At 73.0% G+C, this 56,180-nt stretch carries 50 protein-coding genes and 2 pseudogenes (2 of these 52 cut by a window edge); 30 read left to right on the top strand and 22 right to left on the bottom strand.

The features are described from left to right. On the top strand, positions 1–23 hold the 3' end of the coding sequence (pepN, locus tag ACH5AC_RS10420) for an aminopeptidase N (protein WP_398861309.1). Its footprint begins 2,569 nt before the window's first position; 23 of the gene's 2,592 nt are visible here — the last part of the coding sequence; its start codon lies beyond the left edge, outside the window; it ends in the stop codon at positions 21–23. 216 nt (positions 24–239) lie between these two features. Next, positions 240–1,310: a hypothetical protein gene (locus ACH5AC_RS10415; RefSeq protein ID WP_398861308.1), complete on the top strand. Its 1,071-nt coding sequence runs from the start codon at positions 240–242 to the stop codon at positions 1,308–1,310. A 117-nt stretch (positions 1,311–1,427) separates the two neighbouring features. Here ACH5AC_RS10415 and ACH5AC_RS10410 read toward each other — a convergent pair whose 3' ends face one another. The 3 genes from ACH5AC_RS10410 to ACH5AC_RS10400 are packed head-to-tail and all read right to left on the bottom strand — an operon-like array spanning position 1,428 to position 3,252. After that, positions 1,428–1,880 (bottom strand): NUDIX hydrolase, encoded by a 453-nt coding sequence (locus ACH5AC_RS10410; protein WP_398861307.1) that lies wholly within the window; start codon positions 1,878–1,880, stop codon positions 1,428–1,430. A gap of 9 nt (positions 1,881–1,889) precedes the next feature. Continuing rightward, a complete protein-coding gene (locus ACH5AC_RS10405) occupies positions 1,890–2,780 on the bottom strand; it encodes a pyridoxamine 5'-phosphate oxidase family protein (protein WP_398861306.1) in 891 nt (296 codons plus the stop codon). Between the two features lie 28 nt (positions 2,781–2,808). Next, positions 2,809–3,252: a VOC family protein gene (locus ACH5AC_RS10400; RefSeq protein WP_398861305.1), complete on the bottom strand. Its 444-nt coding sequence runs from the start codon at positions 3,250–3,252 to the stop codon at positions 2,809–2,811. Positions 3,253–3,367: 115 nt separating this feature from the next. On the opposite strand from ACH5AC_RS10400, the gene ACH5AC_RS10395 reads away from it, so the two are divergent. Both ACH5AC_RS10395 and ACH5AC_RS10390 read left to right on the top strand, forming a co-directional pair. Continuing rightward, positions 3,368–3,916, top strand: a complete 549-nt coding sequence (locus tag ACH5AC_RS10395; RefSeq protein ID WP_398861304.1) for a CGNR zinc finger domain-containing protein — start codon at positions 3,368–3,370, stop codon at positions 3,914–3,916. Positions 3,917–4,111: 195 nt separating this feature from the next. Continuing rightward, positions 4,112–7,420: a S8 family serine peptidase gene (locus tag ACH5AC_RS10390; protein ID WP_398861303.1), complete on the top strand. Its 3,309-nt coding sequence runs from the start codon at positions 4,112–4,114 to the stop codon at positions 7,418–7,420. 66 nt (positions 7,421–7,486) lie between these two features. Here the strand turns inward: ACH5AC_RS10390 and ACH5AC_RS10385 are convergent, their stop codons facing one another. Next, the gene (locus tag ACH5AC_RS10385; protein ID WP_398861302.1) at positions 7,487–8,026 is read right to left on the bottom strand and encodes a hypothetical protein; all 540 of its coding nucleotides are present in this window, start codon (positions 8,024–8,026) and stop codon (positions 7,487–7,489) included. Continuing rightward, entirely contained in the window at positions 8,014–8,724 is a 711-nt protein-coding gene (locus tag ACH5AC_RS10380) for a hypothetical protein (protein ID WP_398861301.1), read from the bottom strand. The genes ACH5AC_RS10385 and ACH5AC_RS10380 overlap by 13 nt, the downstream gene beginning before the upstream one ends. 245 nt (positions 8,725–8,969) lie before the next feature. Here ACH5AC_RS10380 and ACH5AC_RS10375 point away from each other — a divergent pair, with 245 nt between their 5' ends. The 3 genes from ACH5AC_RS10375 (at position 8,970) to ACH5AC_RS10365 (ending at position 10,961) form a co-directional block, all read left to right on the top strand. Next, positions 8,970–9,950, top strand: coding sequence for a LuxR C-terminal-related transcriptional regulator (locus ACH5AC_RS10375; protein ID WP_398861300.1), 981 nt, complete (start codon positions 8,970–8,972; stop codon positions 9,948–9,950). 347 nt (positions 9,951–10,297) lie between these two features. Continuing rightward, positions 10,298–10,663 carry a hypothetical protein gene (locus ACH5AC_RS10370; RefSeq protein ID WP_398861299.1) on the top strand — a complete coding sequence of 122 codons (366 nt, stop codon included), beginning with the start codon at positions 10,298–10,300 and terminating at the stop codon, positions 10,661–10,663. Between the two features lie 109 nt (positions 10,664–10,772). Then, positions 10,773–10,961, top strand: a complete 189-nt coding sequence (locus ACH5AC_RS10365) for a hypothetical protein (RefSeq protein ID WP_398861298.1) — start codon at positions 10,773–10,775, stop codon at positions 10,959–10,961. 136 nt (positions 10,962–11,097) lie between these two features. On the opposite strand, the gene ACH5AC_RS10360 is transcribed toward ACH5AC_RS10365, so the two are convergent. Together ACH5AC_RS10360 and ACH5AC_RS10355 are read right to left on the bottom strand one after the other, a co-directional pair. Beyond that, complete coding sequence (locus ACH5AC_RS10360; RefSeq protein ID WP_398861297.1) at positions 11,098–12,228, bottom strand: hypothetical protein; 1,131 nt, start codon at positions 12,226–12,228, stop codon at positions 11,098–11,100. 1 nt (position 12,229) lies between these two features. Further along, on the bottom strand, positions 12,230–12,778 hold the full coding sequence (locus ACH5AC_RS10355) for an RNA polymerase sigma factor (protein ID WP_398861296.1): 549 nt from the start codon (positions 12,776–12,778) through the stop codon (positions 12,230–12,232). A gap of 355 nt (positions 12,779–13,133) precedes the next feature. Between ACH5AC_RS10355 and ACH5AC_RS10350 the strand changes: the two genes are divergently transcribed. Continuing rightward, entirely contained in the window at positions 13,134–14,150 is a 1,017-nt protein-coding gene (locus ACH5AC_RS10350) for an aspartate-semialdehyde dehydrogenase (protein WP_398861295.1), read from the top strand. Between the two features lie 55 nt (positions 14,151–14,205). Here the strand turns inward: ACH5AC_RS10350 and ACH5AC_RS10345 are convergent, their stop codons facing one another. The 3 genes from ACH5AC_RS10345 to pepN (ACH5AC_RS10335) all read right to left on the bottom strand — a co-directional run bounded on the left by ACH5AC_RS10345 (position 14,206) and on the right by pepN (ACH5AC_RS10335) (position 18,018). Beyond that, positions 14,206–14,763: a GNAT family N-acetyltransferase gene (locus tag ACH5AC_RS10345; RefSeq protein ID WP_398861294.1), complete on the bottom strand. Its 558-nt coding sequence runs from the start codon at positions 14,761–14,763 to the stop codon at positions 14,206–14,208. Continuing rightward, the gene (locus ACH5AC_RS10340; protein WP_398861293.1) at positions 14,760–15,176 is read right to left on the bottom strand and encodes a UTRA domain-containing protein; all 417 of its coding nucleotides are present in this window, start codon (positions 15,174–15,176) and stop codon (positions 14,760–14,762) included. The genes ACH5AC_RS10345 and ACH5AC_RS10340 overlap by 4 nt, the downstream gene beginning before the upstream one ends. Positions 15,177–15,441: 265 nt before the next feature. Beyond that, positions 15,442–18,018 carry an aminopeptidase N gene (gene pepN, locus ACH5AC_RS10335; protein WP_398861292.1) on the bottom strand — a complete coding sequence of 859 codons (2,577 nt, stop codon included), beginning with the start codon at positions 18,016–18,018 and terminating at the stop codon, positions 15,442–15,444. 165 nt (positions 18,019–18,183) lie between these two features. Between pepN (ACH5AC_RS10335) and ACH5AC_RS10330 the strand changes: the two genes are divergently transcribed. Next, positions 18,184–18,594: a hypothetical protein gene (locus tag ACH5AC_RS10330; RefSeq protein WP_398861291.1), complete on the top strand. Its 411-nt coding sequence runs from the start codon at positions 18,184–18,186 to the stop codon at positions 18,592–18,594. Continuing rightward, a complete protein-coding gene (locus tag ACH5AC_RS10325; protein ID WP_398861290.1) occupies positions 18,591–19,145 on the top strand; it encodes a DUF1203 domain-containing protein in 555 nt (184 codons plus the stop codon). Before ACH5AC_RS10330 ends, ACH5AC_RS10325 begins: the two co-directional genes overlap by 4 nt. Before the next feature lie 87 nt (positions 19,146–19,232). Here the strand turns inward: ACH5AC_RS10325 and ACH5AC_RS10320 are convergent, their stop codons facing one another. The 3 genes and pseudogenes from ACH5AC_RS10320 to ACH5AC_RS10310 all read right to left on the bottom strand — a co-directional run bounded on the left by ACH5AC_RS10320 (position 19,233) and on the right by ACH5AC_RS10310 (position 21,259). Beyond that, on the bottom strand, positions 19,233–19,778 hold the full coding sequence (locus tag ACH5AC_RS10320; protein WP_398861289.1) for an NUDIX hydrolase: 546 nt from the start codon (positions 19,776–19,778) through the stop codon (positions 19,233–19,235). Positions 19,779–19,788: 10 nt separating this feature from the next. Then, positions 19,789–20,847 (bottom strand): annotated as a pseudogene (locus ACH5AC_RS10315) (adenosylhomocysteinase). Further along, complete coding sequence (locus tag ACH5AC_RS10310) at positions 20,834–21,259, bottom strand: ATP-binding protein (RefSeq protein ID WP_398861288.1); 426 nt, start codon at positions 21,257–21,259, stop codon at positions 20,834–20,836. The pseudogene ACH5AC_RS10315 and the gene ACH5AC_RS10310 overlap by 14 nt, the downstream one beginning before the upstream one ends. Before the next feature lie 152 nt (positions 21,260–21,411). Here ACH5AC_RS10310 and ACH5AC_RS10305 point away from each other — a divergent pair, with 152 nt between their 5' ends. Next, entirely contained in the window at positions 21,412–21,954 is a 543-nt protein-coding gene (locus tag ACH5AC_RS10305) for a GntR family transcriptional regulator (RefSeq protein WP_398861287.1), read from the top strand. After that, positions 21,951–22,730 (top strand): GntR family transcriptional regulator, encoded by a 780-nt coding sequence (locus tag ACH5AC_RS10300; RefSeq protein ID WP_398861286.1) that lies wholly within the window; start codon positions 21,951–21,953, stop codon positions 22,728–22,730. Before ACH5AC_RS10305 ends, ACH5AC_RS10300 begins: the two co-directional genes overlap by 4 nt. A gap of 101 nt (positions 22,731–22,831) precedes the next feature. Here the strand turns inward: ACH5AC_RS10300 and ACH5AC_RS10295 are convergent, their stop codons facing one another. After that, on the bottom strand, positions 22,832–24,052 hold the full coding sequence (locus ACH5AC_RS10295) for an RNA-guided endonuclease InsQ/TnpB family protein (protein WP_398861285.1): 1,221 nt from the start codon (positions 24,050–24,052) through the stop codon (positions 22,832–22,834). A 308-nt stretch (positions 24,053–24,360) separates the two neighbouring features. Continuing rightward, a pseudogene (locus ACH5AC_RS10290) lies at positions 24,361–24,474 on the bottom strand (AhpC/TSA family protein); the annotation flags it as partial. Between ACH5AC_RS10290 and ACH5AC_RS10285 the strand changes: the two are divergent. Next, positions 24,421–24,600, top strand: coding sequence for a hypothetical protein (locus tag ACH5AC_RS10285; RefSeq protein WP_398861647.1), 180 nt, complete (start codon positions 24,421–24,423; stop codon positions 24,598–24,600). The pseudogene ACH5AC_RS10290 and the gene ACH5AC_RS10285 sit on opposite strands and share 54 nt — an antisense overlap. Positions 24,601–24,611: 11 nt before the next feature. Here ACH5AC_RS10285 and ACH5AC_RS10280 read toward each other — a convergent pair whose 3' ends face one another. Beyond that, on the bottom strand, positions 24,612–25,535 hold the full coding sequence (locus ACH5AC_RS10280; RefSeq protein WP_398861284.1) for an EamA family transporter: 924 nt from the start codon (positions 25,533–25,535) through the stop codon (positions 24,612–24,614). A gap of 111 nt (positions 25,536–25,646) precedes the next feature. Between ACH5AC_RS10280 and ACH5AC_RS10275 the strand changes: the two genes are divergently transcribed. After that, positions 25,647–26,159 carry a MarR family winged helix-turn-helix transcriptional regulator gene (locus ACH5AC_RS10275; protein WP_398861283.1) on the top strand — a complete coding sequence of 171 codons (513 nt, stop codon included), beginning with the start codon at positions 25,647–25,649 and terminating at the stop codon, positions 26,157–26,159. A gap of 20 nt (positions 26,160–26,179) precedes the next feature. Here ACH5AC_RS10275 and ACH5AC_RS10270 read toward each other — a convergent pair whose 3' ends face one another. After that, positions 26,180–27,661 carry an FAD-dependent monooxygenase gene (locus tag ACH5AC_RS10270; protein WP_398861635.1) on the bottom strand — a complete coding sequence of 494 codons (1,482 nt, stop codon included), beginning with the start codon at positions 27,659–27,661 and terminating at the stop codon, positions 26,180–26,182. 140 nt (positions 27,662–27,801) lie between these two features. On the opposite strand from ACH5AC_RS10270, the gene ACH5AC_RS10265 reads away from it, so the two are divergent. Next, entirely contained in the window at positions 27,802–28,365 is a 564-nt protein-coding gene (locus tag ACH5AC_RS10265; RefSeq protein ID WP_398861282.1) for a TetR family transcriptional regulator, read from the top strand. Between the two features lie 146 nt (positions 28,366–28,511). On the opposite strand, the gene ACH5AC_RS10260 is transcribed toward ACH5AC_RS10265, so the two are convergent. From ACH5AC_RS10260 to ACH5AC_RS10250, 3 genes are read right to left on the bottom strand one after another with little or no spacing between them, the layout of a single operon-like run. Continuing rightward, positions 28,512–28,787, bottom strand: a complete 276-nt coding sequence (locus tag ACH5AC_RS10260) for a hypothetical protein (RefSeq protein WP_398861281.1) — start codon at positions 28,785–28,787, stop codon at positions 28,512–28,514. Positions 28,788–28,835: 48 nt separating this feature from the next. After that, on the bottom strand, positions 28,836–30,974 hold the full coding sequence (malQ, locus tag ACH5AC_RS10255; protein WP_398861280.1) for a 4-alpha-glucanotransferase: 2,139 nt from the start codon (positions 30,972–30,974) through the stop codon (positions 28,836–28,838). After that, positions 30,975–31,229, bottom strand: coding sequence for a hypothetical protein (locus ACH5AC_RS10250; protein WP_398861646.1), 255 nt, complete (start codon positions 31,227–31,229; stop codon positions 30,975–30,977). It abuts the gene before it with no gap. A gap of 208 nt (positions 31,230–31,437) precedes the next feature. Between ACH5AC_RS10250 and ACH5AC_RS10245 the strand changes: the two genes are divergently transcribed. The 3 genes from ACH5AC_RS10245 to ACH5AC_RS10235 all read left to right on the top strand — a co-directional run bounded on the left by ACH5AC_RS10245 (position 31,438) and on the right by ACH5AC_RS10235 (position 34,170). Continuing rightward, entirely contained in the window at positions 31,438–31,971 is a 534-nt protein-coding gene (locus ACH5AC_RS10245) for a PadR family transcriptional regulator (RefSeq protein WP_398861279.1), read from the top strand. Positions 31,972–32,005: 34 nt separating this feature from the next. Further along, positions 32,006–32,752: an ABC transporter ATP-binding protein gene (locus ACH5AC_RS10240; protein WP_398861278.1), complete on the top strand. Its 747-nt coding sequence runs from the start codon at positions 32,006–32,008 to the stop codon at positions 32,750–32,752. A gap of 74 nt (positions 32,753–32,826) precedes the next feature. Beyond that, positions 32,827–34,170, top strand: a complete 1,344-nt coding sequence (locus ACH5AC_RS10235) for an ABC transporter permease (protein ID WP_398861634.1) — start codon at positions 32,827–32,829, stop codon at positions 34,168–34,170. Positions 34,171–34,337: 167 nt separating this feature from the next. On the opposite strand, the gene ACH5AC_RS10230 is transcribed toward ACH5AC_RS10235, so the two are convergent. Further along, a complete protein-coding gene (locus tag ACH5AC_RS10230; RefSeq protein WP_360213324.1) occupies positions 34,338–34,874 on the bottom strand; it encodes an HNH endonuclease in 537 nt (178 codons plus the stop codon). 315 nt (positions 34,875–35,189) lie between these two features. Between ACH5AC_RS10230 and ACH5AC_RS10225 the strand changes: the two genes are divergently transcribed. From ACH5AC_RS10225 to ACH5AC_RS10190, 8 genes are all read left to right on the top strand, one after another. After that, positions 35,190–36,284 carry a mechanosensitive ion channel family protein gene (locus tag ACH5AC_RS10225; RefSeq protein ID WP_398861277.1) on the top strand — a complete coding sequence of 365 codons (1,095 nt, stop codon included), beginning with the start codon at positions 35,190–35,192 and terminating at the stop codon, positions 36,282–36,284. Between the two features lie 292 nt (positions 36,285–36,576). Then, entirely contained in the window at positions 36,577–37,959 is a 1,383-nt protein-coding gene (locus ACH5AC_RS10220) for a hypothetical protein (RefSeq protein WP_398861633.1), read from the top strand. A gap of 17 nt (positions 37,960–37,976) precedes the next feature. Further along, positions 37,977–39,005 carry a glutamate ABC transporter substrate-binding protein gene (locus ACH5AC_RS10215; protein ID WP_398861276.1) on the top strand — a complete coding sequence of 343 codons (1,029 nt, stop codon included), beginning with the start codon at positions 37,977–37,979 and terminating at the stop codon, positions 39,003–39,005. Between the two features lie 73 nt (positions 39,006–39,078). Further along, the gene (locus ACH5AC_RS10210; protein WP_398861275.1) at positions 39,079–40,392 is read left to right on the top strand and encodes a hypothetical protein; all 1,314 of its coding nucleotides are present in this window, start codon (positions 39,079–39,081) and stop codon (positions 40,390–40,392) included. Positions 40,393–40,399: 7 nt separating this feature from the next. Next, the gene (locus ACH5AC_RS10205) at positions 40,400–42,859 is read left to right on the top strand and encodes a tetratricopeptide repeat protein (protein WP_398861274.1); all 2,460 of its coding nucleotides are present in this window, start codon (positions 40,400–40,402) and stop codon (positions 42,857–42,859) included. A gap of 3 nt (positions 42,860–42,862) precedes the next feature. Then, positions 42,863–44,062: a PP2C family serine/threonine-protein phosphatase gene (locus ACH5AC_RS10200; protein ID WP_398861273.1), complete on the top strand. Its 1,200-nt coding sequence runs from the start codon at positions 42,863–42,865 to the stop codon at positions 44,060–44,062. Positions 44,063–44,162: 100 nt separating this feature from the next. Further along, complete coding sequence (locus tag ACH5AC_RS10195; protein WP_398861272.1) at positions 44,163–45,509, top strand: VWA domain-containing protein; 1,347 nt, start codon at positions 44,163–44,165, stop codon at positions 45,507–45,509. 55 nt (positions 45,510–45,564) lie between these two features. After that, positions 45,565–47,304 (top strand): FHA domain-containing protein, encoded by a 1,740-nt coding sequence (locus ACH5AC_RS10190; protein WP_398861271.1) that lies wholly within the window; start codon positions 45,565–45,567, stop codon positions 47,302–47,304. Between the two features lie 40 nt (positions 47,305–47,344). On the opposite strand, the gene ACH5AC_RS10185 is transcribed toward ACH5AC_RS10190, so the two are convergent. Continuing rightward, positions 47,345–48,331, bottom strand: a complete 987-nt coding sequence (locus ACH5AC_RS10185; protein WP_398861270.1) for a methyltransferase domain-containing protein — start codon at positions 48,329–48,331, stop codon at positions 47,345–47,347. 117 nt (positions 48,332–48,448) lie between these two features. On the opposite strand from ACH5AC_RS10185, the gene ACH5AC_RS10180 reads away from it, so the two are divergent. The 4 genes from ACH5AC_RS10180 to ACH5AC_RS10165 form a co-directional block, all read left to right on the top strand. Then, on the top strand, positions 48,449–48,862 hold the full coding sequence (locus ACH5AC_RS10180; RefSeq protein ID WP_398861269.1) for a globin: 414 nt from the start codon (positions 48,449–48,451) through the stop codon (positions 48,860–48,862). 240 nt (positions 48,863–49,102) lie between these two features. After that, positions 49,103–52,375 (top strand): ABC transporter permease, encoded by a 3,273-nt coding sequence (locus ACH5AC_RS10175; protein ID WP_398861632.1) that lies wholly within the window; start codon positions 49,103–49,105, stop codon positions 52,373–52,375. A gap of 67 nt (positions 52,376–52,442) precedes the next feature. Further along, positions 52,443–55,562: an FtsX-like permease family protein gene (locus ACH5AC_RS10170; protein ID WP_398861631.1), complete on the top strand. Its 3,120-nt coding sequence runs from the start codon at positions 52,443–52,445 to the stop codon at positions 55,560–55,562. Between the two features lie 34 nt (positions 55,563–55,596). Beyond that, positions 55,597–56,180, top strand: the 5' portion of a protein-coding gene (locus ACH5AC_RS10165; protein ID WP_398861268.1) for an ABC transporter ATP-binding protein. The gene runs 367 nt beyond the window's last position; the window shows 584 of its 951 coding nt (coding positions 1–584); it begins with the start codon at positions 55,597–55,599; its stop codon lies beyond the right edge, outside the window.

Below are 56,180 nucleotides of genomic sequence, written 5' to 3'. Positions count from 1 at the left end.
CGGAGGCTGCGCCCCACTCCTGACAACGGGCCACCTCTGGCCATGAATTAGGCGTACGGCCACCGTTACGAAATACCGGCAATCAGGCCCGTAACCCCCTGGTCCCACCCATCCGGACCAGGGGTTTTCGGTGCCTACTCGACATCCGAACACCCGTCCTTTAGTGCAGCCTTGTCTGCATTTGTCGACGAGCGTGTAACAGCGGTTAAGACCCGGATCGGGAGCGGAATCCCGATCGCATGAACCACAACACCCCGCTCCCCCCGGTCTCCCCGACCTCCCCGCTCTCCCCCCGCCCCCTGCGTCACCTGTCGGACGGCCAGCGCCACGTCCTCACGACGGCACAGCTGCGCACGCACGGCGTCTCCCCGTCCGAGATGAACGACCAGTGCCGCCCCGGAGGCCCCTGGCAGCAGCTCCTCCCCGGGGTCTTCCTGCTCCACCCGGGCCCGCCGACCAGCGAGGAACGGCTGCACGCGGTGCTGCTGTACGCGGCCCGCCAGTCGACCCCGGCCGGGGTGCCGGCCCAGCCCGGCGCGGAGGGCCCGCACCGCCCCGTCTACAAGGAAGCGGTGATCACCGGCCTGGCGGCCTTGAACCTCCACGGCTTCTCCTCCGCTCCCCCGCTGCTCTCCCTGGAGCAGTTCGACGTCCTGGTCCCCCGCCTGCGCCGCCTGCGCTCGACGGGCTGCGCCCGTATCGTCCGCACCCCGGACCTCCCGCCCCCCGAGTACGCCACAGACGTCCCGGTCGCTCCCGTCCCCCGCGCCCTGGCCGACGCAGTGGCGAGCCTGACGGACGCGGGCGCGGTGCGCCGACTCCTCACCGAGGCGGTACGCGGCGGCCACTGCGACCCGGCCTCCGTCGTCCGCGAACTGAGCCGGGCCAAGCTCCTGAACCACCCGCACGTGGTGGACGCGGTGGACTCCCTCCTCGCCGAGGGCCGAGCGATCGCCGAGCACCGCCTCTACCGCATGGTCCGCGAGTACGGACTCCCCGACCCCGTCTGGAACGTCGACCTGCGCCTCCCGGGCGGCCCCCACCTCGGCGGCCTGGACGCCTACTGGCCGGAGCAGGCGGTCGCCGTCGAGCTCGACACCCGCGCGCCACGCCAGGACGACGACGCCCTCTGGTCCGAGTACGCCCGCAAGCGCGAACACCTCGAACGCCTCGGCATCACGGTCGTCCACATCACCCCGAGGAAGCTGCGCGACGCGATGGAACAACAGGCGGCCGTGGTCCGCACGGCCCTCATGGCCGCCACGGACCGCGACCCGGCCGCCTATGTCGTGGTGTTGCCCCGCCAGTGACGAACGGGGCACATCAGGAGGGGAGAGGAGGGGCCACCGGTCGAGAGGACCGGCGGCCCCTCCTCTGGTGTGCCCGCCCCAAGGAGCGGGCGGCGCCCACCAGCCCCGCCGGCCTCCTCAGCTTCCTCCTCCCCTCCCCCAAGCCCTGACGGTCCACAACCGCAGAGCCGCATCGATCAGCGGGACCCGGACCAGGCCGGGAACGTCCTCCAGGGGATGCCAGGCGGCCATGTCCGTCGACCCGCCGACCTCGTAGCGCAGCTCACCGCCGACCACCCGCCCCTCGTACACGAGCCGTACCCCCTGATGGTCCACCGCACGGCGCAGCCCGCGGCGGGGACGGAAGTGGCGGGCGGAGTCCACACCGAGGAGGCCGGTCACCTCGATGCGGTAACCGGTCTCCTCCTCCAGCTCACGCACGACCGTGTCGTGCGGGTCCTCCCCGTGCTCCATGCCGCCGCCGGGCAGGACCCACTCGGGGGTGCCGTCCTCCGCCGGGGAGCGGGCCAGCAGGAGCTGTCCGTCGCGGACGCACACGGCGTAGGCCGCCACCCTCAACCTTCGTCGCATCCAGGCAAGTTAACGCGCCCGGGCCGGATTGGCAGGTGAGTATCGCGGCGCCGACCAGCGCAGCGGGACGGCGGACGGCGTGTCTACGGCCTCGGTGAGGGTGAAGCGGGTCGTGCGGGTGCCGTCGGTGCCGTACTCGACCCGCGCGCGGCCGGTGAGGTGCAGGGTGCGGCCCGTCGTCCAGTCGAGGAGAAGCAGGCCGGCGCGCGGGTCGGTGGTGAGGTTGCCGAGGGTGAGGAACATGGAGTTGCCCGGGTAGTCCAGCCAGCTCAGTTCGCGGGAGGAGTCGACCCGTACGAACCCCGGGTTGCCGCCCCGATGGCTGGCGTCGGCCCCGCCGTCGCGCACGGTGGCCAGGAAGAAGGTGTCGGCCGAGGCGATGAACCCGGCCTGGTCGGCGGTGAGTTCCTCCCCGCGGACCGGCTCACCCGGCGTGCGGTCGACGATCTCGTACGACTCCCGCTTCTGCAGGTACTTGGGGCAGTTGGAGAACACCTGGTCGGCGTCGACGGCGAAGCCGCGTTCCGTGGGCCGTGCGCGGCCGTTGAGGCGCATACGGCGGCGGGTGCGGGGGTCGAGGGCGATGGTGCCGACCGCCGTGCCGGGGGTGGCGAGGGCCGTGGCGAGCGGGTCGTCGGCCGAGAGCAGCGCGTCGCCCGCGACGGAGATCCGCTGGGGCCCGGTGGCCCGGACGAACCCCGGGGTGCCCGCGAGCGCCGTCGCCCACACCGCGCCCGTCGCCGGGTCGGCGGCGCCCACGAAGAGCAGCGGCTGGAGCTCCAGGAAGGCGGCCGCGACCGGTTTGATGCCGCCCAGGATGGAGCGGCCGACATGGTCGGCCAGGTCGCGCACGCCGACCCGGTCCTGCACGGCGCGCGAGCCGACGTGGTAGATGCTCATCGCCCTGAACCTCCTCCGCAAGAAAGATCTAGAAGAACCCGCAGGTCGGAGCCGCCTCCGTGGGCGCCGGTGCCCCCTGTACCCCCGTCGGCACCGAGATCTCCAGCCGCGTGCCGTCGGGGTCATGGAAGAAGATGCCGCCGGAGGCCGCGCCCTCGCCGTGGGCGACCACGCCGTCGTACGCGAACTCGACGCCGTACCCGCGCAGCGCCGTCTCGTACTCCTTGACCCGGTCGAGGGAGTCGGCCTCGAAGGCGAGGTGGTGGAGGCCGGCGCGCTCGGGCTCGTAGAGGCCCTCGGCCTGCTGCCAGAGCGTGAGGATCAGGGTCGTGCCGTCGCCGAGGAAGGCGTACCGCCGCCCCTCCTCCTTGCCCTCGCCGATCACGGTGAAGCCGAGGACGTCCCGGTAGAAGTCCAGCGAGCGGGCGATGTCGGTGACGTTCAGGCCGATGTGGCCGGTGCGCAGAGCCATGACGGGGCCTCCTTGAGGAGCGATTCCTAACCTGTATAAGCGACTTTAGAGGTTAGATACGGGTGCGTCAACCGGTCACGTACCCTTAAGTGGTTAGTACGCAAGGAGGCCCCGGATGCCCAAGCCCCACGACCCCCGCCCCCTCATCGGCGAGCCGCTCGCACTCGACCTGCTCAACACACGATGGGTGGGCGACGGCGCCCTGCGGGACCTGCTCCGGGACACCGAAGGACTGGCGGTGTGGCTGGCCGCCAACGGCCTCGACGCCGACTTCGCCGCCGACGCGACGACCCTGCGGCACCTGCTCACGACGCGGGACGCACTCCGCTCGGCCGTGGACGCGTCACGCACGGACGATGCGCACACCGCCCGCGTCGACGCCGTCCTCGAACACGGCCGCATCCGCCCCACCCTCACCGCCGAAGGCCCCGGCGAGCGGACGGAGTTCCGCGACCCGGCCTGGGGCCCGGCCTGGCTGGCCGCCCGTAACTACCTGGAACTCCTCACCGCCGCGCCCGACCGGATCCGCAAGTGCGCGCACGAGGCGTGCGTCCTGCACTTCTTCGACACCTCCCGCAACGGCACCCGCCGCTGGTGCTCCATGGCCGCCTGCGGCAACCGCGCCAAAGCCTCCCGGCACTACGCGCGCTCGAAGGACACATGACGACGCGTCAACGCGTCACCACAACACCTCACGGGTATGTCACGGCTGTCCCCGTCCGCCCGTAATGCCCATCGCGGGTTTTCCCCATAGATCCATTTCGATTCGGTCAACTCTCCCCATATTCCCTTCCCTTGCATAAAGCTGTGCGATCGTCCGACGCACGTTCGCCCGTTCCTTTATTCGCAAGGGATGCCGATGACCCACACCCCCCATAGCGGTTCGACACCGGTCACGAGACGCGTGGCGCGCACAGCCGTCGCCGCCGGTCTCGTGGCCGCGTTGTCCGCTGCCGGGCCGATTCCGCTGGCCTTCGCCGCGACCGCCGACGAGCCGGTGCCCGCGCCCGCGCCGAGCGCCTCCGTCAAGTCCGCGGACGACAAGCTCGGTTCGGACGACGCCCAGCTGCTCGCCGAGGCGAAGGCCGAGGGCGAGAAGACGGTCACCTTCATGGTGGCGACGAAGCCCGGCCAGACCGAGCAGGTCAGCGACCAGCTGAAGGCCGCCGGCGGCACCCTGATCGGCAAGACCGACGACAAGCTCGGCTATGTCCGCGCCACGGTCCCGACGGCCAAGGCCGAGAAGACCATCACGGCCGCCACCAAGCTCTCCTCGGTGGAGGCGATCGACCTCCGCCACGAGATCGCGCTGGACGACCCGTCCCCGGGCGCCGCCGCCGACGCCTCGGCCGCCTCCGGTGCCGGTTACCCCGCGCCCGGCAAGAAGACCCCCGCCAAGAACCCGTACAACCCGTCCTTCGAGACGGGCGCGGTGGACTTCGTGAAGGACCACCCGAAGTACGACGGCCGTGGGATCACCATCGGCATCATGGACTCCGGTGTCGACCTCGGCCACCCGGCGCTGCAGAAGACCACCACCGGCGAGCGCAAGATCGTCGACTGGGTGACCGCCACCGACCCGGTCACCGACCGTGACGGCACCTGGCTGCGGATGAGCGCCTCGGTGACCGGCCCCGTGTTCACCGCCGGCGGCCGCACCTGGAAGGCGCCCGAGGGAGCCCACAAGCTGCAGCTGTTCGCCGAGTCCGCGACCCGCGGCGGCGACATGGCCGGTGACCTCAACCGCGACGGCGACACCACCGACGTGTGGGGCGTGCTGTACGACGCGGCCGCCGGCACCGTCCGTGTGGACCTCGACAACGACGGGGACTTCACGAACAACGAGGCCATGAAGCCGTACAAGGACGGCTTCCAGATCGGCTACTTCGGCACGGACGACCCGTCGACCGCGGTCGCCGAGCGCATCCCGTTCGTCGTGGAGATCCGCAAGGACGTCACCTACAACACGGCCGGTGACAAGGCGGACTACGTCAGCATCGGCGTCATCGAGGGCCGGCACGGCACGCACGTCGCCGGCATCACCGCCGCCAACAGCCTGTTCGGCGGCAAGATGAACGGCGCGGCACCCGGCGCCAAGCTGGTCTCCTCCCGGGCCTGCACCTGGACCGGCGGCTGCACCAACATCGCGCTCACCGAGGGCATGATCGACCTCGTCACCAAGCGCGGCGTGGACATCGTCAACATGTCGATCGGTGGTCTGCCCCCGCTGAACGACGGCAACAACGCCCGTGCGGCGCTCTACACCCGCCTCATCGACGAGTACGGCGTCCAGCTGGTGATCTCCGCCGGCAACGAGGGCCCGGGCACGAACACCATCGGCGACCCCGCTCTCGCCGACAAGGTGATCAGCGTCGGCGCCTCCATCTCCAAGGAGACCTGGGCCGCCAACTACGGCTCGGTCGTGGAGAAGAAGTACGCGATGCTGCCCTTCTCCTCCGCGGGCCCGCGTGAGGACGGCGGCTTCACCCCGACGCTGACCGCGCCGGGCGCCGCCATCAACACCATCCAGACCTGGTCGCCGGGCGCCCCGACCGCCGAGGCCGGCTACAGCCTGCCTCCCGGCTACGCCATGCTCCAGGGCACCTCGATGTCCTCCCCGCAGGCCGCCGGCGCCGCCGCACTGCTGCTGTCCGCAGCCAAGCAGCGCGGCATCGAGCTGTCCCCGCTGACCCTGCGCACCGCGCTGACCAGCACCGCGAAGCCGATCAAGGGTGTCGCGGCGCATGTCCAGGGCTCGGGTCTGATCAGCATCGTCCGGGCGTGGGACGCCATCAAGGACGGCGCCACCGCGCACGACTACACCGTCAAGGCGCCGGTCGACACCGCGATCGACCAGCTGCTGAAGGAGCCGGGCTTCGGCACCGGCCTCTACGACCGTGAGGGCGGCCTGAAGGTCGGCCAGAAGAAGACGTACGACGTCACCATCACCCGTACGTCCGGCCCGGCCGGCACGGTCGAGCACGAGCTGGACTGGAAGACCAACGACGGCACCTTCAAGCTGCTCGGCGACGACGAGGTGAAGCTGCCGCTGAACAAGCCGGTCACCGTCAAGGTGCAGGCGAAGGCGAAGACCGCCGGTGTGCACAGCGCCATCCTGGAGCTGGACGACGAGGACACCGAGGGCGTCGACAAGCAGATCCTGACCACGGTCGTCGTCTCGCACGAGCTGGCCAAGCCGTCGTACGCGTTCTCCAAGTCCGCCTCCGTGCAGCGCAACAGCAGCCACTCCTACTTCGTGACGGTGCCGGAGGGCGCGAAGACCCTGGAGGTCGCGCTCGGCGGGCTGAAGGGCAAGAGCCAGACGCGCTTCATCTCGATCCACCCGTACGGCGTGGCCGTCGAGGACAGCTCGACGATCTACTGCTACCCGCACTACTCGCTGCCCGACAACCCCAACACCTGCCGTCCCGACCTGCGCACGTACACCGACCCGATGCCGGGCGTGTGGGAGATCGAGGTCGAGTCGCGGCGCACCTCGCCGTACCTCGACAACCCGTACCAGCTGGACGTCTCGGTGCTCGGCACGGTCTTCGAGCCGGCCGTGCGGACCGTCCCCGAGGCGACGGTCGGTACGCCGGTCACCGCCGAATGGACCGTGACCAACGACTTCGCGGCCCTGGAGGGCAAGCTGGAGGGCGGCTCGCTGGGCTCCGCGAAGATCGGGACGCCCACCATCGGCCACCACGAGACGCAGCAGACCACGGTCGTCGTCCCCGAGGGCGCCGAGCGGTTCGACGTGTCCATCGGCTCGACCTCCGACCCGGGTGCCGACCTCGACCTGTACGTCGTCAAGGACGGTGTGACCGTCGGCCAGTCCGCCGACGGTGACTCGGAGGAGTCGGTCAGCCTGACCGAGCCCGCCGCCGGGACGTACACCATCGTGATCGAGGGCTACAGCGTGCCGGCGGGCACCACGACGTTCGCCTACCGCGACGTCTTCTTCTCCGCCGACCTCGGCACGGTGAACGTCGACACGGCCAGGACGGTCTCCATCGCCAGCGGCGCGTCCGCGACGATCTCCGGTGAGGTCGTGGCGAAGTCGGCCGGTCCCGAGGGCCGTCAGCTCTTCGGCGAGGTCCGGCTGATCAACGCCCGGGGCACGGCCGCGGGCGTCGGCACGGTCGTGATCGAGAAGGTCACCGGCTGACGCCGACATGCATGAAGGGGCAGGGGGTGGATGCTCCCCTCGTGGCACCCTCCCCCTGCCCTTCCCTCACTGTCCGACGGACAGTGCCCAGCGCACCTGCGACCCCGCGGTCACCTGCAGTACGGCGTCCGCGCGCGCCCTCTTGAGGGCGAACTGGTTGTAGGTGCTGCTGACCTCTCCGGCGACGCACTCCAGGGGGAAGGAGAGTCCCGTGGGTTTCAGCTCCACGGTGAGCGTTCCCTCTCCCTGGCAGTTGACGGCGATGGACACCGGTCCGGCGCCCACCCCGTCCTTCAGCGGCACGACGCCGTTCCCCCGCGCGTCCGCCACTTCCGCGATCACTTCGCCGTCGAAGACCTGGGGCGCCTTGGTCACGGACTCCCCGTCGATGTGCTCCGCCCGCCGCGTCTCCGCGGTCGGACTCCCCGTGGGTTCGGGCGACTTGGCCGCCGCCCCGGCCGGCGCGGGTTCCGTGGACGTGGTCGGCGTCCCGTTCCCGTTACCGCTGCCGTTCCCGCTCTCGCTCCCTGAGCAGCCGCTGCCCAGCGCGGCCGCCAGACAGACCGCGGTCACCGCCACGGTCCGGCGCCAGGTCAGCTCTCCCATACGTACCAGCCGACCTTCAGCGGCGAGTAGCTGGTGATGGTCTTCTTCGCCGACGTCTGGCAGTTGTCGTAGATCTTGTAGCTGGTGCCGGTGTTCTTCAGCCGGTAGACGCCGTACTTGGCGTTGGTCGTCTTGCCGGGCGGGGTGGACGCCGTGACGTTGTTGCCGAGCTTGGCGGTCAGCGAGGCGTGCAGGTTGACGTCGTACTTGCCCTCGATCTTGGTGAGCATGGTGTTGACGCTGACGGTGAGACCCGCGGTGACGCTGACGCCGACCGTGCCGGACACCTCGGAGGTGAACTGCGAGGTGATCGTGCGGGAGGTTCTGTTGGTGTTCGAGAGGGTCGCCCCCACGCCCTTGTGGTACTGGCCGCCCTTGGTCTGCGGGATGTAGACGTTGGCCCGATCGCAGATCTCGCGGTCGGGGGTGTCGCCGCCGGGCTTGGGCGGCCTGGGCAGCTGCAGGTCATCGTTCGGGTCGGTGCCCGGCTCCTGCGCGGCGTCCCCGGGGGCGACCTCGCTGAGGCCGGTCTCCTCGGGCTCGGCGGGCGGCTGGGTGCCGATGACGATCTCGTCGGCGACCGGGTCGGCCTCGTTCGCGAAGGCGGCCGGGGCGGTCGAGGCGAGGGTGCTGAGGGCGACGGTCGTCACGGCGAGGCGAGCCGCCTTGCGCCAGGTGGAACCGGAGTGCGTGGGCATGCGTGTATTCCCCTTGAGGGTACGGAAGTTGAAGAAGGCCGGGAACGAACCGGAATCGCGTCGTCGGCCCCGTTGCCATGAGATTAGGCCCACCCGTGCCGCCCGGGACCGCTTCCCGGCTGGCACCCGGTGGCCATGGCCGGATCCTGCCAGCGGGCTTTCCCGGTCGGCCGGTTGCGGAAGATCCGGTACCGTCGGCCCAGCTGACCTGACCAGTCACCGATTTTCGCCAGGGGGCACGCACCTTGCTGGATTCCATCGGCATAGACGACTCGACGCACGACGTCTACCGGGCCCTGCTGCTGCACCCGTCCTGGACGCTGGAGGACATCGCCCGGGAGACCGGACTCACCCCGGCCGAGGCTCGTGCCGCCCTCGACCGGCTCACCCAGCTGTCCCTGCTGCACGAGGCCACCGACCACCAGTTCGTGCCGGTCAGCCCCGACGTCGTGTTCTCCCCGCTGCTGCTGCGCAAGGAGGCCGAACTCGACGAGCAGCGCGCGCGGTTGTCCAAGGAGCGCGCCGCGCTGGCCGAGCTGGCCTCCGAGTACACGGCCATCACCGCCCATCGGGCAGGCAGCGGGGTGGAGCGGCTGGAGGGCGTCGACGCGGTGCGGGTCCGGCTGATGGAGCTGGCGCACGGCGCCCGGTCCGACGTACGCACCTTCGCGCCCGGCGGGGCGCTCAGCGCGGCGGCGCTGGAGGCGGGCCGGCCGCTCGACGAGCAGAACCTGGCGCGTGGGGTCCGGATGCGGACCGTCTATCTCGACAGCGTCCGCAACGACTCCGCGACCGTCGAGTACGCGACCTGGCTCGCGTCCATCGGGGGCGAGACCCGGACCGTGCCGACGCTGCCGATGCGCATGATCCTTTGCGATCGCAGCGCGGCCGTGATCCCCATCGACCCCGACGACAGCCGGCAGGGAGCCCTGCTGATCCGCTACCCCAGCATGGTGCGGGCCCTGGAGGAGCTCTTCGACCTGGTCTGGGAGAACGCGGCGACACTCGGCGAGGCGCCCCAGGACCCCTCGGCGGACGCGCCCACCGACCGGGAGGCCGCGCTGTTGAAGATGCTCGCGGCGGGGATGACCGACGAGGGCATCGCCCGCAAGATGGGCGTCTCCCTGCGCACCGTCCGCCGCAACACGGCCGACCTGCAGAAACGACTCGGCGTCCAGAGCCGGTTCCAGGCGGGGGCGGAGGCGGTGCGGCGGGGGTGGTTGTGAGGCCGTGACTGGCGGGGTGCAGGTGCCCGGTGGTGGCGATGGTGGCTGTGTGGCGGGCACGGCTGGGGAGACACGCGGGACCGCACGGGTGGCTGGGAGGCTGGTGACCGCGGGGCGGGGCTGTGAGGAGGCCCGACGGGCGGGGTGCGGAGGCGGGACGGCGTGGCTGTGAGGGGGGTGCCCGGCCGGCGCGCGGGTGGTGGTGCGGCGCGGTGGTTGTGAGGTGGGCGACGGGCGGGGTGGGGTGTCGGTGCGGTGGGTGGGGTGGTGGCCGGTCGCTGCCATGACCGCTGGCTGTCAGGTGTGACGCGGGGTTCCGGGGCGGTCCGCTGCCTAAGGTCGGGCAGGTGTACGCAGTCAAGGTCGTCCTCCTGCCCCCGCCGCCCGGGCCCGTGGTCTCCCACGGCGCCGCCCCGCCGGACGGCACGCTCGGCGAGCGGTGGGTAGAGGACGTCGCCCGGCTGTGCGGCGCGGCTCCCCGGCCGGGGATCGCGCATGTCTCGCCGGCCCGTTGGGGGACGTCGTTCGTGGCCATGACGTTCGCCGAGGCGGCGACCCTGGACGAGGCGACGCACCTGGCCCGGCGCGGCTGGGAGTACTGGCTGGACCTGCCCGGGCCGCTGTCCGGATGGACGCTCGGCGGCTGCGCCCCCGACCGCTATCTGAGCGCCCCGTGGGGCGTGCGGCCGTCGTCGGGCGCGGGGCTGGCATGAGGCTGCCATGTCCGCCTCATGCCAGCGGAGATGTGGTGACAGGGACATGGGCGACGCAACATGATCGTGTCCGCAGACGCTTGGGAACGAAGGATTGCAGAGGCACAGCATGAATCACATCACCAGGCGAGCCGTTCGGGCCGCCCTCGGCAGCGCGGCGGTCATCGCGGCCCTGGCACTGCCCCTGACGCTCGGGGCCTCCGCCGCGTCCGCGGCGGACGGTGAACCGCAGCTGCCCAAGGCGGAGAAGCCGATCGAGGAGACCGGCAGCTGGGTGTGGGACAAGAACGAGCCGTAGGAGCCGGAGAGCTTGTACGGCTGGGAGGGGCGGGCGCGCGGGGGGCGCCCGCCCCTTCGCCATGTCAGACGTACGTCCTGGTCAGACGTCCGTCATGGTCAGGCGTACGCCATGGCGAGGGCGTACGTCATCGTCCTCACTCGCCCGTCTCACAGGTCCGGCGCTCCGCCTGGGGCAGCGCGCGCCCGAGCGACGACCGTTCCCGCGCGATGTCGCTCTCGCCGACCGCCCACACGTCCGGGGAGGCCGAGCCAGGCGACAGGCCGACAAGGACGTGGTCGCCCTCGGCGAGCAGCGGGTCCAGGTCCCGCGGCAGGATGATGTCGAGGTACACGCCGGCGGCGGCCGTCTCCGGCTTGTACGAGCGGGTGACGCGCAGGGTGACGCGCTGGTCGTCGGCACCGGCCGCCCGGACGTCCGTCACATCGCCCTCGACGACGGTACGAGCACAGGCGAGGTACGCGGGATCGCCCAGGGGGCCACCGTACGCCTCCCCGTAGTCCGCGCCCGCCCCGGAACTGGCCTGCACCCCCTTCTCATCGGCACCGGCCCCGAGGTCACTCGCCCCGTCGGCCCCGATCCGCGCGACCAGCAACCCCGCACCCACCACCAGCACACCGGCGGCCGCCACGCCCACGCCCCGCAGGGCCACCCCCAACAGCCGCCGCCGGGACCGCCGCAACGGCACAACGGAGCCAGGCCCCGCCCCGGCCGGCTCCCCCGCCCCACCACCGGCCCCGGGCGTCCCCTCGACACGCGCGTCCGCCGACCCAGCGGCTCTCTCGACAGACGCATCCAAAGCCCCATCCAAGGCGGCCGACCCCTCGCCACGCGCCCCCGCCGACGCGGCCGACTGCCCGGCACGGGCATCCGCCGAGGCGGGCATCCCCTCGACACGCGTATCCGCCGGCCCGGCCGCCCCCTCAACACGCGCGTCCGCCGTCGCAGCCAACTCCGCTCCACGCCGCCCCGGCGAGGCAGCCGGTCCTTCGGCGGGCGGCCCCGCCGAGGTGGCCAGGTCCTCGACGCGCGGCTCCGTCGGCTCAGCCGCGCCCTCCGTACCCGCGTCCGCCGGTGTGAGGGCCTCGCTGATCAGGGTCTCGGCGAGGGTGTGGAGCCGGCTGCGCAGGTGGGTCAGGTCGGCTGTGGCAGATCGGTGTTCGGCCATGAAGGCGGGGTCCGCGCGTTCCTCGTCGGAGAGGGGCGCGTCGGTGAGTGCGGCCATCAGGGGGTCGCGGGCGCCGGGCTCGTCGTGTGCGGCGGGCATGTCACACCACCTCGTCCTCGTGCAGGCGGGCGCGCAGGGCCCGGACCGCCGTGTGCAGGCGGCTCTTGACCGTGCCCTCCGGGACGCCGAGCTCCTCGGCGATGGAGCGCACCGGCAGATCGGCGTAGAAACGCAGGACGACGACCTGGCGCTGGGCGGCGGGCAGCTCGTCGAGGCCCTGGGCGAGGGCCACGGAGAGGACGCTGCTGTCCTCGCCGGAGGGCTGTTCGAGCTGGCGCAGCGAGGCCAGCCGCTCCCCCAGCCGCTCCTGGCGGCGCTTCGCGCGGTGCCAGTCCATCGCGAGGTTGGAGGCGACCACCGCCGCCCACGCCGAGACGTCCCGGGGCGCCTCGTGGCCCCCGGCGGCCCGCTCCAGCAACCGCAGGCGGACCTGCTGCACCCCGTCCAGCAGGTCCGCCTGCGGTACCCCGCCGAGCGCGAGCACCGCCCGCACCCGGCGTTCCTGCGCCGCGTCCAGCGGATCGTCGCCGTGGCCACCCCCGTCGGCCACGACCGTCCGCCGGCCGCGGCGGGCCTTCCCACGCAGCACCGCAGGCCCTCCCCTCGCCGCGTTTTCCCTATGACGCCGGTGGGGGTGGAAACGTTCGACGGGGTTCGAAGAGATTTCCGCGCCGCGCAGAGGCGTACGTCACACTGCCGTGTGGGCGAGCGCCCGACGGGCAGGCGAGCTTGCGGCGCCGGGGCTCACTGGAGCGAATTTCTGCAGTTCAGCTGGGGTGCGAGCGGTTTTTCCGCAACCGGTGATCGCCGCCGGGCGTCCCATGGAATGACCAGCGGCCCCAAACGATTGGACAGGTGGGCCGGGGTCGGCCGCATGATGGAAAAGCCTCGGCCAAGCCAAGCCGCACATGGGCAACACGCAGGAATCGAGACAGGGAGTCGCCGTGAGGGTCGGAATCGTCGGAGCCACCGGTCAGGTCGGCACGGTCATGCGCAGCATCCTCAAGGAGCGGAACTTCCCGGTCACCGAGCTGCGCCTGTTCGCCTCGGCCCGCTCGGCCGGGTCGGTCCTGGACGGTGTGACGGTCGAGGACGCGGCGACCGCCGACTACACGGGCCTGGACATCGTGATCTTCTCCGCGGGCGGCGCGACCTCGAAGGCGCTGGCCGAGAAGGTCGCCTCGCAGGGCGCCGTCGTGATCGACAACTCCTCGGCCTGGCGCCGGGACCCCGAGGTGCCCCTGGTGGTCTCCGAGGTGAACCCGCACGCGATCGCGGACCGCCCCAAGGGCATCGTCGCCAACCCGAACTGCACGACCATGGCCGCGATGCCGGTCCTGAAGCCGCTGCACGCGGAGGCCGGCCTGGAGGCGCTGGTCGTCGCCACCTACCAGGCGGTGTCCGGCTCCGGCGTCGCGGGCGTGGCGGAGCTGCACGGCCAGGCGCAGAAGGTGATCGCCGACGCCGACAAGCTCACCCATGACGGCTCGGCGGTCGACTTCCCCGAGCCCGGCGTGTACAAGCGCCCGATCGCCTTCAACGTCCTCCCCCTCGCCGGCTCGATCGTCGACGACGGCCTGGGCGAGACGGACGAGGAGCAGAAGCTCCGTAACGAGTCCCGCAAGATCCTGGAGATCCCCGAGCTGAAGGTCTCCGGCACCTGCGTGCGCGTCCCGGTGTTCTCCGGTCACTCGCTGCAGGTCAACGCCCGTTTCGCCCGCCCGATCAGCCCCGAGCGCGCGACCGAGCTGCTCGCCGGCGCCCCCGGTGTCGCCCTCACCGACATCCCGACGCCGCTCCAGGCGGCCGGCCAGGACCCGTCGTACGTGGGCCGTATCCGCCGCGACGAGACCGTGGAGCACGGCCTGGCGCTGTTCATCTCCAACGACAACCTCCGCAAGGGCGCCGCGCTGAACGCGGTGCAGCTGGCGGAGCTGGTGGCGGCGGAGCTGAAGGGCTGACGCGCTCCCCGACCGTACGTACCTGCCCTCCCCCGCCGGGGAGGGCAGCGTCGTTTCACAGGGCCTTGCGCCACTCCGGGGCGAGCACCGCCCAGACCTCCTCGTCGTGCCGTACGCCGCGGTGGAGGTGGCTCTCGCGCAGGACCGCCTCCCGGGTCATGCCCAGTCGGCGGGCGACCGCGATGCTCGGTTCGTTGCCCGCCGAGACCACCCACTCCACGCGGTGGATGCCCCGCTCGTCGACCGCCCAGTCGATGATCGTGCGTACCGCGCGCGTCACCAGCCCGCGCCCGGTCGCCGCCGGCTCCAGCCAGCAGCCCGCCTCCGCGACGCCCATCGCCACCTCGAACCGCCGGAACAGCACCGCGCCGACCAGCCGCCCCTCGGCCCGGATCCCGTACAGCCGCCCGGTGTCGGCGGCGGCCCGCTCGGCGTAGGTCCGCAGGAAGGACCGCGCGGAGTCCAGGTCGGCCACCACGTCCGGCAGCCCGTTGAACCGCCCGATGAACTCCCGGCCGCGGTCGATGTGGGCGAGGAACTCCTCGGCGTGGCGCGGTTCCAGGGGTGCGAGCGTGGCGCCGTCGGCGCCGAGGGACATCGCGTGCGTGGTCATTCGGCCAGTCTCCTCTGGTGAGTTGCAGGACCGGCTCGTGCGGGTCCATCCGCAGGGCCTTGCGCTCCTGCGCGCCGGGCATCCGGGCGGTCACGTCCTCCCGCACCAGTCACCGCGCCGCCGGGGATCTTCCTCTTCTCGGCGAGGCGGGTGCCGCGGGCGAGGGCAGCGGGGTAGTACGTGTCGGTCAACTCGCACCGGTCCCCGTCGAGTTCGATCACCCTGCGACATACGACCACCGTCTCCCCCGGCGCCAGTCCCAGCAGCGCGGCGGCCTCGTCCGGAGCGGCCACCTCACCGGCGTACACGATGCGCTGACCACCCTTGCCTCCCCGCGCGGCCGCCTCGGCGCCCCACGCGTCCGGCTGTTCCTTCTCGCGCGGTGTCAGGTACGGCATGAGGTGCTGACCCACGTGCTGTCGTTCACGGTGTCCTCCTGCCGGGTGGCCGTCCATGCCGCTTACACGCATAGCAGCACGCTTGAGATGGGAAGACGGTGGTCAAGCCTGGAGCGGCTCCCACGATGAGCCGGTGCCCGAGACACTCCCCCGGGGGGCGGCCTGGCCGGCCAGGGGAGTGAGCACCTCACCGGCGTACGTGATGTGCGGCGGCCTCGCGGCCCACGATGGGGGCGCCCCGTGCGAACACCGGGCGCCCCCATCGACGTAGGGCGAAGGGCTACTCGCTCGCCGCCGCGTCCGCGCCCTGGGCCTTCAGGGCGCGTTCCACGCCTGCGCGGGACTCCGAGACCAGGCGGCGGAGGGCCGCGTTGGGCTCGGCGGTGGTCAGCCAGGCGTCCGTCTTGGTCAGGGTCTCGGCGGAGACCTGGATGGTCGGGTAGAGGCCGACCGCGATCTGCTGGGCGATCTCGTGGGAGCGGGAGTCCCAGATGTCCTTGACGACCTCGAAGTACTTGTCGGTGTACGGGGCGAGCAGTTCGCGCTGGTCGGTCTGGACGAAGCCGGAGATGACGGCTTCCTGGACGGCGTTGGGGAGCTTGTCGGACTCGACGACCGACGCCCACGCCTGGGACTTGGCCTCGGGGGTGGGGCGGGCGGCGCGGGCCGTGGCGGCGTGGCGCTCGCCGGCGGCCGTCTTGTCGCGCTCGTACTCGGCGGCGATCTCCGCCTCGTCGAAGCGGCCGACGGCAGCGAGGCGCTGCACGAAGGTCCAGCGCAGCTCGGTGTCGACGGCCAGGCCCTCGATGGTCTCGGAGCCGTCCAGCAGGGCCGCCAGGAGGTCCAGCTGCTCCGGGGTGCGGGCGGTCGCCGCGAAGGCGCGGGCCCAGGCCAGCTGGTGGTCGCTGCCCGGCGCGGCGGACCGCAGGTGGTCGAGCGCGGCCTCGGTCCAGCGGGCCAGCAACGCCTCGCGGCCCGCCGGGGCCGCGTACAGGTCGATCGCCAGCTTCACCTGGCGGTGCAGCGACTGCACGACACCGATGTCCGACTCCTTGCCGATGCCGGACAGGACGAGGGAGACGTAGTCGCGGGTCGCCAGTTCCGCGTCGCGCGTCATGTCCCACGCCGACGCCCAGCACAGGGCGCGGGGCAGGGAGGAGTCGAAGTCACCCAAATGCTCGGTCACGAAGGCCAGGGACTTCTCGTCGAGGCGGACCTTCGCGTAGGAGAGGTCGTCGTCGTTGAGGAGGATCACGTCCGGGTGGTGCTTGCCCGTCAGCTGCGGTACGGCGGTCAGGTCGCCGTCGACGTCGAGTTCGACGCGCTCGTCGCGCAGCAGCTTGCCGGAGTCGGCGTCGAGGTTGTACAGGCCGACCGCGATGCGGTGCGGGCGCAGGGTCGGCTCGCCCTTGGCGCCCGCGGGAAGCGCGGGGGCCTCCTGGCGGATCGCGAAGGAGGTGATGACACCGTCCGCGTCCGTCTCGACCTCGGGGCGGAGGATGTTGATGCCCGCCGTCTCCAGCCACTTCTTCGACCACGTGCTCAGGTCGCGGCCGGAGGTCTCCTCCAGCGCGCCGAGCAGGTCGGACAGGCGGGTGTTGCCGAAGGCGTGGCGCTTGAAGTACGCCTGGACGCCCGTGAAGAACTCGTCCATGCCGACGTACGCGACGAGCTGCTTCAGGACGGAGGCGCCCTTGGCGTACGTGATGCCGTCGAAGTTGACGAGCACGTCGTCGAGGTCGCGGATCTCCGCCATGATCGGGTGGGTGGACGGCAGCTGGTCCTGGCGGTACGCCCACGTCTTCATCGAGTTGGCGAAGGTCGTCCAGGAGTGCGGCCAGCGCGACTCGGGCGCGTACGCCTGGCAGGCGATGGACGTGTACGTGGCGAACGACTCGTTCAGCCACAGGTCGTTCCACCACTCCATGGTGACCAGGTCGCCGAACCACATGTGGGCCAGCTCGTGCAGGATGGTCTCCGCACGGACCTCGTACGCGGCGTCGGTCACCTTCGACCGGAAGACGTACTGGTCGCGGATCGTCACCGCGCCCGCGTTCTCCATCGCGCCCGCGTTGAACTCCGGCACGAACAGCTGGTCGTACTTCTTGAAGGGGTACGCGTAGTCGAACTTCTCCTGGAACCAGTCGAAGCCCTGCCGGGTCACCTCGAAGATCGCGTCCGAGTCGAGGAACTCGGCGAGGGAGGGACGGCAGTAGATGCCCAGCGGGACGGACTGCCCGTCCTTCTCGTACACGCTGTGCACGGAGTGGTACGGGCCGACGATCAGGGCCGTGATGTACGACGAGATGCGCGGCGTCGGCTCGAAGACCCAGACGTCGTCCTTGGGCTCGGGCGTGGGCGAGTTGGAGATGACCGTCCAGCCCGTCGGCGCCTTCACGGTGAACTGGAAGGTGGCCTTCAGGTCGGGCTGCTCGAAGGACGCGAAGACACGGCGGGCGTCCGGCACCTCGAACTGGGTGTAGAGGTACGCCTGCTCGTCGACCGGGTCGACGAACCGGTGCAGGCCCTCACCGGTGTTGGTGTACGCGCAGTCCGCGACGACCCGCAGGACGTTACGGCCCTGCAGCAGGCCCGGGAGCGCGATCCGGGAGTCCTCGAAGACCTCGGCGGGGTCGAGCGGGTCGCCGTTGAGCGTCACCTCGTGCACGGCCGGCGCGACCAGGTCGATGAACGACTCCGCGCCGTTCTCGGTCACGTCGAAGCGCACCGTGGTCACGGACCGGTAGGTACCGCCCTCCTGCGCGCCGGAGAGGTCGAGATCGATCTCGTACGAGTCAACGGTGAGCAGCTTCGCCCGCTGCTGCGCCTCTTCGCGAGTCAGGTTTGTGCCAGGCACGCGGTCATCTCCTCGTTATGTGTGGGTTCGGTCATCCTTCCACGGGGGCGGGGCACGCGGCGACGGGGAATCCCCTCGACTCACCGGGAGCCGTCGACCCGTCGGGAGGGTGTGGGGGCGCCGCGTGGTGCAACCGTCGGCGCTGGTCACGCGTCGTTGAGGGACGTGATCGACATCCCAGGAGATCCCGTCACCGGACACCCTGGCCCCGAGGCGCTCGTCCTCGACTGCGCGCGCCGCCTCCACGCCGACCCCGGGGGCGAGGCGGCGTACGTATGGGTGGCCGGGCTCGCGCAGACGGCCCCGTATCTCGCGGGCGAGCCCGGTCCGGAGGCCGAGGGGGAGGCCGTCGAGGCGCGGCTGGCCGCCGCGGCGGCGCTCGGCGCGCGGGACTGCGAGCACGCGGCACACCCGTACGAGGAGCACCTCGACCGGCTCGCCGAGGACGAGTGCTGCCGGCAGGGCATACCCACCGGATACCTGTTCGCCGACACACCCGAACGGCCCCGTCCCCCGAGTGCCAGGTCCGAATCCCGCCGGTATGCCGGGCGGCGACGCGCCAGCCTGGCCGCATGACGACGACCCGCATCGCGCGCCCGCAGCCCATCCCGCCGCACGCCCTCAAGGAGTTGCTCGACCGCGACGACGCCGGCCGCCCCTCGGCCCCCATCACCGACACTGAGGGCGGCTCGCCGCTGCGCTGCTGTCTGCGGCACAGCGATCCCGGCGAGCGGATCGCGCTCGTCTCCTACGCACCGCTGCGCCGCTGGGCGGCGGAGACCGGTGCCGAGCCCGGACCCTACGACGAACAGGGCCCCGTCTTCATCCACGCCGACCCCTGCGCCGGCCCCACTGCCCCCGGCCTCCCCTTCACCAACGCCCCCCGCGTCCTGCGCCGGTACTCCGCCGAAGGGCGCATCCTCGGCGGCCGACTGGTCGCGACCGACTTCGACGCCGCCCTGCGGGAGGCGTTCGAGGACCCGGCGGTGGCGCTGGTCCATGTCCGGGCCGTGGAGTACGGGTGCTTCCTCTACGCGGTCGAGGGTGCCGTCAGCTCGTCGAGTGCGGTGAGGATGGTGGAACGCGCCCTGAAGGCCCAGGACGCGGACGCGGCGGCGGGCGAGTAGCCCTTCGCCGTACGTCGATGGGGGCGCCCGGTGTTCGCACGGGGCGCCCTCGCTCGCTCGCCGTGCGCGGCGCGCCGGTGCTCGGGTTCATCCACGCAACGCGTCGAGAACCCGCTTACGGAGCGTCGCGTCCTCGATGACGTCGGCAGGGCGCCAACTCGCGGCAGTGACCTCCTCTGTCTGCAGTTCGATGACGTCGACCGAGGCCCGGAAGAGGAACCGGAAGTCAAAGTGCCGGTGGTCCGGCTCGCCCTTGGCTACGTTGGCCGGGATGGGGTGAGCGTCGATGTGTACGGGATGGCGCCCAGCCGGAATGACCGCACCGGTGGGAATTCCGGTCTCCTCACTCAACTCCCGCCGTGCGGCCGTCAGGAGGCTGCCGTCCTCCGGTTCGAGGTGCCCGCCGGGGAGCAGCCAGCGGTTCAGGGCGAGGTGTTTGACATGAAGCACTCGGCCCGTCGGATCGGCAAGGATCGCCCCGGCCGTGACGTGGCCCCGGAATTCCTTGCGGCTGGCAACGTCGGCGCCGTCGTCAAGGAGTTCGGACAGGGCAGCAAGTCCCTCCTTCTCATCAGGGTGGACGTCGAAGTAGTCGTCGAGGTTCGCGCGGATGTGATCGGCTGTGACGGCCACGGTGGCCTCCTCACCTGTTGAAGTAGTCAAGCCAGGTCGCTGCGATGGTGGCACGGTCAGTCGGGTCCACCTCGTGCATGCCCGGTTCGAGTCCGCCGCGGGCCAGCACGGCGGCAGCGGCGAGTATCTCGGCCTGTACCAGGAAGATGAACGGTCCCACGCTGGCGCCGTGCAGGAAGTTGACCGGCGTTTCCTCCGTTCAGGAGGTAGAAGTAGTGCCCGGTAGTCAGGTACCGGGTGATGTGCCGACCGACGTGGGCACGCTCGTAGACGTCGGCAAGATTTGAAAGTTCGAGTTCGTCCTCGCTGCTCGTCACGGTGGCGACTAGGCCCCGTTGCGCAGCAGCCCAAAGTCCTCCCCGCGCAAGGACAGTGCGCCCGTCGCACACAGGACGAGCCCGGCTCCTTCGAGACCCTCGTACACCGTGACGCGCACACCCTTGGCATGTAGCAGGCGGGCGATGCTCGATCCCAGCTTGCCGAACCCGATCACGAGCGCGTTACGGCCGTGCAGGATGTCGCCCCGACTGCGCATGAGCGCCTCGGTCGAGAAGACAACGGACTGTCCTACAAGGTAGTCCTCGGGGTCCTTGAGCGGTGAGCGGGCCACTGAGACGACCGGGCAGGGCAGCTTGTCGAGCGCGGCGTAGCGGCGGTGCCCGTTCTCGGTGTCCTCGACCACGCCGAGAATCCGATTCGAGAAGCGGTCGCACAGGGCGTCGAGCGACGGGGCGAAGTAGCCGCCCACGTCCAGGAGGACGACCGGGCATCCTGCGGCGCGCGCCTCGATGTAGTGAGTGGCTCGATCGGGGTCGGTGAAAAGCTCGCGTGACAGCTTGTCGCAAGCGTGGCCACTGTCCTCGATCTGGCGGAGGGCATCAGAGTGCACGGACTTGGGCTTGGGCAGTACTGCCCGCAGGTCCGTCACCCGGGCCACGCCTCGCACGAACGCCGGCCGCTCGGGCAGCAGGTGTGTGATCAGGAAGGCGGCCGGGCGCTCGGCCGGAGTGAAGTGTCCCGCGATCCGTCCGAAGTAGGCGTCGAGGCGGGCACGTTCAGACGCTTCCATGGCTGGGTCGGACCCCCTCCGGCTCCGAGTAACCGATCTTGAAAACGGTCCACACCGTCTTGCCTGGGCGCTCCGCGGTTACTCCGAAGTCATCGGCGAGAGCCTCGACGAGGTTCAGACCCCGGCCACCGCACTGCTCGGTGCTGCCTCGGACCGTCTGCGGACGCCCGCCTCCGCTGTCGCGGACCGCAACGCGGATCAGTGGACCGTCGGCGTCCAGCGTCAGGCAGAACTCCCGTCCCGGCGGGACACCGTGTAACAGGGCATTCGTGGCGAGCTCCGAGACGCACAGCCGTACGTCGTCGTGCCGATCGCGGTATCCCCAGTCCGTGAGCGTCTCAAGGGCGAAGGCACGTGCAGCGCCCACGGATCTGCGAGTGCGGGGGAATCGGCGTTGCCGCGACAGGGGCACAGCGCATCACCGCCTTGTTCCTGTGGGGTAGGTCGAGGTAACCATATCGCCATTCGCGAAAAGCAGAAAGGTGCTGGCCGGAAGTCGGACGACCTGAGCAAGTCGCTTAACGTGTAAAGCGGCAAGGTCGAACACCCGCGCAGGAGGACACCGTGAACGACAGCACGTGGGTCAGCACCTCGATGCCGTACCTGACACCGCGCGAGAAGGGGCAGCCGGACGCGTGGGGAGCCGAGGCCGCCGCCCGGGGAGGCAAGGGCAGTCAGCGCATCACGTACGCCGGTGAGGTGGCCGCTCCGGAGGAGGTCGCCGCGCTGCTGGGCCTGGCGGCGGGCGAGACGGTGGTCGTACGTCGCAGGGTCATCGAACTCGACGGGGAGCCCTGCGAGTTGACCGACACGTACTACCCCGCTCCCATCGCCGCCGGCACCCGCCTCGCCGAGAAGGGAAAGATCCCCGGCGGCGCGGTGACCTACCTCGCCGAGCGGGGGTACGTCGGCGCACGGGTGCGTGAGGACGTGACCGCGCAGATGCCCGGCGCGCAGGAGCGTGAGGTCCTGCGGATGAGGGCCGGCGAGCCGGTCCTGAGGCTCAGCAGAGTCACCCTGGACAGCGACGACCGGCCCTTCCAGGTCGACATGATGGTCATGCCGGCCCATCGGCAGCGGCTGCGGTACGAGATGCGGATCGGATGACAGTGCCCACTACCGACACAGACTCCTCGGACAGGCGCTCGCTCCATGAGCGGATCGCCGCCGACCTCCGGGACGAGATCATGAGCGGCGATCTCGCGCCCGGCACCCACCTGCCGTCCACGGCACAGCTCAAGGCACGGTTCAACGCCGCCAACGCCACCGTCCAGAAAGCGCTCCAGCTCCTGAAGGACGAGCGGCTCGTCGTCGGGCGCGCCGGAGCGGCGGTCACCGTGCGTGAACACCGGCAGGAGACCGTACGTCCGGCCGCGTTCATGGCTCCTGCCGCGCCCGGGCAGCCCTATCGCCGGCTGACTGAGGCGGCGAAGCGGGGCCGCCGGGCCCACAGCACATTGCTGGAGGTGGCGGAGGTTCAGCCCTCTGCCGATGTTTCTGCCGCTCTGGGTCTCGCCGACGGTGAGACAGCCGTGCTGCGGCACGAGATCCTCGCCGTCGACGACGAACCGGTCGAACTAGTCAAGTCCTACTACCCGTTGGCCATCGCCCAGGGAACCGCCATCACGGACCACCGGAAGATCAGGGGCGGCACCCCGGCTCTCCTCGCTGAACTCGGATTCCCTCCACGCCTGAGCGTGGACCGTGTCTCCGCCCGGATTCCGACCCAGGAGCAGCACCAGGCCCTGAGCCTGCCGAGTGATCTCCCCGTGCTCCGCACGCTGCGCGTCGTCTACAGCGACGACGACCGGCCCATCGAAGCAACTGTCATGGTCAAGGCCGGCCATCTCCACGAACTGCAATACGAGTTCACACCGGGCTGACCAACTCGTCGAGTGCGGTGAGAATGTCGGCCGGTTCGGCGCGGGTCGTGTAGTCGGTGTGGTTGAATCCTCCCCTCCCTGAAGGGAAGGGGATTCCTGGCTCAGGCCGCCTCCTGGAGCAGCGCTCCAGGAGGTCTTCCGCCATCAGCACCAGCCGGGTTGAGACCAGCCCGGACGAGCATCACGCGGGCGGAGTTCTTGTCCCTGGGGGACACGTTTCCGCACGCGGTGCAGGTGTAGGTGCGCTCACCCAGCGGCAGGCGATGCTTGGCTCTCGCATCGCAGCGTGCGCAGTCCATCGTGGTGTGCGCGGGGTGGACGAGGCGGATGTCCCGCCCGTGCTTGTGGCCCATCTCGATCAGAGCCTTCTTGGTGGCGTCGATGGCGGCGTCGGCGGCCTTGCGGGCCATGGTCGTTTTGGCCAGGAATTTCGGGCGGAAGTCCTCGACGGCGATGGCGTCGTGGTCTCGGACGACCTTCTTGGCCCACTTGCGGCCGGTGTCCTCACGCTGCCTGGCGACCTTCTTGTGCGCCTTCGCCCGCAGTCTCCTCGCCTCGCGGTAGCCCTTCGAGGCGGGCTGGCCCTTCGCCGGCCTGCGGCGGGCCATCATGCGGTCGTACCGGGTCAGCTGCGCCTTCGCCTTCCTGCCGTGCCCGGGATGCGGCAGGTCGTGCGCGTCGGAGGTGGTGGTCGCGGTCTCCTTCACGCCCCAGTCGACGCCGAGCACACGGCCGGTCTCCGACAGCGGCTGGACCTGGGCGGGCACGACGAACGAGCCGTACCAGTGGCCGAGGCTGTCCTGGTACACACGCACCGAGGACGGCCCGGTGGGCAGTTCCCGCGACCACACCACGCCTGCGACGATGCCGCCCGCCAGATGCAGCCGCCCGTCCTTCAACCGGAACCCGCGCCGCGTGTAGTTGAGGGTCGGCAGCGCCTCGCGCTTCTTCTTGTACCTGGGCATCCCCGCCCGGCGCGCCATGGGCAGGCGCGCTTCGATGTCCTTGTGCGCCTTGGCGCGGGAGCGGCCGAAGTCGCGGATGACCTGCTGCTGGACCACCGACGAGCCCTCACGCAGCCACGGCGTACGGGCACGGGCCTCGGTCAGCATCCCGTCGAGCCGAGCCGGGCCGCACGTGGTCTTCTCGCCGGTGGCCTTGTTGTGCAGGTGGACGGCCCGGGACTTGGCGACGCATTCGTTCCACACCCAGCGGCATCGTTCCCACTCCGCCGCCAGTGCGGTGCGGGCGGCGGACGACACGCGCAGCCGGTACGTGTACCGGGCATGCCCGGCCTCCGCAGCGGCCGTCACCTGCGCCATCTCGCCCCCTCACGCTCCCCGGCCGGGACACCGTGCCGTCCCGAACCCCGCGAAGGACCATACGTACGACAGCCGCACAAACGCACCCCGATCCCGCAGCCACCACCCCCACCAGCGACTACAGGCACACGCGTTCACATCACCTCCGCGATACCGACAGCGGTACGGGCGCTCCGCCCCCTGAACCGGATGCGGCGACACTCCGCGTCGCGACACCCGGATGCGATTCCTCCCCGGCATGAACGCCGGGGCCTCCTCGCAAGAAACAGGTGAAGGCCCGGCGGATGGTGCCGGTGGGGTCGATGACGTAGGCCGTACTGCTTGGCGGTGTCGCAGCCGAGGTCGCTGAGGACGTCGAAGGTCAGGGCGTGCTTCTCGGCGAGGGAGAGGGACTCGTCGGGGATCTGCGGGGAGACGGCGACCCCGACTCTCCGGCCGACGTCCTGGCCCTCCTGGCCCACGGCGTCAACCTGCGCTCCCGCGCGGGGGCGGACGCGGAGCGGCTGCGTCGGACGGTCGCGGCGGCAATCGAGTCGCTGACGGCCTGAGCGGCGGGGGATCAGCGTCGTAGGGCGGCGGCCGTCACCCTGGGGGCCGTCGTGGTCTTCTGGGCGCTGCCCCGGTGGGGCGGGGTGCCCGGGCGGAGCTGGCCCGCCACCGTCGCGCCGAAGGCCAGGGTCATGCCGGCCAGTTGGAGCGGGGTGAGGGACTGGTCGAGGGCGGCCCAGCCGAGGAGGGCGGCGGTCAGGGGGGAGAGGGGGCCGAGGAAGGTGACCTGGGTGGCGGTGAGGCGGCCGATGCCGCGGAACCAGAGCCAGTAGGAGACGGCCGTATTGGCGAGGGCGAGGTAGAGGTAGCCGCCGATGGCGGGGGCGTTGAGGGCGGGTGGGGCGCCTTCTGCGAGCAGGGCGACGGGGGCGATGAGCAGGCCGCCGGCGGTGAGCTGCCAGGCGGTGAGGGCGAGGGGGCCGACGCCCTCGGGGCGGCCCCACCTCTTGGTGAGGACCGTGCCGGTGGACATGGAGGCGGTGGAGGCGAGGGCCGCGAGCACGCCGAGGGTGTCCAGCGTGCCGGTCGCCTTCAGGACGACCAGGCTGACGCCAAAGGCGGCGACAATGCCGGTGAGCAGGGTGCGGGCGGTGGGACGGTGGCCCAGCAGGAGGGCCGAGAGGCCGACCACGAAGAGCGGACCCACCGAGCCGACGACCGCCGCCATGCCGCCGGGCAGGCGGTACGCCGACAGGAAGAGGAGGGGGAAGAACGCGCCGATGTTGAGCGCGCCGAGCACCGCCGCCTTGCCCCACCAGGAGCCGCGCGGCAGCACGCGGGCGAGGGTGAGCAGCAGGAGGCCGGCGGGGAGGGCGCGCAGCAGGCCGGTGAAGAGGGGGCGGTCGGGCGGCAGGAACTCGGTGGTGACGGCGTAGGTGGTGCCCCAGGAGACGGGGGCGAGGGCGGTGAGCAGGATGGTGGCGGATCGGTTCATGGCGGCGGCCGGACCCCCTAGGTAGCTTGACGGAAAGTAGCTTAGCGCTAAGCAACTTTCCGTCAAGCTACTTTCTTGCGGGTGATCGGTCGCCCGGCGGATACTCGGCCCATGAGTGCACAGCCCAGGGACGCCGTCGACGCGATCATCGACCAGTGGGCGGTGGTCCGGCCGGACCTCGACACCGCCGCCATGGAGGTCTTCGGCAGGATCTTCCGGCTGTCGCGCACGATGGGCGACCGGATGGAGAAGGCGTACGCGGCCCTCGGCCTCTCCCGCGGCGAGTTCGACGTGCTGGCCACCCTGCGCCGCTCCGGCGAGCCGTACACCCTCTCGCCCCGCGAGCTGTCCGCGACGCTCATGCTGACCACGGGCGGCATGACCGGCCGCCTCGACAAGCTGGAGCGGGCCGGCCTGCTGCGCCGCTCCCCCGACCCGCACGACCGGCGTGGACTGCAGGTCACGCTCACCGAGCAGGGGCTGGAGCTGGTCGAACGGGCCGTCGGCGCCGGGCTCGCCGTCCAGACGGAGGCACTGTCCTCGGCCCTGAACGCCGAACAGGCCGGCCAACTGGCCGACCTGCTGCGGGCGTTGCTGGAGGGGACGGGGCGGGCCGAGCACTAGGGCCGCCGCGCGCCGCGGGCTCAGCCGAGGTGCGTCGCGAGGGCGGCCTCCGTGTCGGCCGGGGTGGCGGTGTCCGAGGCCCAGGCGACGTAGCCGTCGGGGCGGACCAGGAGGGTCGTACGGCGGTCGCCCGCCCAGTGCTGCACGGTCAGCCGGTCCTTGCGGGCGGCCGTGTCGGCGTGCCCGTTCGCCCGAGGGGTGATCAGTACGAAGCGGCCGCCGCGCAGGGCCTCGTAGAGGCGGCCGTCGGCGAGGGCGACATCGGGGACGCGGGTGCCGGTGAGGCGGTGTGCGCCACGCGGGGCGGCGTAGCGGTAGGCGATGCCGGAGATCTGCCCCAGGGCCTTCGCCCGGGCCGGGCGGGTGATGTTGACGAAGGCCGAGACGAGACCGCGCAGGGCGCGCAGCACCGGGCTCTGTGCCCGGGCCAGCCGGACCAGACCGCCACTGCTGCGCAGCACCGCCCTGCCGACCGGGTGGCGCTCGGCCTGGTAGGTGTCGAGCAGGCTCTCGGGCGACCGGCCCTTGACGACCGCGGCGAGCTTCCAGCCGAGGTTGGCCGCGTCCTGCAGGCCCGTGTTCATGCCCTGCCCGCCGGCCGGGGAGTGGATGTGCGCGGCGTCGCCGGCGAGGAAGACCCGCCCGACCCGGTACTGCGGCGCCTGCCGTTCGTCGCTGTGGAAGCGGGAGAGCCAGCGCGGGTCGTGCATGCCGTAGTCGGTGCCGAGGGCGCGGCGGGTGACCTCCTTGATCTCGTCGAGGTCGAGCGGGGCGTCGTCGGAGACCTCGTGACGGCGGTTCCAGCCCATGACCCGGTACCAGCCGTCGCCGAAGGAGGCGATCATCGCGAAGGCGTCGCCCGCGCCGTTGACGGTGAGGACGCCTTCCGGCTGCTGGGCGAGGCGGACGTCGGCCAGGAACAGGGACTTGATGACGGCCACGCCGGGGAAGGACACGCCGATCGCCCGGCGTACGGCGCTGCGGCTGCCGTCCGTGCCGACGACGTAGGCGGCGCGGCGGGTGACCACCGTTCCGTCCGGGCCGCGTACGTCGAGGTCGACGCCGTTGTCGTCCTGCCGCAGGCCGATGACCTCGCTCTCGTGGGCGAAGTCGACACCCAGCTCCCGTGCCCGCCGCTCCAGGAGGCGCTCGACCTCGTACTGCGGGGTGATGAGCAGGAAGGGGAAGCGGGACGGCAGCGTGCCCAGGTCGAGGGAGAGGCGGCGGAAGAGGCGCAGCTCGGTGATGGTGTCGCCGGTGGCGAGCAGGTCGTCGGCCAGGCCGCGGGCGTCGAGCTGTTCCAGGGTGCGGGCGTGTACGCCGAAGGCGCGGGAGAGGTTGCTGATGCCGTGGGGGCGCTTTTCGAGGACGGTGACCGGGACCCCGGCGGCGGCGAGGTCGCCGGCGAGGAGGAGGCCGGTGGGGCCGGAGCCGACGACGATCACGGGGTGCGCGGAGGGGGTGGTGCCAGTGCCGGTGCCGGTGCCGAGGGTCTCGTTCATCTTGGCCTCCATCTTGGCCTGCTGATGCCAACGCTTGTTGGTCAACACCTGTTGGTCAACGCTTGTTGGCAACCATAGGGCGGCATCGGCGACCGGGTCAACACTTGTTGGCAAACAAGTGTTGACCTACGCTCGTCGGCATGACCGACGCCAAACGCCGCTCCGACGCCACCCGCACCGCGATCCTCGACGCCGCCCGCGAGCGCTTCGCCACCGACGGCTACGAGCGGGCCACCATCCGGGCCATCGCCCGGGACGCACGCATCGACCCCTCGATGGTGATGCGCTACTACGGCAGCAAGGAGGGCCTCTTCGCGGCCGCCATCGCCGTCGACCTCAAGCTGCCGGACCTCGCCCCGCTCCCGCGCGAGGAGGTGGGGTGGGCGCTGGTCGGCCACTTCCTGGACATGTGGGAGGAGAACGAGGTGCTCACCGCCCTGCTGAGGGTCGGGGTCACCAACGAGGCCGGGGCCGAGCGGATGCAGGCCGTCTTCCGCGAGCAGCTCCTGCCCGTCGTGCGCACGGCGTGCCCGGACCCCGAGCAGATCCCGGTCCGTGCCGCGCTCTGTTCGGCCCAGCTGCTGGGCCTGGCGCTCACCCGGTACGTGCTGCGCTTCCCGCCGGCGGTCGAGCTGTCCCGCGAGGAGCTGCTGGCCTGGCTGGCGCCCACCCTCCAGCGCTACCTGACGGCGCCGAACCCGTAGAACACCAGTCGTACGACACCGGTCGTGAACTGGTCGCGAACCGGCCGTGAAACGCCAAGGGCGCCGTCCCCGTCACCGTACGCACACAGCGTCGTACGGTGACGGGGACGGCGCCCTGAGGCGTGTCCGGGAGCCCGCGGAAGGCGTCAGGCCGTCGCGTCGGCCTTGGTGGTGATGTTTGTGCTGGTGGTGTCGTGCTTCTTCTGCGACCGGTCCAGGACCATCACCAGACCCGCGATGACCGCGAACAGCGCGATCGGGGCCACGACGAACAGACCCAGCGTCTCGATGACGCTCAGGCCCGGGCCGGGGTCGTCGCCGTCGTCGCGGGTGACTGCGAGCGCGGGGGACGACATGAGCAGCATCATCAGCGTCGTACCGGCGGCCAGGGCGCCGGCGCGCAGGGCGTTCTTCTTGTCCACGGTGCCAAAGGTAGCGAACGGCGGGGAGGCGGGCGCGCCCGGGGTGCCTTATGAGTGGCCCGGTGCCGGTGGCGGTCGCCGCACCACGTCCACCAGCGCCCGCAGTCTCGCCGACCCGGCCAGCTCCTCCAGCGTCACCGGACGCCCCCGCGCGTCCGCGATCGGCAGGCGCCAGTTCGGATACTGGTCCCAGGTGCCGGGGAGGTTCTGCGGGCGGCGGTCGCCGACGCCGTCGGGGAGCCAGACGCCGATCATGCGGGCCGGGGTGGCGCACAGGAAGCGGTGGACGGCCTGGATCCCGGCCTCCTCGGAGGCGTGGTCGCCGCCTCCGCCGGTGCCGTGGAGCAGGCCGAGGCGGGCGAGGAACTCCAGCCACTCCCCCGTGTCGGCGGAGTCGGCCGCGCGTTCCTCGTCCAGTGGGCGGGTCAGCAGGCCGAGGCGGTCGCGCAGGTCGACGTGCTCGCCGGTGAGACGGGCGGCGGTGGGCGGCAGGTCGTGGGTGGTGGCGGTGGCCAGGCAGTCGGCGCGCCAGCGGTCGGGCGGCAGCGGGCTGCCGTCGCCCTCCCAGTCGCGCTCGAACCACAGCACGGAGGTGCCGAGCACCCCGCGTTCGCGCAGTGCCTCACGCACGCCCGGTTCGACGGTGCCGAGGTCCTCGCCGATCACCGCGGCGCCGGCCCGCGACGCCTCCAGTACGAGGACGGCGAGCATGGCGTCGGCGTCGTAGCGGACGTAGGTGCCCTCGGTGGGTGCTTCGCCCTGGGGGACCCACCAGAGCCGGAACAGGCCCATGACGTGGTCGATGCGCAGGGCGCCGGCGGAGCGGAAGAGGGCGCGCAGCAGCCGTCGGTACGGGGCGTAGCCGGACTCGGCGAGGCGGTCGGGGCGCCAGGGCGGCAGGCCCCAGTCCTGGCCGCGGGCGTTGAAGGCGTCGGGGGGTGCGCCGATGGACATGCCGGGGGCGAGGTACTCCTGCTGGGCCCAGGCGTCGGCGCCGGTGGGATGGACGCCGACGGCGAGGTCGTGGACGACGCCGATCGGCATGCCGGCCTCGCGTGCGGTGTGCTGGGCGGCGACGAGCTGGGTGTCGGTGAGCCAGGCGAGGCGGGAGTGGAAGTCGATGCGGTCCATCAACTCGGCGCGTGCGCGGGTGGTTTCGGCGGACCGGGGGTCGCGCAGGCCCGCCGGCCAGCGGCTCCAGTCGGAGCCGTGGACCTCGGCGAGGGCGCACCAGGTGGCGTGGTCCTCCAGGGCATCGCCCTGCTCCGCGAGGAAGTCGCAGTAGGCGGCGCGCCGTCCGGGGCCGAGGGGGACGGCGGAGAGGAGTTCGAGGGCTTCCTGTTTCAGGGCCCAGACCGCGTCACGGTCGATCAGCGCGCCCTTCTCCAGGACGGACGCGCGCAGCCGGGCCGCCTGTTCGCGCAGGCTGCGGACGCGGTCGTGGTCCTCGAGGTAGGCGTACTCGGGGAGGTCCTCGACGCGCAGGTGCACGGGGTCGGGGAAGCGGCGGGAGGAGGGCCGGTAGGGGGAGGGGTCGGTGGGGGTGCCGGGTACGGCCGCGTGCAGTGGGTTGACCTGGACGAATCCGGCGCCGAGCGCGCGGCCGGCCCAGCCGGTGAGTTCGGCCAGGTCGGCGAGGTCGCCCATGCCCCAGGAGCGGGTGGACAGGAGGGAGTAGAGCTGGACGAGAAGTCCGTACGTGCGTCCGGGCGGCGTGGGCAGGCGGGGCGGGGCGACGACCAGGTGGGCGCGGGCGGCGCGGCCGTCGGGGGCGGTGGCGGTCAGGGTGTGGACGCCGGGCGGGAGCTGGGCGAGGGGGGCCGGGGCGTCCAGGGGTGTGTGGGTCTCGCCCGTTTCCGTGGTGACGTGGAGGCGGGTGCCCTCGGGCAGGTCGGCGAGGGTCCGGGGCGGGCGGGTGGAGCCGTTCCAGACCACCACGGTGGGCGGCAGCAGCCGTTCGCCCAGCTCCCGCTCGCGCCGGGCGAGTGCCTCGCGTACGGCGGCCGGGGTGCTCGCGTCGACGCCGAGGGCGGCCAGGGCGCGGGTGACGGCGGCGCCGGAGGCGGTGACCGTGCGGTCCGGGGAGGGGCGGTAGGAGGTGGCGACTCCGTGCAGGCCGGCGAGGCGGGTGAGCTCCTCGGGGAGGTTTCCCGCGGCGGTGGCCGGGTCCGGCCCGGGCGTCGTCATCTAGGGCCTCGTGGTATGTGCGTCGGCGGCGAGCGGCGGTTCGCTGGTGAGGGGCTCGGCGTCGGGCAGCGGGGGTTCGCTGGTGAGCGGGGGTTCGGCGCAGGAGCGTTCCGCGCTGAACGCGCACGGTTGGGGTTCCTCGGTGTACTCGGCGGCCGCCGCGCGCTGGGCGGGCAGGTCCGCCGCGCGCTGGGCGGGCAGGTCCGCCGGGCGTTTGGAGTGGCGCGGGAGCGGGGGGTGGGCGGGTGCGATCACGATGTCCTCCTCGTCGGGCCGTTGCGGGATTACCGCAGCCCTACCCAGCGGGCGCGGCGACAGACGCACGGATCGCAACTACATGCCACTTGTCACATTCTGCCCGTTCTTGACCTTCACCTCCCCCCGACATCCCCCGGCTTCTCCCCCCGGCACCTCCTCCGGGGACTATTCACTCAGTACATGTAGCGGGTGCATAATGCTGGGCATGAGCACCCGTCACATCCTGTTGGGGCTGCTCGCCGCGGGGCCGAGCCACGGCTACGACCTCAAGCGACGCCACGACGAACGATTCCCGCAGGCCCGGCCACTGGCCTACGGGCAGGTGTACACGACCTTGCAGCGGCTGGTCCGTGACGGCCTCGCCGAGGTCGAGGGCACGGACTCGGACGGGGGCCCGGAGCGCACCCGGTACCGGTCGACGGAGCGCGGGACGCGGGAACTGACCGAGTGGGCCGAGGACGTCGCGCCGCCGGCGCCGTTCGTCGCCAACGAGATCTTCGCCAAGGTCGTGGTCTCGATCCTGTCCGGCGGCGACCCGGCCGCCTACCTCCGGGCGCAGCGCGCCGCGCACATGGCGCGGATGCGGGAGCTGACGGCCGTCAAGACGGGCCCCGGCGCCGATCTGGCGACCGTACTGTCGGCGGACTACGCCCTCAACCACCTCGACGCCGACCTCCGCTGGATGAACACCACGGCGGCCCGGCTCACCACCTTGACCGCGGAGGTCGACGCGACATGAACCACCGCGAAACGAACCACAACGGGGGTACGACATGACGGACGCCGTGGGAGAGAACGGCACCGCGGCAAAAGCCCGGGCCGCCGAGGGCGCTGACGGGAAGGGCGTGCCGCTGCTGGCGGCGCGGGGGCTGACCAAGGCGCACGGGAGGACGCGGGCCCTGCGCGGGGCCTCGCTGGAGCTGGGGGCCGGGGAGATCCTCGCGGTCAGCGGGACCAGCGGCAGCGGAAAGTCCACGCTGCTGCACTGCCTCGCCGGGATCGTCCGGCCCGACGAGGGCTCCGTGGCGTACGCGGGCGAGCGGCTGGACCAGCTGCCCGAGAAGCGGCTGAGCGAGCTGCGGCGCACCGACTTCGGAGTGGTGTTCCAGTTCGGGCAGCTGATCCCGGAGCTGACCGCGCTGGACAACGTGGCGCTGCCGCTGCTGCTGGCCGGCACCGAGCGCGGGGCGGCGCGGCAGCGGGCCGGGGAGTGGCTGGAGCGGTTCGGGGTGCGCGGGCAGCAGGAGCTGCGGCCGGGCGAGATGAGCGGCGGCCAGGCCCAGCGGGTGGCGCTGGCGCGGGCGCTGGTCACCGGCCCGAAGGTGGTGTTCGCGGACGAGCCGACGGGCGCGCTGGACTCCCTGGCGACCGAGCAGGTGATGACGGCTCTGGTCCACACGGCCCGCGAGTCCGCCACCTCGGTGCTGCTGATCACCCATGACGCCCAGGTGGCGGCGTACGCGGACCGCGAGGTGCGGCTGCACGACGGCGTCGTGACGGCGACGGGGGTGGCCGCGTGAGCGGGACGGGTCCCGGTGGCGGGCACGCGGGTTCCGGTGGCGGGCGCACGGGTTTCGGTGGGCTCGCCGCCGATCTGCGGCTCGCCTGGCAGCTCACCCGGGGTTCCGGCCGACGGGAGTGGTGGCGGGTCGGGCTCACGGCGGCCGGGGCGGCGCTGGCCGCCGGGTTCGTGACGGCCGCCGTGGCGCTGGCGTCGCTGCGCGGGCAGTACAGCGTGCCGTACGCCCACGGTCTGCTGGACAACCCCGGTGAGCGGTCCGGGGTGATCGGCGCACTGCTGCTTCTGCTGGTGCCGGTGCTGGGCTTCCTCGGCCAGTGCGCCCGGATCGGCGCCGTGCACCGCGACCGGCGGCTGGCCGGGCTGCGGCTGGCCGGTGCGACCCCGGCCCAGGTGCGCCGGATCGCCGCGCTGGAGACGGGGCTGGCGTGTCTGCTGGGCTCGCTGGTCGCGGCGCTGGCGGCGGTCTCGGTGCTGCTCGTCGTGTGGCCGGGGGCGCCCCTGCTCGCCTGGGTGGGAACGGCCGTGGTCGCCCTGGCGGTCCCGGTGCTGGGCGCGGTGACGGGCGCGCTGGCGCTGCGCCGAGTGGTGGCCTCACCGCTGGGCTGGGTACGCCGGGTGCGGCCGAGCAGCGGACGGGGGCCGGCGCTGGTGTTCACGGGTGCGGTGCTGGTCGTCCTCGTACTGGCGCTGGTGGCCGTGGGGAACGCTTCGGGCGGCACGGACCGGGGGCTGCCGCTGGCGGTGGTCGGCCTGGTACTCGCGGTCGGCGCGGGCACCGTGTGGCTGGCCGGGGCGGCGTCCCGGCTGACCGGGCGGCTGCTGGCGCCGCGGGCCCGGTCGGCGGCGACGCTGATCGCGGCGGAGCGGCTGCGGGACGACCCGTGGGCGGTGGCCCGCACCCATGCGGCCGTGCTCCTGGTGACGCTGGTCGGTACCGGCTTCGTCGGCATCCGCCAGGTGATGCTCGCCGATCTGAACCGCTCGGACCGCGAATGGCAGTTCGCGGCCGACGCGGAGTTCTACACGACCGGCCTGGACCTGACGGCCGCCGCCGTCCTGGTCGCCCTGGTGATCGCCCTCTCCGGCCTGGCCGTGGGCACCGCCGAGTCCCTGGCCACGCGCCGCCGCGGGCTGGCCGCGCAGGTCGCCGCCGGGGTGCCGCGGGCGGTCCTGGGCCGCGCCCTGCTCCTGGAGACGGCGCTGCCCCTGGCCCCGGCCGTGCTGCTGGCGGGCGCGGGCGGCATGGCGATCGGCGTCGGCTATGCCACGCTCCCCTCACAGGAGGGCCTCACGGGTGCACCGTACGCGGCCCTGCTGGTCCCGCTGGCCGTCTACGCCGGCTGCCTCCTGGCCACGGCGACCTCCCTGCCACTGCTGCGCCGCTCGGTGCAACCGGCGGAACTGCGCTACGTCTGAGCGCCGCGCGCGCCTCGTACGAGCGCCGTGCGCGCCCTACGGGACTGTCGCCCGAGCTTCCGCGCAACGGGCGCTACGACAGCTCGTCCGACCCGGGGGTACGGGGGTCCCCCAGGTCGGGACGGGTCGGCCGGGTGGGTCCGGCCGACTGCACGAAGGCCCGGATCTCAGGCTGAGATGCCGTCGATCCGGGCCAGGGCGTCGTCCGCGCCGTACGGCTGGAGGTAGGGCAGCCAGCGCGGGTCCCGATGGCCGGTGCCGATGATGCGCCAGGCCAGACCGGTGGGCGGAGCGGGTTTGTGGCGCAGCCGCCAGCCGATCTCGCCGAGGTGGCGGTCGGCCTTCACGTGGTTGCAGCGGCGGCACGAGGCCACCACGTTGTCCCAGACGTGCTTGCCCCCGCGGCTGCGCGGGATGACGTGGTCGACGCTGGTTGCGACGCCACCGCAGTACATGCACCGGCCGCCGTCGCGCGCGAAGAGCGCACGGCGGGTAAGAGGAACGGGCCCCCGATAGGGAACCCGGACGAATCGCTTGAGCCGGACCACGCTTGGTGCGGGGACTGTGACGGTCGCGCTGTGCAGAAAGGCGCCGGACTCCTCGAGGCATACGGCCTTGTTCTCGAGGACGAGGACGAGCGCGCGGCGGAGCGGTACGACGCCGAGCGGCTCGTACGACGCGTTGAGGACCAGGACATGCGGCACGGATGCCTCCTTGGGCGTCGGCGGCGCGTGGCTCGCGCCGGGACGATCTGCAGTCAGTCTCCCCTCATGCCTGGTGAACGCGCCACCATGTCCCGGTAACGGGCTGGGAGTGTTTTCGACCACATCTGATGCATCCCCCGGATGGTGGTGGGTTCAAGCGCAGGTGAGCACGATCCGCGCACCCCGCGTCCGGCGGAGGCACACACAATGCCCCGTTAGTGTGTTCCTCCTGCCCGTACGGTGATCTTTTCGTGACCTTGGTGATCGTGACCTTGGTGCCGCCGGGGCAGACCGATGCACCTGGAGGTACCCGCCGTGTCCTTGTCCGCCGCCCTGTCGGCCGCCGACCCCTCGCCGTCACCGTCCCCCTCGGAGACGCCGGCCGTGGTGGTGCCCACGCTCCAGGACGCCCAGGAGAGCGCGACCAACGCCGCCGGCTGGGTCGAGGAGAACTGGTCGACATGGCTGGCGATCGGGCTGCGGGTGCTGCTGATCCTGGTCATAGCGGCGGTGCTCAGGGTCGTGGTGCGGCGCGCGATCACCAAGCTGATAGACCGCATGAACCGCACGGTCCAGACGATGGACGGCACGGCGCTGGGCGGACTGCTGGTGAACGCGGAGCGCCGGCGGCAGCGCTCGCAGGCCATCGGCTCGGTGCTGCGCTCGGTGGCGAGCTTCCTCATCCTGGGCACGGCCGCCCTGATGGTGCTGTCCACCTTCGAGATCAATCTGGCCCCGCTGCTGGCGTCCGCGGGTGTCGCGGGCGTGGCGATCGGTTTCGGCGCGCGGAACCTGGTCACGGACTTCCTGTCCGGCGTGTTCATGATCCTGGAGGACCAGTACGGCGTCGGTGACACGATCGACGCGGGCGTGGCGTCCGGCGAGGTCATCGAGGTCGGGCTGCGGGTGACCAAGCTGCGCGGCGACAACGGGGCGATCTGGTACGTCCGCAACGGCGAGGTCAAGCGCATCGGCAACATGTCGCAGGGCTGGTCCACGGCCCATGTGGAGGTCACCCTGCGCCCCGAGGAGGACCTGACCCGGGCGAAGGAGGTCCTCACGGCGGCCGGCCGGACCATGGCGCAGGACGAGCCGTGGAACGAGCTGCTGTGGGGCCCGGTGGAGGTGCTCGGCCTGGACAGCGTGCAGCCGGACGCGATGGTGATGCACGTCTCCGCGAAGACCATGCCGGGCAAGGCCGTGTCGGTGGAGCGCGAACTGCGCTGGCGCCTGAAGCAGGCCCTGGACGCGGCCGGCATCCGCCTCGCCGCCCCCGCCGAGGATCCGGTGGAGGAGGATGCGGCCCCCGACCCGACAGCCTCGATCGCGGCCCCGTCCGCCTACTCCAACGCCCTCTCCCCGGAGTCCCGCGCGGCGGCCCCGCTGACTCCGCCGAGCACCGTGAAGTAGCGGAACGCTTCAGCACACTCGCGCTCCCGCGTGGCCGCCCGCGGTCTCGGGCCGGATCTGCAACCGGCGGGCGGTTGTGCCGGCGCCACAGCCGCCCCGCGCCGGAACCGAACAGGTTCCCGGGACGTGTTCCCCGGTGACCGCGCTGCGATCCGATCAAGATCCAGGCAAGGCCGGTGCGGATGTCAGTCCCGGCGGGGATACTTGCGGCGAGGGATGACCATGGGGGAGGTCGGACGGGATGAACCTGCCGAAGAGCAGCGCGGCACCGCCGGGTTCCGGCGCGCCCACGATGCCGGCGGTGCCCCCGCAGCCCGGTTCCCCCCATCGCCCCGCCGTCGTGAACACGCCCGCGCCGCCCCGCCGTACGGCCCTCGCCGAGGGTGTGGACCGGCTGCGCGTGGCCGCCGTCACCGAGCCCGGCCGGCTGCGCGCCATCGGCGCCGTACTCGCCCTGCTCGTCATCGCGTTCGGCGCGGTCACCGCCTGGCAGACGGCGTCGCGGGCGACCGCCGCCGACGCGGTGCTGCACCGCAGCCAGCCGCTCAGCTCGGCCGCCGCCGACATCTACCGCTCCCTCGCGGACGCCAACACGGCCGCCTCCAGCGGCTTCCTGGCCGGCGGCCAGGAGACGGCCGAGACCCGCGAGCGGTACGAGCGGGACATCGACACCGCCGCGGCGGGGCTCGTCACCGCGGCGAACAACTCCGAGCCGGGCTCCGCCTCCGCCGCCGCCATCACCAGGCTGAACACCCTGCTGCCCGAGTACAAGGGCCTGGTCGAGCGCGCCCGCACCTACAACCGCCAGGGCTTCCCGGTCGGCGGCGCGTATCTGCGGTACGCGAACGAGAAGATGCAGCAGGAGATGCTCCCGGCGGCCGAGGACCTCTACAAGAAGGAGAACCAGCGCCTCCAGGACGACTACGCGGACGCGACCCCGTACCCCTGGGCGGCGATCGCGCTCGGGGTGCTCGCCCTGGCCGCGCTCGCCTGGGCCCAGCACCGCAGCTACCGCCGCACCAACCGGATCCTCAACCACGGCCTGGTGGCGGCGACGGCGGCGACCACGGTGGTGCTGCTGTGGCTGGTCGTCGGCCACGGTGTCGCCCGCGCGGGCCTGAACGACTCCTACGAGCACGGCGTCCGCTCGCTGAACGTCCTGCACGACGCCCGGATCGCCTCCCTGAAGGCCCGCGGCAACGAGAACCTGACCCTGGTGGCCCGCGGCGCGGAGACGGTCAAGCAGGGCGAGCGGACCGTCGACCGCTACGACAGCGGCTTCACCACGGACATGGGCCTGCTCGGCAAGGGCCTCGCCGAGGCCGCGCGGATCGCCGACGACCGGGCGGGCCGCGAACCGGTCGCGGCGGCCGAGGGCAACATGGCGGAGTGGCGCAAGCGCCACACCGCCGCCCGCGCCCAGGACGACAACGGCAACTACCAGCAGGCGCTGGCCCTGGTGATCGGCGGCAAGGGCGCCACCGGCGAGTGCTTCGACAGCGTCGACGCCAACCTGGCCAAGGCGCTCGACCATGAGCAGAGCGAGTTCCGGCGGGCGGCCGGCGACGGCCTGGACGCGATGGCCGGGCTGCCGGTGGGCACCGCCGTCCTCGCCGTCCTGGGCGCGGCGGGCGCCGTCCTCGGGATCGGCCGCAGGCTGTCGGAGTACCGGTGAGAGGGGGCGTGGTGACGATGCGCGCGCGACGGGTACGGGCCGGGCTGAAGGGCTGGGGCGGGGTGGCCGCCATGGCGGCCGTGTGCGCCCTCGCGCTGGCCCTGGTGCTCCTGCTGCCGGTGGTGCGTTCCCACGGCGACGGCAGTACCGGTGTGGGCAACCGGGGCGTCGGCACCGGCACCCCGGCCGCCGACACGACGTGCACGGCACCGGAGCAGCAGACCCTCGCCCCGGCGGGCGTGGACGGGCCGGCCATCGAGGCCATCAAGAGCCGTCCGGGCGAGAAGCGCAAACTGGTCGTCGGCGTCGACCAGAACAGCTACCGCTGGGGCTACCGCGACCCCAACAACGCGGGCGCCGAACTGGAGGGCTTCGACATCGACCTGGTGCGCCGGATCGCCCAGGACATCCTCGGCGACCCGAACGCGGTCCAGTTCAAGGCGATACCGACCAACCAGCGCATCCCGGCGATCCAGGAGGGCCGGGTCGACATGGTGGTGCGCACCATGACGATCGCCTGCGACCGGCTGAAGGACGTCGCGTTCTCCGCGCCCTACTTCAGGACCGGGCAGCAGGTCCTCGCCCCCAAGTCCTCCGAGATCACCGGCTACGACGGCACGCTGGCGGGCAAGAAGGTGTGCACGGCGGCCGGTTCGACGGCGTACGCCAAGCTGAAGGGCGACCGGGAGGCGGGACGGCTGCCCGCCGACACGGACATCTCCCTGACCGTGCCCAACCAGCTGGACTGCCTGGTCCGCCTCCAGCTCGGCGAGGCCGACGCGGTGGTCACCGACGGCGCACTCGCCGCCAGCCAGGCCGCGCAGGATCCGACGGTGGAGCTCAAGGGCGCCCCGTTCACGGCCGAGTACTACGGCGTGGCGATGAAGAAGGACGCCGACGATCTGGTACGCCGGGTCAATCAGATCCTCGTGCGGTACCGCGCGAGCGGCTGGCAGGCGTCGTACGACACGTGGTTGTCGGCGACACTGGGTAAGGATGCGACGGCGTCGAGGCCGCCGGCGCCCCGATATCTGCGCACGAGCTGACAGAGCGTCAGGAAGTAACCGGGCAGGACGAGCAGCGACCGAACGGCAACCCACGGCGAGCGAGAGGTGATCGATGGGCGTCACGGGGCCCCCCGGGCCGGTGATGGACCGGGACGAGGTGGACCGTGCGCTGGCGCGGCTCGGCCAGGAACACGAGGCGATCGAGACCTCGCTGCTGGCCCTCCAGGACCACGCGGGCCGCAGACTCCTCGAAGGGGCCGAACTGACCGGCGTCACCCAGGAACGCTGGCAGGCCGCCGAGGCGTCGATCACCCTGCTGTGGTCGTACTTCGACGCCTACACGGACGCGTTGCGCTCCGCGCGGGAGATCCGCGCCCGCCGCCGCTGGTCCAGCCGCGAGGACCTCGTGGAACTCACCGAGCTGCTGCGCGGCGACGCCATCACCGTCGCGGACGGCGCGGGCGGGCCCGCCGCGCCGGGCACGGGCCGGCTCAGCCAGAGCTTCTCCCTGGCCACGCTGGTCGACCGGATGAACGACCTGTACGCGTCGTCGCTGGACATGGTGGTCGCCGCCGACGCGGTCTGGTCGGCGCTGCCCGCGCGGATCGACCTGCTCTCCGCCGAACTCCAGCGCACCCGCCGGCTCGCCCACTCCGTCGGCGTCCGCCCCGGCGAACACCCGGCCGGCGACGACCTGGAGCGCATCACCCGCACCCTGACCGGCCTGCGTGAGCAGGTGGTCTCCGACCCGCTCGCCTTCTGGCTGCCCGCACCGGGCAGTTCGGCCCCCGGCGGCGGCCGGCCCGACACCACGGTGTACGACCGCGAGGCGCGCGCCCTGGAGGACGTACGCCGGGAGATCGACGCCGTGTTGACGGTCCGTCAGGATGCCGAGCAGCGGCTGGTCAAGCTGCGTGACCTGCTCTCCCGCGCGGACCGCACGCTCGCCGAGGCCCGTACCGCGCGCGGCGAGGTGCTGGCGAAGATCGCCGCGACGGAGGTGCCGGTGGTCAGCGGCCCGCCGACCGCGCTGCAGGAGCAGCTCGCGACGGCCGCCGAGTACCGCAGATCCGCCCAGTGGCACCGGCTGTCCCCGCTGCTGGAGTCCCTGGAGGAGAAGGCCGAGGACGAACTGCTGCGCGCCCGCGAGTCGTTGACCGCGGTCACCGCCCCGCTGGCGGTCCGCGCGGAACTGCGCGGCCGCCTCGACGCCTACAAGGCGAAGATCGCCCGGCACGGCCTCGCGGAGGACCCGCTGCTGGTCGAGCGGTACGACGCGGCCCGCCGCATGCTGTGGAGCGCGCCCTGCGACCTGCGCGTCGCCGAACAGGCCGTCCTGCGCTACCAGCAGGCCGCCGCCGAACTGCTCGGCGCCCCGCGCGTCCCGGGCCAGTACAGCGGGCCGCACGATCACAGGGGGGCGTAGTCAGGTCATGAACCAGGCAGGACAGTCATGCCAGCGACCCGGCTGCGAGGGGTCGTACGAGGACATGGGCGGCGGCGAGCTGTACTGCGACACCTGCGGTCTCGCCCCCGTCGTCTCGGTGAACGGCCTGGTCGGCTCGCCGCCCACCGGGATCACCGGCGGCGGCAAGGGCTCGGCGGGCAGCGGCAGTTCACGCTCCGGCCGCTCCTCGCGCACGTCGTCGCAGTCGTCGAGGTCGCGGCGCTCGGTGTCGGGACGCCTGTCGCGGTCGCTGTCGGGCAGGTCGACCGGCCGCTCGGTGTCGGTGCGCAGCTCCGGCTCCTCCGCCGGGTCCTCCGGGCGGGCCCGGCTCGGCGTCGGACTGGTCACCGTGCCGCAGGTGCCGCGGCCCGACCCGCGCGCGATGGTGCTCGACAACCCCGAGGTGCCCGAGCGCAAGCGGTTCTGTTCACGCTCCGACTGCGGGGCGCCGGTGGGGCGTTCGCGCGGCGACCGGCCGGGGCGCACGGAGGGCTTCTGCACCAAGTGCGGCCACCCGTACTCCTTCGTGCCCAAGCTCGGCGCCGGTGACGTCGTGCACGGCCAGTACGAGGTCGTGGGGTGCCTGGCGCACGGCGGGCTCGGGTGGATCTACCTCGCCGTGGACCGGGCGGTCTCCGACCGGTGGGTGGTGCTCAAGGGCCTGCTGGACACCGGCGACCAGGACGCCATGGCCGCAGCGATCTCCGAGCGGCGCTTCCTCGCGGAGATCGAGCACGCCAACATCGTGCGGATCTACAACTTCGTCGAGCACCTCGACCAGCGCACCGGCTCGCTGGACGGGTACATCGTCATGGAGTACGTCGGCGGCAAGTCGCTGAAGGAGATCGCCAACGCCCGCCGCACACCCGACGGACGCCGCGATCCGCTGCCGGTGGAGCAGGCGTGCGCGTACGGCATCGAGGCGCTGGAGGCGCTCGGCCATCTGCACAGCCGCAATCTGCTGTACTGCGACTTCAAGGTCGACAACGCCATCCAGACCGAGGACCAGCTCAAGCTGATCGACATGGGCGCGGTGCGGCGGATGGACGACGAGGAGTCCGCCATCTACGGCACGGTCGGCTACCAGGCGCCCGAGGTCGCCGAGGTCGGCCCGTCCATCGCCTCCGACCTCTACACGGTCGGACGCACCCTCGCCGTCCTCACCTTCGACTTCCAGGGCTACACCACCGTCTACGCCGACTCGCTGCCCGATCCCGACTCCATCGAGGTGTTCCGGCAGTACGAGTCCTTCTACCGGCTGCTGGTCCGCGCCACCGACCCCGACCCGGCCCGCCGGTTCGCCTCCGCCCAGGAGATGGCCGAGCAGCTGACCGGCGTGCTGCGGGAGGTCGTGTCCCTGCAGACGGGCCGGGCCCGGCCGGCCCTGTCGCCGCTGTTCGGACCGGAGACGCGGGTGACGGACACGGAGCTGGTGCCCCGGCTGGAGGACGAGGTGTCGGTGCTGGGCGCCCGGGGTTCCCGCAGGGGCGTCGGGACAGCCGCCGTCGCCCCCAGCCTGGTCAAGCCGGTCGACGCCCCGGCCGCCGCGCTCGCCCTTCCGGTGCCGCACGTCGACGCCGGGGACCCCCACGCCGGTTTCCTGGCGGGGCTGCTCGCCTCCGCGCCGGGCGAGTTGGTCGCCGCCCTGGCCGCCGTTCCGGCGCCCTCCGTGGAGACACGGCTGCGGCTGGTGCGGGCCCGGCTGGAGAGCGGGGACCGCGGTGCCGCGCTGGCGTCCCTGGATGAGCTGGAGGACGAACGGCCCGACGACTGGCGGGTGGTCTGGTACCGGGGCGTGGCCGCGCTGGTCACCGGGGACCACGAGGGCGCCGCGCTCGCCTTCGACGCGATCTACGACGCCTTCCCCGGCGAACCCGCCCCCAAGCTGGCCCTCGGCCTGTGCGCGGAGCTCCTCGGCCAGCTGGACAACGCCGCCGAGTACTACCGCCTGGTCTGGTCGACCGACCCCAGCTATGTGAGCGCCGCGTTCGGCCTCGCCCGCGTGCAGCTCGCTGCCGGGGACCGTCGCGGCGCCGTAGTGACCCTGGAGTCGGTGCCGGAGTCCTCCATCCACTACACGGCCGCCCGGGTGGCCGCCGTACGGGCCCGGCTGCGGCAGCGGACCGCCGCCGCCACCGACGTACCCTTTGTGGAGGACCTCACCGCCGCCGCGGCACAGGTCGAGGCGCTGGACGCGTTCGGTCTCGACCCGACCCGGCGCGAACGGCTGGCCGCCGAAGTCCTCGGCAGCGCGCTGGACTGGATACTCTCCGGTGGCCAGGGCGCCGGCCGGCGGACGCTGCTCGGCAGCGACCTGGACGAACGGGGGCTCCGCTTCGGCCTGGAGCGCTCGTACCGCACGCTCGCCCGGCTGGCGACCGGCGGTGAGGAGAGAATCGATCTGGTGGAACGTGCCAACCGTTACCGCCCCCGGACGTGGGTGTAGTTGATGTCGCAGATGCCCCGGCAGGCCGCCCTGTCGAAGTGTCCGAGCTGCGCGGAGCCGCTCGAATCGGGTGACCGGTTCTGCGGTGCGTGCGGATACGACCTGTCCGCCGTGCCGCAGCACCCGGACGACCATCCGACGCTCGCCATGAACGCCTCGGCGCCGTGTCCGGCGGATGATCCGGCCGCTCCACAGACGGCCGAGGTACGGTTCGACCGGCCGCACGAGCCCGAGGAGTACTCACTCCAGGCCCCCGACCCCCGGGTGGCCGCCGCGGCGGCCGAGGCCGCGCAGCGGTGCGTGGCCTGCCGGGCGGGCCGGGTCGACGGAGACGGCTACTGCGAGAACTGCGGACACGCCCAGCCCCGCGAACGCGACCACATGGAGCAGGAGTCGGGGCCCGCGGCCGCCGTCAGCGACCGCGGTCTGCGCCACCACCGCAACGAGGACGCGTTCGCCCTCGGCACCACCGCGCTGCCCGACGGCTCCCCCGCCTGCGTCGCCATCGTCTGCGACGGCGTCTCCTCCGCGACCCGTCCCGACGACGCCTCCCTCGCCGCCTCCCGCGCCGCGAGCGAGTCACTGCTGGCCGCCCTGCCGCTGGGCACCCACCCGCAGCAGGCCATGCACGACGCGATCGTCGCCGCCTCCCACGCGGTCAACGCGCTCGCCGAGGAACCGGCCACCGCCCGCGAGCACGCCCCCCACCAGAACGCCCCCGCCTGCACCCTCGTCGGCACCGTCGTCACCGCCGGCCTGCTCGTCGTCGGCTGGGTCGGCGACAGCCGCGCCTACTGGGTGCCGGCGGACCGCTCGGCGCCCGCCGCCCGGCTCACCGAGGACGACTCCTGGGCCGCGCAGATGGTCGCCGCCGGCCTGATGAACGAGGCCGAGGCGTACGCCGACGAGCGCGCCCACGCGATCACCGGCTGGCTCGGCGCCGACGCCTACGAACTGGAGCCGCACACCGCGTCGTTCAAGCCCGACCGGGCCGGTGTGGTCGTCGTCTGCACCGACGGCCTGTGGAACTACGCCGAGGCGGCGGAGGAGATGGCCGGCGTCATCCCCCTCGACGCCGCCGTACGTCCCCTGCACAGCGCGCGCGTGCTCGTCGGGCACGCCCTGGACGGCGGGGGCCACGACAACGTAACAGTGGCCGTCGTGCCGTTCCCGGCGGCGCCTCAGGGGGCAGGATCGGCCTGAGGCGACAAAAACGGGGAAACCTCAGCGGATCGGAGGGGACCGGTCCGGACTGACTCATCACCCGCCGACGGCGGGACCGCTAAGGGGGATGCGATCAGGCATGGCCATTTTCTCGAAGCCGAACATGCCGCGGTTCTCGGTGGACGTCTACCAGAACGAGTACCTGCCCGAGGGCGGCCGCGAGGTCAACGCGATCGTCACCGTCACCGCGACCGGCGGCGGCACGATCGGCGGCGCGGTCGCCGCCCCGCACCTCTACACCGCCGGTCAGGGCCCCTCGGCCGCCGTGGCGCTCATGGTCGACTGCTCGGGGTCGATGGACTACCCGCCGACCAAGATGCGGGGCGCCCGCGACGCCACGGCCGCCGCCGTCGACACCCTGCGCGACGGTGTGCACTTCGCGGTGATCGGCGGCACCCATGTGGCCAAGGAGGTCTACCCGGGGGGCGGACGCCTCGCGATCGCCGACCCCACCACCCGCGCCCAGGCCAAGCAGGCCCTACGACGGCTCAGCGCGGGCGGCGGTACGGCGATCGGCACCTGGCTGCGGCTCGCCGACCGTCTGCTGTCCTCGGCCGATGTCGCCATCCGGCACGGCATCCTGCTCACCGACGGCCGCAACGAACACGAGTCGCCGCAGGACCTGAAGGCCGCCCTCGACTCCTGCGCCGGGCGCTTCACCTGTGACGCGCGCGGAGTGGGCACGGACTGGGAAGTGAAAGAAGTCACAGGGATCGCCTCCGCCCTGCTCGGCACCGCCGACATCGTCGCCGATCCGGCCGGTCTCGCCGCCGACTTCACGCGGATGATGGAGACGGCGATGGGCAAGGAGGTCTCCGACGTCGCGCTGCGGCTGTGGACGCCGGTCGGCACGACCATCCGGTTCGTCAAGCAAGTCGCCCCGACCGTCGAGGAGTTGACCGACCGCCGCACCGAGGCGGACCCGCGCTCCGGGGACTACCCCACCGGCTCCTGGGGCGACGAGTCCCGCGACTACCACCTCTGCGTGGAGGTCCCGGCCGCCCACCTCGGCCAGGAGATGCTCGCGGCACGTGTCTCCCTGGTCGTCCCGCAACCCGACGGCAGCCCGCAGAACTTGGGCGCGCAGGGTCTCGTACGGGCCGTCTGGACCGACGACATGGTCGCCTCCACGTCGATCAACCCCCAGGTCGCCCACTACACCGGGCAGGCGGAACTGGCACAGGCCATCCAGCAGGGGCTCGACCTTCGCAAAGCGGGTGATATGGATGGAGCAACGGCCAAACTGGGGAGAGCCGTTCAGCTGGCAAGCGCTTCCGGAAACACGGATACTGCGAAACTGCTTGCGAAGGTGGTGGACGTCGTCGATGCCACGACAGGTACTGTGCGGTTGAAGACGAAGGTCGTGGAGGCGGATGAGATGACTCTCGAAACCCGGTCCACCAAGACCGTTCGTGTAAAGAAATGACCGATTACCGATCACGACTCCTTGCAGGACCCTGAGGAGAGGGGGAAGCGCCGACATGCCGACCTGCCCGAACGGACACCAGTCGGGTTCCGACGACTGGTGCGAGGTCTGCGGTCACCGCATGGCCGGTGCCGTGCCCCCGCCCCCGCCGCCCCCGCCCGGCGGCGGCTACGGCTTTCCGCCGCCGCCCCAGGGCACCCAGCCCGGCGGCCGCCCGCCGCACCTGTCCTCCGTACCCGACCACGAGCCGGAGCTCTGCCCGCAGTGCCGCACGCCCCGCGAGGGCGGCGCGCCCTTCTGCGAGGAGTGCCGGTGGAACTTCCTGACCAATACGGCGACCTCGTACACGCCGGCGGCACCGCGGACGGCGGGGTCCGGGCCGAGTGGGCCTGGCGGGCATGGGGGTCCGGGTGGACCTGGGGGTCCGGGTTCCGGTCCCGGCGCCGGTCCGGGGGCGGGGCCGGGTGGGCGGTTCGCGCCGCCGCCTTCCTTCGGTGGCGGTGACGCCTTCGACTACCAGGGTTCGCGGCCGTCCCAGGTGAACCGGCCGGCCGAGCCGATCCCGCCGGGTCCGCCGTTCGGCGGGGAGCCGGGGCCGGGCGGGGCCGGTGGGCCGGGCGGGCCGTTCGGGCGTGATGCTTCCGCTCCCGGTGGCCCTGGTGGGCCGGGCGGTCCCGGCGGGCCGTTCGGGCGTGACACCGATGGCCCCGGCGGTCCGGGCGGACCCGGTGGGCCATTTGGGCGTGACGCCTCCGGTCCCGGTGGCCCGGCGGGCGGTCCCGGCGGTCCTGGTGCTCCCGGCGGGCCGTTCGGTGGTCCTGGCGGTCCTGGCCAGCATGGCGGGCCCGGCGGCCCCGGCGTGCCCTTCGGCCGTGAACCTTCCGGTCCGGGTGGGCCCGGCGGCCCCGGTCCGTCCGGCTTCGGCGCCGACCCCTCTCGTCCGGTCCCGCCGCCGCCCGGTGCTCCCGGCGGCGGCCAGCACGGTGGCCCCGGCGGACCTGGGCAGCACGGCGGACCCGGTGGCCCCGGCGGACCTGGGCAGCACGGCGGACCCGGTGGCCCCGGCGTCCCTCAGGCGTTCCAGCAGCCGGGTGGCCAGGGCGGCCCCGGTGGCCCCGGAGCCTCCCCCTTCCAGCAGCCGCAGCGGCCCACCTCCCCGGGGCAGCCGTTCGGCGGCGGTGACGACGACTGGGTGATCTCCCCGCCGTCGGGCCCCGCCCCGGGCGGACCCGGCGGCCATGGTGGCCCCGGCGGCTACGGCTACCCCCAGCCCGGCGCCACCCAAGCCCCCGGCGGCCCCGGCGGCCCCCAGACCGGTGGCTACGGCTACCCCCAGCCCGGCGCCACTCAGGCCCCGCCCCCGCCCGGCCCCGCGTTCCCGCAGCAGCCGGTGACCTGGACGGCGACCATCGGCCCGGACCGCGACTACTTCATGGCGATGATGCAGCGCTCCGGCCCCGAGGCCGCCGGCCTGAACCTGCCCGCGTACTCCCCGGAGCAGCAGCGCACGCTCACCGGCAACCAGGTCAGCATCGGCCGCCGCCGGCACTCCACCGGCGAGACCCCCGACATCGACCTGTCGGTGCCGCCGGAGGACCCGGGCGTCTCGCACCAGCACGCGGTGCTGGTCCAGCAGCCGGACGGCAGCTGGGCGGTCGTCGACCAGAACTCGACGAACGGCACGACGGTGAACGGCTCGGACGAGCCGATCCGCCCCTTCGTGCCGGTACCGCTGCAGGACGGCGACCGGGTGCACGTCGGCGCGTGGACGACGATCACGATCCGCCGGGGCTGAGCCACAGGATCGTAGAGGACAGGACCGTGGAAACCGACGGCTAGGACGGATCCGGAAGGGGCCACGCGTACGGCCCCTCCGGTTCGTCCAGCCACGCCCAGGCGCGGCCGTCCGCGACGGTGATGCCGTACCGCTCCCGCCCGGGCATCCCCTCGCGCCGCCACAGCGCGTGCGCCTCCTGCGGGTCGAGGACCCCGCGGGTCAGCGCCACCAGGAACCGGAACAGCTCGTTCTCCCGGGCCCGGTGCGGTACCCCGCCCAGCGCGACGGGCTCCGGCTCGGGCCGCACGCCGCGCAGCGGCACGAAGTAGGCCGGGGAGCGCAGGAAGCCGCCCTCGGCGTGGTCCGCGTCCTGGACGGTCAGGGCGAGCAGGCCGGTGGCGAACGGGGTCAGGACCCGGCCGCCCGGCCGGCACTGGGCGAGCCAGGCGCTCGGCACCGTGTTGAGCGCGCAGGTCGCCACGATCCGGTCGTAGGGCGCCCGCTCCGGCACTCCGCGCGCCCCGTCGCCCGTCACGACGGTGGGGTGGTACCCGGCGACGGCGAGGTGGCGGCGCGCGGACTCGGTGATCTCCGGGTCGAGGTCGACGGTGGTCACCTGATCGTCCCCGAGCCGGTAGGACAGCAAGGCCGCGTTGTATCCCGTGCCCGCTCCGATCTCCAGCACCCGGTCGCCGTCCTCGACGCGCAGTTCGGTCAGCATCAGCGCCATGAGGGAGGGCTGGCTGCTGGAGGACATCAGCTCGCCGTCGCGCATCCGGGTGGCCAGCGGGGTGTCCGCGTAGGCGCCGCGCAGCCAGCGCTCGCGGGCGACAGGGTCGGGGCTCTCGCCCCAGCGCCGCTCGTAGCCGCCGGTGGTGCCGACGTAGTAGTACGGCACGAAGAGGTGGCGCGGAACCGCCGCGAACGCCGCCTGCCAGCGCGGGTCGGCGGCGAACGCCCCGCTCGCCTCGATCTCACGCACCAGCGCGGCCCGCGCCGACACGGCGAGGTCCGCCAGCCCTTGGTCGAGAGCGTGCACGCCCATGTCTCCACTGTGCTGCGCGGGCAGACATGAGGCGAGTCCCCGTACGCCCCCGGCCCGAGTCCCAGCCCGCGAGACAGGGTCCTAGGCCCCAAGTCCTCGGTCGCCGGGTCTGAGAGCATGGGGTACGTGAGAGAGATTCGGCGCGGCACGCTTCAGGAGCAGACCTTCTACGAGCAGGTCGGCGGGGAGGAGACCTTCCGCCGGCTGGTGCACCGTTTCTACGAGGGAGTCGCCGAGGACCCGGTCCTGCGGCCGATGTACCCGGAGGAGGACCTCGGTCCGGCCGAGGAGCGGCTGGTGCTGTTCCTCATGCAGTACTGGGGCGGTCCGACGACCTACAGCGACAACCGCGGCCATCCCCGGCTGCGTATGCGGCACGCCCCGTTCGTGGTCGACCGCGCCGCGCACGACGCCTGGCTGAAGCACATGCGGGTCGCCGTCGAGGAGCTCGGCCTGTCCGAGGAGCACGAGACGACGCTGTGGAACTACCTGACGTACGCGGCGGCGTCGATGGTGAACTCCCCGGACTGACCTTCACCGCCGATCCCTGATCCCCGATCCCTCCCCCCTCCCTGAACCCCCCAATTCCTGAACCCCGGATTCCGGTCACAGTGCACCGGAATCCGGTCACGATCCGGTCAAGCCTGATCCGCAATCGCTTACCGCGAGCGCGACCGGTCTGACAGCATCACCCGGAGATCTGGTCAGCGGAGGCTTGGGGGAAGCCGGGTGGGGTCGTACGCGGGGTTCGCACGTCTGGTCGTCCTGCGGATGCGGCCGCACCGCCCGCTGCTGGCCGCCGCACTGGTCACCGTCCTGCTGACGACCGCCGTGCTGGCCGCGCTCACCGCCTACTCCGGCGCGATCGGCGACGCGGCCCTGCGGCACTCCCTGGCCCAGGCGCGCGGCGCCGCCGACGCCGCCCTGGTCGTCACCGCCGATGTGCCGGCCGAGCGGCGCGCCGCCGCCGACACCGCCGTACGGGACAAGGCGCGCGCCGCCTTCGACGGGCTGCCGGTGACCGTGCGCACCCTCGTACGGTCGGGCCCCTACGCGTTGCCGCGCTCGCTGCAGCCACCGGAGAAACGGTCCGGCGACCCCGATCTGACCCACTTCGCGGCCCTGGACCGCAGCCAGGTGCGGCTCGCCGAGGGCCGCTGGCCCACGACCGCGTCCGGCGACGTCGAGGTGGCGCTGCCGCAGACCGCCGCCCGTCTCCTCGGCCTGCGCCCCGGCGCCCGGCTCACCCTCGCCGACCGCCTCGACGGCCCGCCGGTCACCGTCCGGATCACCGGGCTGTACCGCCCCGCCGACGCGACCTCCCCCTACTGGCGGCTGGACGTCCTGGGCGGCCGGGGCGTGAAGACGTCCAGTTTCACCACCTACGGCCCCCTCCTGACCGACCCGTCCGTCGTCACCGGCGTCACCGGCGGCCGGGTGAGCGCCGGGCCGTCGGCCTGGCTGGCGTCGGCCGACTTCTCCTCGCTCACCACCGGCCGGCTCGACGCCCTGAGCGAGGCGGCCCGCTCGGGCGGCGCCGCGCTGGAGGCGGAACCCGCGCTGAGCGGCAGCACCGCCACCACCGCGCTGCCGGAGGTCCTCGACCGTGTCCAGCGCTCCCTGCTCGTCTCCCGCTCCACCCTCCTCGTGGTCGCGCTGCAGCTCGCCCTGCTCGCCGTCTGCGCGCTGCTGCTGGTGGCCCGGCTGCTGAGCGCCCAGCGCCTGGGCGAGACCCGGCTGCTGCGCTCCCGGGGCGCCTCCGGCGGCCGACTCGCCGCCCTGGCCGCGCTGGAGGCACTGCTGCTGGCCGTGCCCGCGCTGGTGCTCGCCCCGCTGCTGGCCGGTCCGGCGACCCGGCTGCTGTCGGGGTGGGGTGCGCCCGCCCGGATCGGGCTGCACCTGGACGTGCCGTTCGGCGGCCGCTTCGCCGTGTGGCTGGTGACGGCCGGGGTGGCACTGGCCTGCGCGCTCGCGGTGAGCGTGCCCGCGCTGACCGCGGCGGGGCTGCGCGACGGGCGTGGCGGCGCGCTGCCCGTGCCGCTGCGGGCCGGGGCCGACCTGGGGCTGGTGGCCGTGGCGGCCGTCGCCTACTGGCAGCTGGACCGGCGTGGCTCCGGAGCGGTGACCCCGGACCGCACCGGCACCCTGGGCATCGACCCGCTGCTGGTGGCCGCGCCCGCGCTGCTGCTGCTGGCGGGCACCGTCCTGACGCTGCGTCTGCTGCCGCCGGTGGCCCGGCTCGCCGAGCGCCGGGCGACGAGCGGGCGCGGGCTGACCTCGGCGCTGGCGGGCCGGCAGTTCAGCCGCCGCCCGATGCGCGGCGCGGGCCCGGTCCTGCTGCTGGTCCTCGCGGTGGCGCTCGGCATGCTGGCGATCGGCCAGGTCTCCTCCTGGGGCCGCTCACAGGACGACCAGGCCGACTTCGCGGCGGGCGCGCCGGTGCGTGTCCTGGGCGCGGGGGACGGCGAGCTGGGCCGCACCCAGGAGTACGGCGCCCTACCGCACGTCGCCTCGGTCGCCCCGGCCGTCCGTACCGTGCTGCCGCTGTCCGGGGACCGGGCGGCGACCGTGCTGGCCCTGGACACCGCGCGCGCCGCGGACACCGTCCTGATGCGGCCCGACCTCGCCCCCGCCCCGGTGCGGGAGCTGGTCGCCGGGCTGGCCCCCAAGGGCGCGACGGCCGGCGCCGCGGTGCCGGCGGGCACCACCCGGCTGACGCTGACGGCGACCCTGCGCAGCTCCGTACGCGGCTCGGAAGGCAGCTCCGTACAGGGACCGGAACCGAACGTGGCACTGGCCCTGGAGGACGACCACGGCACCCCCTACCAGCTCCCCACCGGCCGACTCCCGGCCGACGGCCGCCCGCACCCGCTGACCCTCGAACTCACCGGGTCGCAAGGCCCGTTGACGCTCATCGGGGCGGAACTCGTGCTGCCGGTGCCGTCCGGCCGCGCCGAGCGCCACACCCTCACCCTGGACGCCCTGACCGCGACATCCGCCGACGGCACGGCCCACGACGTGCCCCTGTCGGCGACGAGGGCGGCGCCCTGGACGGCGAAGTCCGCCACCGACGGCCAGGTCTCCTCCCTGCCCGTCCCCGACGCCCCGACCGAGCCGACCGCCCCGCGCGTCCGATCCGGCACCCCGGTGACGGTCGAGTACGGCACCGGGTACGTGCCCGTCGAGGAACCCTGGCTCAGCCCTTCGCTGACCGTGCGGCTGAAGGTGACACAGCCCGGCGCCGCCACGGTGACCGGCCTCGCCACCGACCGCTTCCTCACCGCCACCGGCGCCCGGCCCGGCCAGAACGTCGACGTCGCCTTCGCCGGCCAGAACGTGACCGTACGAATCACGCACGCGGTACGGGAGCTGCCGACGGCCACCGCCGTGGAGGGCGCGGGCGGCGACGGGGGCGCCCTGCTCGTCGACCTCCAGGCCGTGAACCGGGCGCTTCAGGCCCGCCACGGCACCTCGGTGGCGCCCGGCGAGTGGTGGCTGCGCCCGGACACGCCCGGCGCCACGGCCGGGATCGCCGCCGCGCTGCGCGCCCGGCCGGACATGGACCCCACGCAGGTCCTGGTGCGCGACGAGATCGCCTCCGAGCTGCGCGACGACCCGTTCGGCGCGGGCCCGGAGGCCGCGTTCACGGCGGCGGCCGGGGCGGCGGCGGTGCTGGCCGCGCTGGGCTTCGCGGTGAGCGCGGCCGGGTCGCTGCGCGAACGGGACGCCGAGTTCGCGGTGCTGCGCGCGCTGGGCGCGACCCGCCGCCGGCTGGCCCGTACGGTCGCCGTCGAGCACGGGGTGCTGGTCGCGCTGGCCCTGGTCGTGGGCACCGCCCTGGGGGCCGTACTGACCCGCTCGGTGCTGCCGCTGATCGTGCTGACCGGCCAGGCCACCCGCCCGGTGCCGGACCTGCTGGTGGAGCTGCCGCCGCTGCGGGTGGCCGTACTGCTGGCCGCGGTGGCGGTCGTACCCGTCCTGGTCACGGCGGTGCTGGCGTGGCGGCGGGCGGATCCGGTGCGGGTGCTGAGGGAGGCCGACTGACATGGTGAAGCCGCCGAGTGACACGGCGAAGCCATCGGGCGGTGACATGGCGAAGCCGTCGAGTGGCATGGCGAAGCGGAAGAAGCGTCCGGCGCGCCCCGTCGCCGCCCCCTGGATCCGCACCCGGCTGCGCTCGGCGCCCGGCGCCGCCCTCGCGTTCGCCCTGCTCGTCGCCGTGACCGCCGCTCTGGCGGCGGCGTTCCCGCGCGCCCTCGACCGCTACCAGGACGCCGGTCTGCGCCACGCCGTGGACCAGGCGCCGCACAACTGGACCGCCGTCCAGCTGAACGCGCCGCAGCCCGACCTGAGCGTGCCTCAGGAGGAGCGGGAGCAGGCCCTGCGCGCCGATGTCATGGCCGGCCAGTACGGCAAGATCCTCGACACCGTCCGCGCACCGCTCGTCGCCGACGCCGAGCAGTCGACGTACGGGGTGCGCACCTCCGTCAACCAGGAGGCGCCCGACCCCTTCCTGCCCCGGCCCAGCGGGCTGCCCGCCCGGGTGACCCTGGTCGCCCAGGAGGGGCTCGACGACCACGCCCGGGTGCGCGAGGGCAGGCTGCCGCGCGCCTCCGGCACGGTCACGGCGGCGACCGCCGAGGTGGAGGCCGCGGTCAGCGTCGAGACCGCCAAGGCCCTGAACATCAAGGTCGGTTCGGTCCTCCACGTGCCGGCCCTCGGGCACGACTCGCTCGCCCTCCGCGTCACCGGCATCGTCGACCCGCGCACCCCGGACGGCCCGTACTGGTCGACCGACGCCCTGCTGCACAAGCCCGCCCTGAGGGCGCTGTCCCCCAACGACCCGGAGTCCCCGCGCTACTGGCTGGGCGCGCTGCTCCTGCCGCCCGAGGCCGCGCCCGCGCTCCTCGGCACGGCCGGCCATCCGTACCGCTACTGGCGGCTGGCCCCCTCGCTGGGCGACCTGCACCACCAGGACCTGGACGCGCTGCGGACGGCGGTCGCGGCCGTGCAGTCCGGCCCCGGCCTCCAGCGGATCCGCACCTTCACCAGCCCGTTCACGGACACCGGCACCAAGCTCGACCAGGTCCTCGGCTCCTACGACCGTCTCCTGTCCGGGGTCTCCCCGCTGATCTCGGTCGCCGCGTTCGGCACCGGCACGGTCGTCGCCGTCGTTCTGCTGATGGCGGGCGGCCTGACCGCGGACCGCCGCCGCACCGAACTCGCCCTGCTGCGCGCCCGCGGCGCCTCCCTGCCCGGCCTCACCGCCCGGCTGCTCGCGGAGACCGCCGTGATCGCCGTCCCGGCCGGTGCCCTCGGCCTGGCGGTCGCCCTGCCGGCCCTGCCCGACGCCCGCACCCCGCCCGCCGTCCTGGCCGCCGTCGCCGTCACCGCCGTCGCCTGCGTCGCGCTCCCCCTGCGCGCCGCCGCCGCGCATCGCGTCGTACACCTGCACACGTCCCGCGAGGACGTCACATCCATACGACCGTCCCGGCGCCGTACGGTCGCGGAGCTGACCCTGGTGGTGATCGCGGCCGGCGCGGTGGAGGCCCTGCGCCGGCAGGGCACGTCCGACGACGGGCTGGTGTCGGCGGCACCGGTACTGGTCGGGGTGATCGCCGCGCTCGTCCTGGTGCGTCTGTACCCGCTGCCGCTGCGCGGTCTGGCCCGCCCGGCCGGGCGGCTGCGCGGGTTCGTCGCCCATCTGTCGCTGGCCCGCGCCGGCCGCACCTCCGCCTCGGCCGCGCTGCCCCTGCTCGCCCTGCTCACCGCCCTGACCACGGCCGCGTTCGGCGGTTCCGTGCTGGAGGGCGTGCAGGAGGCCCGGGACCGGGCGGCACTGCTGGAGGTCGGCGCCGACGCCCGCGTCGAGTCGACGGCCCTTCCGCTCCCGGCGGGACTCGCCGACCGGGTGGGCCGCGTCCCCGGCGTACGGAACGTGACCGCGGTCAGCATCGCCTACCAGGCGAGACCGGCCGACGAGCGGCGGACGGTACCGGTAGTGGGCGTGGACCCGGCCGGGTACGCGCAGCTGGCGCGGGGGACGGGGTTGGGGGTGTTCTCGGCGGAGGAGCTGATGGCGGACCGGGCTTCCAAGGGGCAGGGGGCCGGAGGGCGGGCGTCCGCGGGCCAGGGGGCCGAGAGCGCGGTGGCCGTGGGCTGGGTGTCCGAGGACCAGGGAGCCGAGAACGCGCAGGCCGTGGGCTGGGCGTCCGAGGGACGGGTGTCCGAGAGCCAGGGAGCCGAGAACGCGCAGGCCGTGGGCTGGGCGTCCGAGGACCGGAGGTCCGCAGGCCGGGCGTCCACAGGCCAAGGGGCCGAGAACCCGGCGTCCGCAAGCCAGAAGCCCAACAGCCCGGGGGCCACGGGCCCGGCGTCCGAGGGCCCGGCCGCTGCGGCTCAGGCAGCCGCGGACCGGACGCCCGAGAGCCCGAGATCCGCGGCTCAGACAGCCGCAGGCCAGGGGCCCGACGACGTCCTGCCCGCGCTGGCCTCCCGGTCCGTGGCGGACCTCTACGGCGCCCGCCCGTTCCCGGTCCGTATGGAGGACGGCAGCAGCGTCACCGTACGCATCGCCGTCGTCCGGGACGTCACACCGGCCGTGACCGGCGGCGACTTCCTGGTCGTGGACCGGGCGGGCCTCGCCGACACGGCCGCCGAGCCGACCGCGCTGCTGGTGACCGGGCCCGAGGCCGACGGTGACGCCCTGCGCAGGACGGCCGGCGAGGCCCTGTCGGTCCGGCTCCGCGCCACCGAACGGGCCGCCTACGCCGACTCGCCCCTGCAGTCCGGCGCCGAACGCCTCTACGCGGCGGCCGTGGCGGCGGGCGCCGGCTATGCCGTGCTCGCCCTGACGCTGGCCCTGCTGCGCACCGCCCCCGAACGCAGCGCGCTCCTCGCCCGCCTGCGCACGATGGGCCTCACCCGGGCGCAGGGCCGCCGCCTGCTGATCCTGGAGTCCCTCCCGCAGGCCGCGCTGGCCGCGGCGGGCGGCACCCTCACCGGCTGGGCCACGATCCGCCTGCTCTCCCCCGGCCTGGACCTCACCGTCATCGCCCTGCCGGCCTCCACCACCGCCGCGCAGCGGGCCGAACTCCACACCGACGCCCTGTCCCTGACGGTCCCGGCACTGGCGGTGGTCGCGGTGACGGTCGGCGTCGCGGCCCTTCAGGCGTGGTGGTCGAGCAGGCGGGGCACGGTGCGGGAGCTGCGGGTGGGCGACAGCCGGTGAGGGCGGGGAGGACACGATGAATCAGAGGAGCCCGATGACGACGACCAACCCCACGCTCGCCGACCTCACCGCCCGGGTCACCGGCGCCCGCGAGCAGCCCGGCTACGGCCATGACGCCCTGATCACCTGCGACCGTCTGGTCCGGGTGTTCTCCACGGACGGCGTGGAGGTGCAGGCCCTCCAGGGCCTCGACCTGCTGGTCCGCGAGGGCGAGCTGATGGCCCTGGTCGGCGCGTCCGGCAGCGGCAAGTCCACCCTGATGAACATCCTCGCCGGACTGGACACCCCCACCGCGGGCGCGGCCCGGGTGGCCGGCCACGACCTGCTCGCCATGACCGCGAAGGACCGCCTCCGCTACCGCCGCAAGGTCGTCGGCTTCATCTGGCAGCAGACCTCCCGCAACCTCCTGCCCTACCTGACCGCCGCACAGAACGTCGCCCTGCCCCTCCAACTGACCGGCACCCGCGCCAAGGCCCGCTCCCGACGCGCCCTCGACCTGCTGGAGCTGCTCCAGGTCGCCGACTGCCGGGACCGTCACCCGCACCAGATGTCCGGCGGCCAGCAGCAGCGCGTCGCCATCGCCGTCGCGCTCGCCAACGACCCCGCCGTCCTGCTCGC

The sequence above is a fragment of the Streptomyces sp. NPDC018693 genome (assembly GCF_044391385.1).
GTDB lineage: Bacteria > Actinomycetota > Actinomycetes > Streptomycetales > Streptomycetaceae > Streptomyces.
The sequence above is the reverse complement of the archived record's forward strand: the minus strand, read 5'-3'. Positions and strand labels throughout refer to the sequence as shown.

What these genes read in the sequence shown, in the direction of transcription:
- ACH5AC_RS10415 (WP_398861308.1), top strand. Translation starts at nt 240, where the DNA reads ATGAACCACAACACCCCGCTCCCCCCGGTCTCCCCGACCTCCCCGCTC.
- ACH5AC_RS10410 (WP_398861307.1), bottom strand. Translation starts at nt 1,880, where the DNA reads ATGCGACGAAGGTTGAGGGTGGCGGCCTACGCCGTGTGCGTCCGCGAC.
- ACH5AC_RS10405 (WP_398861306.1), bottom strand. Translation starts at nt 2,780, where the DNA reads ATGAGCATCTACCACGTCGGCTCGCGCGCCGTGCAGGACCGGGTCGGC.
- ACH5AC_RS10400 (WP_398861305.1), bottom strand. Translation starts at nt 3,252, where the DNA reads ATGGCTCTGCGCACCGGCCACATCGGCCTGAACGTCACCGACATCGCC.
- ACH5AC_RS10395 (WP_398861304.1), top strand. Translation starts at nt 3,368, where the DNA reads ATGCCCAAGCCCCACGACCCCCGCCCCCTCATCGGCGAGCCGCTCGCA.
- ACH5AC_RS10390 (WP_398861303.1), top strand. Translation starts at nt 4,112, where the DNA reads ATGACCCACACCCCCCATAGCGGTTCGACACCGGTCACGAGACGCGTG.
- ACH5AC_RS10385 (WP_398861302.1), bottom strand. Translation starts at nt 8,026, where the DNA reads ATGGGAGAGCTGACCTGGCGCCGGACCGTGGCGGTGACCGCGGTCTGT.
- ACH5AC_RS10380 (WP_398861301.1), bottom strand. Translation starts at nt 8,724, where the DNA reads ATGCCCACGCACTCCGGTTCCACCTGGCGCAAGGCGGCTCGCCTCGCC.
- ACH5AC_RS10365 (WP_398861298.1), top strand. Translation starts at nt 10,773, where the DNA reads ATGAATCACATCACCAGGCGAGCCGTTCGGGCCGCCCTCGGCAGCGCG.
- ACH5AC_RS10360 (WP_398861297.1), bottom strand. Translation starts at nt 12,228, where the DNA reads ATGCCCGCCGCACACGACGAGCCCGGCGCCCGCGACCCCCTGATGGCC.
- ACH5AC_RS10345 (WP_398861294.1), bottom strand. Translation starts at nt 14,763, where the DNA reads ATGACCACGCACGCGATGTCCCTCGGCGCCGACGGCGCCACGCTCGCA.
- ACH5AC_RS10325 (WP_398861290.1), top strand. Translation starts at nt 18,591, where the DNA reads ATGACGACGACCCGCATCGCGCGCCCGCAGCCCATCCCGCCGCACGCC.
- ACH5AC_RS10300 (WP_398861286.1), top strand. Translation starts at nt 21,951, where the DNA reads ATGACAGTGCCCACTACCGACACAGACTCCTCGGACAGGCGCTCGCTC.
- ACH5AC_RS10295 (WP_398861285.1), bottom strand. Translation starts at nt 24,052, where the DNA reads ATGGCGCAGGTGACGGCCGCTGCGGAGGCCGGGCATGCCCGGTACACG.
- ACH5AC_RS10280 (WP_398861284.1), bottom strand. Translation starts at nt 25,535, where the DNA reads ATGAACCGATCCGCCACCATCCTGCTCACCGCCCTCGCCCCCGTCTCC.
- ACH5AC_RS10275 (WP_398861283.1), top strand. Translation starts at nt 25,647, where the DNA reads ATGAGTGCACAGCCCAGGGACGCCGTCGACGCGATCATCGACCAGTGG.
- ACH5AC_RS10270 (WP_398861635.1), bottom strand. Translation starts at nt 27,661, where the DNA reads ATGAACGAGACCCTCGGCACCGGCACCGGCACTGGCACCACCCCCTCC.
- ACH5AC_RS10265 (WP_398861282.1), top strand. Translation starts at nt 27,802, where the DNA reads ATGACCGACGCCAAACGCCGCTCCGACGCCACCCGCACCGCGATCCTC.
- malQ (WP_398861280.1), bottom strand. Translation starts at nt 30,974, where the DNA reads ATGACGACGCCCGGGCCGGACCCGGCCACCGCCGCGGGAAACCTCCCC.
- ACH5AC_RS10245 (WP_398861279.1), top strand. Translation starts at nt 31,438, where the DNA reads ATGAGCACCCGTCACATCCTGTTGGGGCTGCTCGCCGCGGGGCCGAGC.
- ACH5AC_RS10240 (WP_398861278.1), top strand. Translation starts at nt 32,006, where the DNA reads ATGACGGACGCCGTGGGAGAGAACGGCACCGCGGCAAAAGCCCGGGCC.
- ACH5AC_RS10220 (WP_398861633.1), top strand. Translation starts at nt 36,577, where the DNA reads ATGCCGGCGGTGCCCCCGCAGCCCGGTTCCCCCCATCGCCCCGCCGTC.
- ACH5AC_RS10215 (WP_398861276.1), top strand. Translation starts at nt 37,977, where the DNA reads ATGCGCGCGCGACGGGTACGGGCCGGGCTGAAGGGCTGGGGCGGGGTG.
- ACH5AC_RS10210 (WP_398861275.1), top strand. Translation starts at nt 39,079, where the DNA reads ATGGGCGTCACGGGGCCCCCCGGGCCGGTGATGGACCGGGACGAGGTG.
- ACH5AC_RS10205 (WP_398861274.1), top strand. Translation starts at nt 40,400, where the DNA reads ATGAACCAGGCAGGACAGTCATGCCAGCGACCCGGCTGCGAGGGGTCG.
- ACH5AC_RS10200 (WP_398861273.1), top strand. Translation starts at nt 42,863, where the DNA reads ATGTCGCAGATGCCCCGGCAGGCCGCCCTGTCGAAGTGTCCGAGCTGC.
- ACH5AC_RS10195 (WP_398861272.1), top strand. Translation starts at nt 44,163, where the DNA reads ATGGCCATTTTCTCGAAGCCGAACATGCCGCGGTTCTCGGTGGACGTC.
- ACH5AC_RS10190 (WP_398861271.1), top strand. Translation starts at nt 45,565, where the DNA reads ATGCCGACCTGCCCGAACGGACACCAGTCGGGTTCCGACGACTGGTGC.
- ACH5AC_RS10185 (WP_398861270.1), bottom strand. Translation starts at nt 48,331, where the DNA reads ATGGGCGTGCACGCTCTCGACCAAGGGCTGGCGGACCTCGCCGTGTCG.
- ACH5AC_RS10180 (WP_398861269.1), top strand. Translation starts at nt 48,449, where the DNA reads ATGGGGTACGTGAGAGAGATTCGGCGCGGCACGCTTCAGGAGCAGACC.
- ACH5AC_RS10175 (WP_398861632.1), top strand. Translation starts at nt 49,103, where the DNA reads ATGCGGCCGCACCGCCCGCTGCTGGCCGCCGCACTGGTCACCGTCCTG.
- ACH5AC_RS10170 (WP_398861631.1), top strand. Translation starts at nt 52,443, where the DNA reads ATGGCGAAGCGGAAGAAGCGTCCGGCGCGCCCCGTCGCCGCCCCCTGG.